Source organism: Natronoarchaeum mannanilyticum (genome assembly GCF_039522665.1).
Classification (GTDB): Archaea; Halobacteriota; Halobacteria; order Halobacteriales; family Natronoarchaeaceae; genus Natronoarchaeum; species Natronoarchaeum mannanilyticum.
In genome coordinates this window covers 164,909-220,170 of record NZ_BAAADV010000008.1, presented here as the reverse complement: position 1 = coordinate 220,170, position 55,262 = coordinate 164,909, and the positions used below count along the sequence as shown (strand labels likewise).

The window sequence follows — 55,262 nt, the reverse complement described above, 5'->3', positions numbered from 1 at the left end:
ACATTCCCGATTCCGTCCGGCGTCGCGCCGAAAGGCTTGCAGAGACAGCAGAGGACGAAGCGATCACGACCGGTGTGAGTCCGTCAGGCTTCGCTGGCGCGTGCATCTACAAAGCCGCCTGCGAGTGTGACCAAGAGCTAACGCAAGCGCAGGTGGTTGACGCTGCGGGCGTCTCGCCGGTGACGTTGCGAACGCATCGCGACACACTTGTGAAGGAAAGCTGAACCGGAGGAAGTTTTTCAAGCGCCCTGCTGGGTGGGCGCTGACTGACCAGCGCTCGAGCGTACATGCACCTGTTAGATGACCTCTCATTTACGAGTAAAGTAGCAAAGCGCGCCCAGTACGAGGCCTTCGAGTTCGTGATCGTACCAGACGGCGTTCGCGTTCGGAACTGTAGCCACGAGAAGCCGGCAGAACACGAATATACCGTTACGGTTCGAGACGGACGGCCGACCTGTTGTGAGTGTCCAGCTGATCAGCGATTCGACGGTGCCTGCAAACATCGGGTCGCCGTGGCCATTCGGCGGCCGATCGTCGAAGCGGCGACAACCAGCCAAGTGCGTGCTGATGGTGGAACAGTCCAGAAAGACGGGGAATCACCAGCGGACACGGATCAGCCGGATGACTGTGAGTGTGCGTCCCTCCCCAATGGATTTCCCTGCTGGGAATGTGTCCGGACAGGTCGTCGGAGTCTATAATCCTGCCGTCTGGTCTTCTAATAGTGGAATCGGTTATTGAAACTCGACTTCATGAAGACGTTCTGTTCATTGATGACGTCGCCGTCATCGGCTATCGCGACCCGTAACCGGACTGACCGTACGGCACGGCCTGTTTGTCGGGGTCCCCAGAACGCTTTGCATTCTGGTGTGCGAACGAGAAACCGTGTATCTCGTTCACGCCGAGAGGCGTGCAGCGCGCGACAGCGTGCGTGGCGTGACTCGCCATGACTGATCCATATCCTCACGACGATACAAGTGCCGACTTCGAACAGTTCGAGAAAGCGCTGCTCGCCCAGGACCGCGACGCCGCCGGCGTCGACACGGTGGACATCAACGACGCGACGGCCCAGCGCCTGGTCAACGACCTTGTCGACGCGGACGTCGTCACTCCGGTTCCTGAAGACCAAGTTCGGTTCACGAGCCGAGCGGCACCGCGTTCGATTCAGCCACGCAGCTGGCCGTCTTCCACCGTGGCTGGACGGCCGGCCGCGACGCCGACGCGGAGGGCGAGTGATGCAGCAGACGCTCACTGGCTGCGCGTTCTGCGACGCCCCGCCCGGTACCGAGACTGGCGAGGCCCACTCCTGGGGCCAGGACGAGCGGGTTACCCACCCGATCTGCGCCGACTGCGCGATCCAGACGGAGCCGGATCCCGACGAGCGCGATCACGTCGCCTGTGACGGCTGTGGACTCGTCGTCGACACGCTCGCGGCGCTCACGCGGTTCCGGGTTGAACTGGGGCATCTGGAAGGCTCGTTGCAGCTGTGCGCTCGCTGTAGTCCGGGTGGGCTCGCGACGTACTGGACGCGCGACCTCGAGGAGCATCTGGTCGCCGACTGTTGAGCCAATGTGCTAGTGTAGCACTGCCTGTGGTCGCTTTCTACACTCGCGGATGTAACGGACTTACGCAGTCCCAGTACGTTGAACACCGGGGATGACATCCAGAATGATATGGACTGCCCCGCTGCAGGGTCTCGATCACGCTCGAAGATTCCCTTGCTGAGATTCGCCAGTAGCGACGACTGGAGCCATCGACGACTGACACTGGGGCCCAGGGTGAGTGCTGATGTCTGATTCCAAGGACCTCTACGCCGTTCGTGAACGAACCGGGAATTCCGAGCATGCATCGGTCGACGAGGTGGTCGAACTTGTATTCGAGCGCGCGCAGCATCCCCGTACGGATCACCACGACGGGCATCTCGACGAACAGATGGCGACTGTCGTCGACACGTACGGTACCACCCCTGTCCGGACCGTCATGCACCGCGTCCTTGTCGACGGCACGCCCTTCCGGACCGCCACCCAAGACCTTGAGGTACGCAACGTCGACGGTGTTCGTATCGGGACGACCGCCGGCCAGTTCCTCAACGAACTGAACGCACAGGACGACGAGTGAGATCGGCGTAAACTCTTCCTATTCCACGGGCGTTACTGTGCAAGCTCTGTGCAGACGCCGAAACCGTTATCCGTCTATGTGCAAAACTTGCACATACAATGGGCGCAAGCGACGATCCGCGACGGGTGCACTTCCAGTCGCCGGAGTATCTCGTCGACCGGCTCGATGCCATCGCCGATCTCTTCGACAAAGACCGGACGGATCTCCTCGTCGATGCCATCCGAGAGTACATTGAAGACACTGCCGACAGTGAGACGTTTCAAGAATTAGTTGCGACGAAGTACTACGACGACCAACTCGAGTTCGAGACAGTGAAGCAACTGGTGGGAGCCGAGACCGCCCAGCGACTCCGCCTCCTCAAAGCGGATCTCGAGGACGAACCACTCGATCTCGCTACCCCCGATGACGTCGACGTCTACGATGGGGATGTGACGACGGTCGACGACGATCGATGAGCGGTCCACGGCTGCGAACAGTCGTCGCCGACACGAGCGCGCTCGTCAGTCTCGCGGTGCCCCGGGCGGATGCAGCCATCGGTACCGATGTTCCCGACCCGTTCCAATACCTGCTCACCTCCTGTGACGTGTTCGTCCCTCCGGAAGTAGTCGCAGAACTCCGCGACATCACGCAGTATCAGGATATCCACGCTGCAGCCGCGAATAACGTCCTCGCGGCCCGTGGCCACTACACGGTCGAAGATCCGTATGCACGCGACGACACCCCGGACGCGCGACCGACGTTCGGCCTCGATGACGGCGAAACTGATGGCATCATCCTCGCGAACGCGCTTGACGTCGACGGCTTTCTCACGGACGAATTTGGCGGCACGAACTTCCCACTGATTCACGCTGTGCTCAAAGGGCCGCGTATCGTCCCGACACCGCGGCTTATCTGTGACTACGCCCGGAACGGCCATATGACCCACGAGGAGGCGCGAACGCTACTTAGCGTGATCAGCCCCCACCGGAGCTGGGACAACAGCCCGTACGTCGCCCAGTTAGTCGCACTTCTGGAAGGGTAGGTTCAGTCAGCTTCGAGGTCACGAGCGTCGAGGTCTCCGGCGAGATACTGCTCTCCCGTTCGCGTGATATCGTAGACGCCGTTGCCGAGGTGGACGAGGAGACCATGTTCGACCAGCGTCTTGCAGCGGGCATTGATATGTTGGCGGGAGAAGCGAACTCGATCGCTGTCCGCCATCTCCTTCGGGGTATCTGGACCGGCTTCAGAGAGATGCTCTAGGATGCGGTCATCGGCACGCGACATCCAGTCGGCGTCAAAGCGCATAATCAGTTGTGGTTGCGCCGACTCTATCCCAAACGCGCTGCGTCAACCAGAAAATCTACAAGAAACCACAGTTGACTCCTCGGTCTTTAAATGCTAGGAATCCTTAGCGTCGAGCGTTAAGATGAATTGCTCTTCAAGCACGGGGCCTGGGGCATCGCCAGACCTCGTCGTCGAGATAATCGAGACGCTCGAAGCGCGTGGGTTGGATCGAGACGAGTATCAGCTGTATGACGCTATCGACGTGGAAGCACTCGAGCAGATCGTGGACTTGTCGAGTGGAAGCGTGGAAGTACAGTTCACTGTGGAAGGAATCCGACTATCGGTGACGCCAGAGAGCGTCGACGTTCTGCTTGCCGAGGAAGAGCCTGATTCGACTGACCAGTAGCTGGACTGCGGTCAACATCGGAGACCTCCCTGAAAGCCCTCGGCCGCTCGACGTCCCGCGACCCACGCTTCGCTCCTCGTCCCTGCGGTGCTTGCGGGGTCGGGGGACGGTCGAGGCGGCCTCGCCCTTTCTGAGTCCGCCAGGCCGGTAGATGGTGTCACCGAGCGACGTGACCGGTTAGACTGGTGTGTCCGTCCCGGCCCGCCCCGCTCGCCGCTGCCGCCCGCCACGTCACTCGCGACCGACCATTCCGGGCGGTCTGCCTGCAGTAGCGGGCGGACTGCCGGGCTAAAATGCATGTGCCTTCGGCGCCAGCGCTTCACCCGTTTCGGTCCCGGACTTCCGGAGGCTTCCGGGACTCTCCGACCCGCGACGGACGTGGTTGCGTCGCGGGCGAAACGGGGAATGCGCTGGCCGCTCGCTCCGGGCGGGTCGGCGCGCGGTGCTGGATGGGCGTCCGCCTCAGGCGCGCTCTCGCTCGCGCCCAGGGGGCGCTCGCGAAGGCGCGAGCGAGAGCGCGCAGATGGGTCTGTCGGTCGTTGTCGTCGGAAAACCGCGATGTAGTAGCATCGCGGTGTCGGCGCGTGAGCGCCTTCAGTGGTACCTTGGAGAGATACCAATGTCCAGTAACAACGCTAGCGGAAAGGTCGTTTCGGTCGATGAACAGGCATTCGAGAACGCGGGCGAACAGGCGGTCGATGAAGACGGCTTCCCGGTCGTCGACGAGACGCCGGCGTTCGAGGCCGCGGTCGAGCAGGAGACGCAGGCGAAGGTGGATGCGAACCACCCGGACGGGATCGCGGACACGAGCAACGAGCGGATTCACGGTGTCCCCCTCGAACAGGAGGAGCGCATTCGGGCGCGGGAAGCCGAACTAGAGCGCATCAGTGCCCAAGCCGAGTTCGGGACGCAGGACGGTCGCGAGCAGCGCACGCGAGCAGTAGTCGCGGAGGGGAGTCGGAAGCGCCGCCGGGAGTTCCAGAAGCGTGCCGCGAGCGTGGAACCGATGGCCGACCCCGAACGAGATGATCCCCGGGCGGAACTCTCCCAGGATGAACTAGCGACGGTGAACGCGGAAGCTGATCGACTCGCGGAGCAGTTGGATGGCTGGGCGCGCGCGGCGATCAGTCGATGCTTGGCCGAGGCGGTCGTCGACGGCATGAGTCTCACGAGCGCGGTCATCCAGGTGTTCGAGGAGTTGCAGACGGCGCCAGGCCAGGTCGTGCCGATCGACGCCCTGGACGAGATAGATCGCGAAACGGTGAGCATCGAGGGGCGTGTCGAGACGCTCTGGGACAGTGACTCGCCGGCGATCCAACAGGTCGGGCTGGTCGCGGACGAGAGCGGAAAGACGAAGGTGACGATCTGGAAGGCATCAGACGCACCGTGGATTGAGGAAGGCGAGCGGGTGCGCATTCACGAGGCGGCCAAGAACTGGTACAACGGACGTGTCTCACTGGCCGTCACGGGATGGAGCACCGTTCACTTCCCCGAGCGCGGGCGGTGGTGGGAAGAATAGCCAGTCGGAGCAGCCTTCTTTTTTTGCTGTGCGCCGGACCGACCCAAACCCCACCGCCCCACCCACCGCTCCGTGCTCGCTCCTGACGTCGCTGCGCGCGCAGCCACAACCTCGGATATCGTTTGTCTGGTACCGCAATGGGTGCCGGTACAATCAAGCAGAGCTGGCAGCCTCCTCTGAGTTGAGGCTCGAGGTATCTACCTCGAAAACTCGTGAAACAACGGTCTGCCCCTGAAGTTGAAATGCGAAGTCGAGGGAACCAGTACTCAAGCGATGCATAACAGATACTCTGATTTCGAGGAACTGCGGCCGATCGGTGAGGCGTCCCACATTCCGGACGAGCAACTTAGCGATGGGTATGACAGCGAACCCAAGTACCAACGCGGTGCAACGAGAACAGGTAACTATCCCGATGAGCCGACGGACACCGGCAGAGAGTGCCAGTCCTGTGGGACGTCGATCCCAGCTGGCCAGACAAAATGTCGGTTCTGTCTCAACAACCACATCGGTGATGACCCCGCTAGTACGGACGAGACGGCGGACGTGACGTTCCTCGGGATCGTCCATATGGTCGTCAAGTCGACCACGTTCCACGGCGCCGTCGCGAAGGGCGGGGCCGCTGCGAACCTCCTCACCGCCAACGAGGCGGAGCCGGCCGTCGACGACTACACGCTCATCTACGATCTTGACGAGATGCCTGCGCGCCAACTGGCCGACCAATGGCCTTCGCTCCCCGACGCGGTACAAGCTGACTCAACAGCGGGTGAGCAACTGCTCACAGCCGCCTGCGACCGAACAGGGTGTGGTGCGCACGAAGCGTTGGAGCACCAGCAGCCCCCGACGCGGCTCTACGATCAGTGTGGAAACGCCATCCGCGACGAATCATGCCTCAGTGAGATCCTGGATGACACCGACGAGAAGGCATGGTTGGTTCCAGCGATCGGGCTTACCAAGACAGCTGGCGAGGAGAAGTCGGATAGCCAACGTTCGACGGTACCAACGACGGATCACCTCGACTGTCAGAAATGCGGGAGGACGACCGACCATCAATTCAAAACCTACGAATCGATCCCTGATGAGACGTGGACCGGACAACCGATCTGGGAGTGCAAGGTATGTAAAACAGTTCGTCATGGACCGGTCCCCAAGTCTCACAGAGAGGAACTGACTGGCTCATAGCACCTGATCTTCCTGAGCCTCAGTTATTCGCAGGGTCGTCTTCGTTGGCCAAATCTCCTAGGAAAAGGTTAACAGATTTACAACCAGTATTATTAGGAATGTTATTTATACCAGACGCCAACAAAATCTGAAGACATGCATGATCTCACCGCATTTAAGCGAGACTGTTTATATGTAATCGCCGGGCTTGACAAGCCTCACGGCCTTGCAGTGAAATCAGCGCTCGCCGAATACTATGAGAAGGATATCAATGCAGGCAGGCTATACCCTAATCTAGACGAGTTGGTAAGTATGGGACTCGTCGAAAAGAGTCAGAAGGACAAACGTACGAACGAGTACGCACTGACGAAACGGGCTAGACGCGAACTCGAAGCACGACGTGAGTGGGAAGCGCAGTACTTCTCCGAGACAGAAAATGCGGTACCAGCCGAATGATCCACTCATCTGCCGTAAAAGAGGAGTATCAGAGGCCTTTTGCACTGGTCGTTGCTGAACTAGTGTGAGAGAATGCAGCCAGTTTAGATGATGCCGCCAAGCAGGAGTAGGCTGATGATGACCAGTAGCGTCGCAACTACGCTCCCCCGGCTAATCGCTTGTTTTCCATCGCCTTCTCGTGGAGCAGCATGACGACGTACTCCTCACGGAACGTCTCGAGATTGTCTTCGTCGTAGAAGTACTTCGTCTTCAGCGCGAACCGTTCGGTCACCGCACAGTCGGTACAGACCGGCCCGCCTTCCAGCCGCTCTGTTTTAGTGTGACTGGTGCTGGCGATTGCCCCGCAGTTCGGGCAGTAGTTCGCGAGACGTTGTTTTTGCGCCCGGGAGGGGCGCAGGGCGCGAGACGGTACAGTCGCGAGTCGACGAGGATTCCTCAACTGAGGTGACCGAGATGAAAGACCCAGAGTCCAGAACCATCTTCGCTGGCGTCGATGGACGTACCGACACCGAACTACCCGAGTGGTACCGAGATCGTCACGGGGATGCAGACCCCGTGACCTTCGCCGAGGCGGTTCGTGATCTTCCGCAGGCCGTCGAGACGACCGTGGCGTACCAGAACCCTTACACTGACGAGTGGGTTGAGACGGAGCGGTTCAACGCGCTCGTTGAGCCGAGTCGCGCCCACTCGCAGGCCCAAGAAGAAGACGCCGAGACGGATCCACTATTTCACATCCCGACTAACAGTTACGCGATTATCAACCCTGTCGACGTCTACGGTCCGCTGGAGGAGGTCCTCCGCGAGGAGACCATCGACGGGACGCCGTTGGGTGAGGTGATGTTCGGTGAGATTCGGCGCTACCGGGGCGGCGGCGAGGTCCACATGGACATCATGTTCGACGGCCTCGAGGTGCGCCTTCCCGACCGGTCGGACCTGATCACGATGGGCGTCACGTCGGGCTACGACTTCTTCGGCGAGCACGCCGTCTACGTGGAGGGGTTCGCCCAGGACGGCTACTGCTCGAATACGATGCGCTCGCTCACCGACAAGGAGGTCATCAAACACGTCGGCGACGTTCGGAACTTCCGCACCTGGTGGGAGGAGCTCCTCGCACAGGTTGAACTCGTCGCCGACGACCTCTTCGAGTTCATCCGTGACGCTCAGGACATCAAGCTCGATTTCTCGGAGCTCCCGTTCACCGTCACGGAGTTCTACACCCTGCTGGGGTTCCCGGACTACCTGGCCGAGCGTGCCGCCGGCGATGCAGAAGCCAATGCGGCGTCCCCCTTCGAGATCGACATGTGGACGCTGCATTCCGGTGCAACGTACGCGCTCACCCACTTCTTCCAAGGGAAGGAGGGAGCGTCCCTCGATCAGTACGTCCGCATCGCCAACGATATCCTGGTCAACCCGGAGGGAACGATCGAGCGCGTCGAGCAGGCGTACGAGCAGCAGTTAGAGGCGGACGGCGACGACGGGTCGCAGGCGTCGCTGGCCGGCGAGCGAGCGCTCGCGAGCATCGAACGGGTCAGTGATGACCTGCAGGAAAAGGTAGAGCAATTCGAGGAGCGCGAGGATGCGCTTCGCGAACGGTTCCAGGACGCGATGGCCTGACGCTGCGCCGGTGATGTGATCGCTGTTCTGTCTTTCTCGCCCTCGAGGGGTGGAGGGCTACAGAGATGGAACAGTCCACAATCAGCGATGGAAGTGACGACGAATTCCCACCTGCGAAGCGTCTCGAAACACCGGATTATCGATTGGTCGAGGCCGGTATCGTGACAATTCCCGATATGGAGACACTCCGGGAGTGTGTTGCCTACGAGAATACCCACCAGAATCGGACGCAGATTCTGCGTCGACTCAAGTGGAAAGCTGAAGAACTGCGTGAAGACGAGGGGTAAGCTCCGGTATTAACCAACAATCTCCACGAAGAATCCCCCTCTGTTGGTTAACAGTTGCTTCTCAGTTTTTCATACCCCCGGAGAGGGTGAGGGCTCCTTCGAAAGCCCTCTGAGGTGACTTCCAGTGAGTCAACAACAGAGTCCCGACAACGTCTCAATCGACGAAATCCCGGTCGATATCGACAACACGCAATCAGCGGAGGTCAATCCCGCCGACGTCCCCGACGAAATCGAGTCCATCACCCGTGGGCTCGCCGGTGAGCAGCCGCCGGCGAATCCGTTGGTCGTGCTGAAAGCGGCCCGGTGGTGGTATATCCACGGCAAGGGCGGCACGGATCCTGCCTTTCAATGGGCCATCGAGTGGGCACGTCACCTTGCGACCGACACGCCTAGCGACATCGAGCTGTTCGACGAGTTCCTCGAGTACCTCGTCACGGTCGGCTTCGCGAACGAACGCCACGAGCTCCGCTGACCGACAGAGCGATTTTTTGAACGCCCCAGAGGGGTGCGGCGCGGTCTGAACTGATGCAGTCGCCGTGAACTTGATTCGGAGAACACAATGGCTACGACCAGTGATTCGTCGGTCTCCTTCGATCAGACCGACACGCGATCAGACGAGATGAACAGCACTATCGAACAGTGGATCGACGAGCTCGTCGTCGGCGTCGACGACGCGCAGGCCAGCGAAGAGTTCCAAGAGTGGCTCGACGTCCAGAGTCGCTTCCACGACTACTCCTACCGGAACACGCTCCTCATCAAACGCCAGTGTCCCGAGGCAACCCGGGTGGCCGGCTACCGTACGTGGCAGGAGGAGTTCGACCGCCACGTCACGGAGGGGGAGTCGGCCATCTGGATCTGGGCGCCGATCATCACGAAACAGTGCCCGGAGTGCGAAAACTCGCCGAGTTACCACGAGGACAGCGATTGTGAGTACGACGCGACGCCACCCGAGGAGTGGTCTGAGGGCCTGGTCGGATTCAAGCCCGCGCCGGTGTTCGACGTCTCCCAGATCGAGGGAGAACCGCTTCCCGACCTCGACACGAAAGCGACCGGAGACGCCGGCGATCTGGTTTCTCGGCTGATTGCCGCTGCTGATGAGCTCGGCGTAACAGTGCGAATCGTTTCAGAAGAGGAGTGGACCCACGGCGAGGCGAAAGGCATCTGCGAGCAGTTGAGCCTCGTCGACGTTCAGCCGCTCGTCGAGGTGCGTGATCGAGAGAACGAGGCTGACCTTGCGCGGACGCTGATCCACGAGTACGCGCACGCCCTGCTCCACTTCGACGTCGACGACGATACCGAGCGGACGAAACGCGAAGTCGAGGCCGAGGCGGTCGCGTACGTTGTTGGGCGGTACTGCGGGCTCGACACCAGTGGCTCTGCATTCTACCTAGCTGCATGGGAGTCAGACGATCCGGAAGTCGCTCGCGACCGTCTCGACCGGATCAGTACCACAGCAGAAGAGCTCATCGACGTGATCGAAGACGGCGCCTGAATCGTTAACCAACGTTCGGTTCTGAGTCTCTATTTCGTTGGTTAATTCTGTTCGTCTCCGTCATCCAGGGCAGTCGCAAGGCTAAAGCAGGCCCGAGTTTATACTCTATGTAAGAAGCGCAGGTATGAGTACAATAGAGCAATCGAAAGATGTACGCCAGGGACTCTCGACTCGAGAAAGTCGACTCCTCTCACGACTAGCCGGTTCAGGCCACCAGATCATCTCCGTCGACGACATCGAGACGACGCTCGAGGTCGCCCCAAACACTGCCCGAGAGATCGCCTCCCGGCTCACCGAGAAGGGCTGGCTCGATCGGCTCTTCCCAGGCACGTATCTCATCATTCCACTCGCTGCCGGTGAGGAGTCCGTATACACAACCCATGAGTACCTCATTGCTGCCCACGTCGCCGAGCCGATGTACATCGGCTACTACAGCGCCCTCAGCCACCACGGGCTGACCGAACAGGTCCCCCGGACGGTGTACGTCGTCACGCCGACCCGGGCGCAAAGCCGGGAGACCCACGGCGTTCCGTACCGCGTTACCACAGTCACCGAGCGGAAGTTCTTCGGATTTGATCCGACATCCATCGAGGGTACGACCGTTCAGGTCAGCGACCTGGAGAAGACGCTGGTTGACTGTGCGGACCACCCCGAGTTCTGCGGTGGCCTTCGGGAACTCGCGACCGCGATGCGAGCCGCCGACGAACGGGGCTGCGACTGGGACACCGTCGGCGAGTACATAGAGCGCCTCGACAACGGCGCTGCGACCAAGCGGATCGTCTACCTCGCCGACCAGTTGGGCATCGATCTCCCCGCCCGCGAGGAACTCGTCGCGTCGTTCACGAGCGGCTATTCCCTACTAGATCCGACGCGGCCTGACACCGGATCGACCGACAGCGCGTATCGCCTCCGGGTCAACGTCGAGCCAGCCACGCTGGAACCGACGGAGTCCTGATTGCGATGATCAGTCAGGACCGGCTCAGGATCCTCGCCCGCGAACTGGGCGTTCGGCAAGGGTACGCCGAAAAGAACTACGTCAATTCGTGGCTCCTTTGGGGCATCTTCGCGAGCGACTACGGTGACAATCTCCTGTTCAAAGGCGGGACCGCGCTGTCCAAGCTGTATTTTCCGCAATCGTGGCGATTCTCGGAGGACCTCGATTTCGGTGTCGAAGGGGAGTATCAGGGATCCAAGCGAGAGCTACGGACGGTTCTCGATACGATCGCCGACCGATCTGGCATCGAATTCGAGATTCGAGAGCACCACGAATCCCAGCAGGACCACTATCCGACCCACTACGTCGACATCAGCATTCAGTACCGGGCCGTCCTCAACCACCCCAACACGACCAGCATCGACGTGATGGTCGACGAGCATGTCGCCTTCGACCCTGTTCAGCACACTCACGCGTACGAAGACGTTCCCGAATTCGATCTCCAAGCGTACAGCGTCGAGTAGATCTTCGCCGAAAAGCTCCGTGCGATCTATCAGCGCGGGGCCGCCCGTGACTACTACGACCTCTATCAGCTGCTCGAAACCGATTCGGTCACGATCAACTTTGCCGACGTGGGACCCGCCTTCGAGGCAAAGTGCGACCACGATGGACTCACCGTTGATCTGACGGACGGCCTCCCCGCCGAGCAACAAGAGACGATCCGCCACCAGTGGGGGACCACGCTGCCAGACCTGACCGGTGATCCGCCGGCGTTCGAGATGGTCTGGAATCGATTGGACACGGCGATCTCCCAACAGGAATCGTCGTAGGCAACGGTCGATATCGGTGTCGGTGGGCGATGGGTGCCGCATCCGGAGCTCTAATGATTAACCAACAAACCGGGACCATTGGCTGGTGCGTTGGTTAAGTTTTTGAGCGCCCGCCGAGGGGCGGAGGCGCATTCCAGCCTTCACCGAATTAGGGAGAGGGATGAGAACAGTCTATGGTCTATATCAAGGGGTTTCAGCATCTTCCTCTGCCGAAACGTTCACTTCGCTCACTCCCTGAGGTCAGAATCTCCGATTGGACCAACCGGACCATCGGTCGACATCATGGTAGGTCCACTTCGTAGTCAGCCGTCAACTCCTGGAACTCATCCCACTCTGGGAGCTGCTCGTCATCAACCTCGCCGTGCGTCTCGAGGTAGCGCAGCAAGGCGTCGATTTCGTCTTCGAGGCCATACTTCGCCGCCTGCTCTCGGAGGTCCGCCTCGTCAACGTCGACGTGGCTGAGCAGGAGGAGACAGTACGAGCGGTGGCGACTGCCGTCGTCGATCAGCAGCGTGTGACAGCAGAGCTCCGCCGGCGAGACTGCGTCGAGGTCTTCGGAGTAGACGTAGTAGCGGTGGCCGGTGAGCAGGAACTGGAGGTCGAAGGTCGCGAATCGAGCGAGGCCGGTTTCGTGGAACCCCTCTGCCTCGATCTCCGTCTCAGCCTGGGCGAGGAATTCGTCGTAGTCCTCCCAGAGAATCGTGCCCTTCGGGGCGACGGCTTCGAGGCGCTGGCGATGTAGATGATGTGCGAGTTCACGGACGAACTCGTGGAGGCGGCCGAAGTCGGCGTTGAACTCGTAGTGGCCGTCGGCCGTCCCGACGAGACCACGGTCACGAAACCGCTTGAGGACTCGGTTGACCGTGTTGCGGTAGTTGTCGCTCCGGTTGGCAATCTCGGAGACGGTTCGCGGCTGGTCGAGGTAGTACAGCACCTCGAGTGCCTTCCCGGTCAGCAGTTCGGGAAACTCGATGTGGGAGTGCTGGCGGACGAGGTCCCGAAAGAGTTCAACGGCGCGAGCATCCGACGGGACGACTCGTTTTCGCCGGCCATCGCGTTCCGTGTAGACGAGCCCCTTCTCGACGAGGTCGGCGACGGCACGAGAGAGGTAACTCTCACTGTGGTTGAGCTTCGTCGCGAGTTCGGAGATCGTGTCGCCGCGGTCGACCGTGGCGAGGACCTCGAGTTCGATGCGCCGGAGCACGGTGTAACATAGTACGAAACTTGCATATAAAGAAGTTTCGAGTAGTGTTACAGACAGAGAGGAACAAGAGCTTGTCCCATCGTCTTAACCAACAAGACTATGGGTAGAGAGTCCGTGTTGGTTAACACGGAGAGTCGATGTCCTACGAACCACCGTCCCCACCGGCGAACCTTCCGACGGAGATCGTCAACACGCTCAACGAAGCCACATCGGAGCATCTTCGGGACGTTGCCAGCTACGCCGAGACGTTGGCCGAGTACAAGGAGCGTGAAGCTCGTCTCGAGGAGGAAGCGGACGACGCCGACGTCGAGGAGCGCCCCGATGACCTCCCAGACGACGTGCCGGCGAAGGCGACGATCACGATCAAGGAGATCAACGACAACCGCTACTACTACTGGCAGTGGCGGGAAGGAGATTCGGTGACGTCGAAGTACAAAGGGCCAGTCAATCCTGACGAGTAAACTCGAAGTAGGAAGACACCCACCCCACGTTTCCGTCGTAACTGGAAGTCGGGGGTGGAACTGATTTCGAAGGCTTTGGTGAATCACCGGACGGCGTTCGATTCACTGGGTTACGGCTCGCTTGATGTTGTAAACCGCACACATCAGGACAATCTCACGAGATTCACGGTACCACGCTCGGGCACGCACCGCGTGCCGAGCGTGCGCTTGACCGTCGAGAAGACGGTCTCAGACAGCGCTCGTTGGCCGTAGAGAGCCCCATCGATCCGCGCGTTATGCGCGTGATCGATGGGGCGGAACTCTCGATGTTTGATCAGCGGTCTAACGCCTTCCTCCCTACGTTTATCGCGTAATTGCTGCCAGTCGTAGCCTTTGTCGGCGGCGAGGCTGTGCAACTCGCCCGCGTTGCGGCAGGCGAGTTGCCAGCCGAGCTGGGTGTCGTGGCGTTTCTCGGTCGTACAGTGAACGTCGAGGATGGCCTGTGACGCTGTATCAACGAGCGCGGTGGTTTTGAGCGTCTGGACGCGGTAATTCGTGCGGCGGCAGTAGTGTTTGCTGGCGTGTTCGCGGTCGAAAAACGTCGCGTCCATCGCAGCGTATCCGGAGGTGTCGTGCAGCTGCGCCGATAGGCGCAGCAGCACTCGCCACACCGCCATCTTGATCCTGCCAAACGCCTTCACTAGCGTCGAGTGATCCGGAATATCGGCCTTGCGAAGGCCGATCTCCGCCAGTATTTGCGGCATCTCGCTCAGCAAATCAAGCGTGTCACGATACGGTTTCGCGAGGTAAATCCGTAGACAGTGCAACGACACGACGGCGTAGTCGGCCACCAACAGCGTTTTTAGCTGATCGCACTGCTTTCTTCGTGAAGCGGGAAATCTTCGACATGGATCATCGGCGGTTTCCCGCTTCAACGTCCTAGTTCTGACGGTCGAAGCCGACGCCATCTAGTGGTTCACCAGAGCCTACAAATATGCTCTCAACATCACCAAACCTACATCAATCAAACAACGATCTGCCATTTAGCATCTGATCTACTACCAGAAGTGGAGCGGGATCGGTGACAACCACGCCCAGGCCGCGCTTCCACAGGGATAACTACCGGACTGGCATCTTCTCGAAAGACTAGCACTTCGGAGTTCCTAACAGTGCCAGTACCCCATGGGTCCTGATTAGTCACAGTTCGTTTGCAGTGTTACCGTATTTCCTGACGCGTATATCAGACCACGACTGACAGGGGTGCATCTCGTCGAAGGAGGGTCAGAGACAGTCCACAGCTCATCACCGTCCTCGGCGTTCAGACCCACAATCTGATCAGTCGTCGGAACGACGACCGACTCCCCAACGACTAATGGCGAGCCTGTAGCATCGAGATTTTGCTTCCAGTGGACGTCGCCACCCACCACGCCAAGCGCATATACAGTTTTCTCATCCGCACTGAAGACACGGCTATTCCCGATTGCCGGCGAGAACAGGCCACCATCGTACATCGCTTTTGACCACCGGCGTTCCCCATTCGTGGCGTCGAACGCCGCGAGTTCGTAGCGGTCGTAGCTTGCGAGGACAAGATCCTCAACGCGAACCAACGGTTCTAGAATACTCGGTCCTAGGATTTCCCACTGGGTCTCACCGGTCTCGCGATCCAGTGCGTAGATTCCCTGGGCGGCAGAGCCATCTGCGGTGATGTACACGTAGTCATCGTCGACGGCCGGCGGTGCAGGGATGCTTGCACGCTGGTGATCGTCACCGAACGTGCGCGTCCACTGTGTATCGCCAGTGGACGCCGCAAGAGCGGTTACATCTCCCTGGTCGCTCGTGGCGACGAGGAGGTCGTCAGCGACGGTCGGCGGGTTAGGTCTGCCAGCTGTATCGTGCGTCCAGGTGGTTGTCCAGCTAGCAGTGTCGAGTGCGACGAGTCCACCGGTCGATGGCTCGGTATAGTCACCGAGTACAGGCGTCACAGCGATCGAATCTACGAGGGCTGGCGGCCCAGTTGGGCGACGGTTGAGTTCGTGAGTTGTGTCGGACTCACCGTCGTCGAGTTGGACGGTGGTCAGGATGCCATTGTGCTCCCCAGGTGTACGGCCGACGACGACAGCCGTGTCGTTAGCGGTCACAAGGCCAGTGATGTCAATATCGTCTGCAAGAGAGGTCGTCCAGTAGCCGTCGTTAGCTGTGAGCGTCGGCTGATCGGGAACAGCGTTCGTATTCTGCGGAGAAGCTCGTGCCTGTGGCCACCGTGCGACGCCGGGGTCTGTCGGCGTACACGATCTGGTCTGGCAGCCTGCAGTTACCGCGAGCGCTGTCGCGGTCGAGGCCGCAAGGTACTCGCGGCGAGATATGGAGGGCATCTCATCGAAACGTCGGATACGGAACCCATAGAGATTTTGAATATCTATCGATGGCCGATCTTCCTCACGATGACCGCGAGGCCCGCACTTCAGAGCCACTACGAGTCATGTCGTCGCAGTTCGGACAGGCACGCGGATCCTCGACATCGCGAGGCGTGAAGACTCGGACGAACGACCGCGTCACGTGGGATTCGCAGTTTTGACAGGTTGGCATCGTCTGTCATAGACGTGTCTACTGTTATAAGTTTTCTGTAGAGTAAAATTGCCATCTTACAGTACACCTGCGAAATTTCATAGGGCACTCTCGGTTAGGTAGTAATCTCAAAACGGGCACCGCCGTCGGCACTGCTGGTGGCTGTGATAGTCCAATTATGTCGGTCGACTACTTCCTCGACAATCGTGAGCCCGAAGCCAGTCCCATCGTCAGCAGTTGTATATCCTGCTTCAAGCACGGCCGTGCTGTCCGTAGAGGAAAAGCCGCTCCCGTCGTCGGCGACATAGAACCCATCGTCCATCGCACCGAGTGTCACCGTTACGTTCGAACCACCGTGTTCGACAGCGTTCTGAAAAAGGTTCGTGAGGAGCTGGTGGAGTTGATCGCGATCGGCTGTAACAGTCTGGTCTGTTTCGATCGAGAGTGTCGCATCCTTCGTTGGAAGCGAATTCCAGCACGCTTGGGCAAGAGATTCCAACTGGACTGGTTCACAGTCCAGTGCCTCTTCTCCAGCCTGAGCAAGTGCCAAAAGATCATCAATCAACGCATCCATACGATCTAACGCATCACCAAGATCGTCGAGATGGTCGCTCTCACAGTCCTCGCGCAACAATTCAAGATTCCCCTTCGCGAGTTGTAATGGGTTCCGAAGATCATGGCTCACGACACTCGTGAATCGATCCAATCGCTCATTTTGTTGGACGAGCTCACGCTCGCGTTGCTTTTGGTCGCTGATGTCGCGGTCCATCGCCACAAACCGGTCCTCACCATCAAGGTTGAGGCGAATGAGATGGATTTCGATCGGGAATGTAGACCCGTCTTTGCGTTCGAGTTTGCCCTCAAATCGCTGTGGGGTATTCGGTTCAAGCGTCTTCCAGAACGACGATGCCTGATCCGAGTCAGCGGTCGGATCGATGTCCCAGACTTTCCGTCCAAGCAGCTCGTCTTCTGTGTATCCAAGCTCGGTGCACAGTCGCTGGTTGACATCCTGAATGACACCGTCTATGTCATGGACAGCGAACATATCCGGGGAGTGCTCGAAGAGCGCATCGAGCCGCGCACTATGAGACTGTAACTGCTGTTCGTATCGTTTGCGGTCGGTGACGTCATCTTGGAACCCGACAAATAGGTCAAGGTCGCCGTCGTCGTCAAACAGCGGTGCGATGCGGACACGGTTCCAAAATTCCGTGCCGTCCTTCCGATAGTTTCGCAACTCAGTTGTCACCGGTTCTCGGTTGTCGATGGCCTCGCGGAGCGTCTCGACTGGCTCGTCATCAGTCGCTTCCCCCTGCAGAAACCGACAGTTCCGACCGATGATTTCGTGTTTCTCGTAACCGGTGAGGTCGGTGAATTCGTCGTTTGCGTAGATAATCGGATTATCATCCTGATGTGGATCAGTCAGGAGAACACCGATTGGCGCCTCATCCATTGCTTTTTCTTTGGCCGACAGATCCACGGCCTCCGCATCATCCGATCGAGGCGTGAGCGTGCAGATCAACGAATTGTCGTCTGTATAGGAGAGCGTATGTTCGACGTCGATCTGCGTGCCGTCCTTCCGAACAAACGACGTAGTTCCGTGCCACTGGCCATCACGCGCTGCTGGAAGGAGGGTGTCGTACACGTGATCAACGTCCTCGTCTTGGTAGAGCGTCTCCCAGTGTTGCCCAAGGAGTTCTTCGCGGTCGTATCCGAACAGATCCGCACAGGCAGTGTTCGCATACTCGATATACCCCTCGTCGTTCAGAATACTGATTCCTTCCTGTGCAGTTTCGATCGCTTCGAGGCCACGATTCAGGTACCGTTCGGTCCAGTACGCTTCGACAGCATTCTGGATACGATTGGCGAGCACGCGGTACTGGTCTGTCCCCGTCTCTTTCTGGAGATAATCTGTGACACCAGCCGAGATCGCGTCACTGGCAATCTCTTCGCTCCCGTTCCCCGTAAAGAGGATAAACGGGAGATCTGAATGCGTCTCACGTACCCGGTCTAAGACTTCAAGTCCATCTAGATCAGGCATCTCGTAGTCACTCACGATGCAATCAACAGCGGAGTCGTCCTCATAGAGAACGTCGAGCGCGTCATATGGATCTGTTTCAGTACGAACAGAGAAGCGTTCATCCTCGCGTTCGAGGCGCGTAGCAACAAGCTTCGCAAAATGGTGTTCGTCCTCAATCTGAAGTATATTGATGGATTTCGAATCTGGAGGTGTCATCGAGTTCGAAGAGCCACCATCATCGCCGTTCATAGTTGCTACATGAACGGAAGCATTAACTATCTTACTCGTTTGATCCACTAACTCACCTCTAGAGTCGTTATTTGATCCCGTGAATTAGCAGATACTATATGATTTAGAGAATAGCGTTCAAATAGAGTAGAAATACAAGGCTTTTTATCATTTAATGCGAAATGATTATTCGCAGTGGTTTGATACCGCTGCGTCGACCCATTGGCAGATCCGAGGGTAATACACGGGGTCTCGCCCGTGGGCGGGTGGGTGCCCGCCACTCGTTGTTGCTCTTGATGAAGTATATCTTCACAACTAAGAGATAGATACCAGGAAGGATTTGGTTGTCTACCCAACATTTATTAATATGTCATATTCTCGCAGTCAGTGTTTCAGAGGATCGGGCTCTTCAGCATTTTCTCCGTTATGGGATGTACAGGACTCACAGGTAATGAGGGCACAATCCGGTAGTGGTAATGTTCAAATTAGCTGATTCCATGCGAAGGCGAACGCTTGGAGTCACTTTTCGGCGGTGGTTGCTTCGGCGTGGCTGAAACAATTTGAGAACTGATTAGTTCGACGTTTTAATTCTCGAAGGACACGTTCGACGCTGTTCCGATTCCCGTGGCGTTCGTACTGGAATCGGAGGCCGTGGCGGTGAAGTTCTGCGTGCAGCCACGGCCCAGAATCGACGAGAAAGAGCGCGTCATCGACGCGATGTTTCTCGCAGAGTTCCGCAAGGTACATCTCGGTAATCGCTTGATTTCTCGTCGGAGCAAGCTTGACGTGCAGCAAGCGGTTCGTCTCGGGATCGACCGCAGCGTACAGCCAGAACTGCTCGTCATTCAGTTGGATCACGGTCTCGTCAACCACAACGTGATCCGGATCGTCGCCGCCAAGGGGCTGTAACTCTGCTTTCTGCGTCCAGTTGTGCACGGTCGCTCGGCAGCGTTCGATACCCAATCTGTCGAGAATCAATATGGTATCTGATAGTGATAGTTCCGCCAAATGGAATCGGATACCGAGCTCCATCGCTGGCCCGGGTGTCGCCTCTCGCTCCACAAAATCTAACTCGAGGGAGTCGCTATATCCGGTGAGGCTGGACACCTAGAAATCACACCGCCTCGTTCTTCAGACCTTATCTGAACACCGCCATCTAACGATCGTGTTTAGTTTAGCGAGTTTCACCGGGCGGCGAAGGCTTGCGGCCACGATTCGGCGGTTGCTGGTTCAACATGCCCGAAATTAGTACTAACCGAACGGCGATTTAGGACCGGTCTGCAGGCGGGGCCTGAACCTTCGAAACCAGGTCGCTGTCGAGTGCGACTCGCATCTCGATTCGTTTCCCTTCTCTGTCGATTTCGACGAAGCCGAGCGAGTTGTAGACTGCCAGTGCGATCTCGTTGTCGGCGTCGACGTGGAGTCTGAGCGCCCGGTGGCCGTCGTCGGCCGCGTACGCCATCGCCTGACGGCACAGTTCCGTCCCGAGCCCGCTGTCCTGGTACGGGCTAGCAATGAAGACGATGAGCTCTGGCTCCTGTTGGTCTGCGGGGAGGAAAGCGACGTGTCCGACGAGTCGACCGTCGTGGAACGCGAGAACACTCCGTCCGTTCTCGATGACTTTCTCCACCCAGCGTTCGACTTGCGGACGGGTCAGCGGGGGCAGGGACATAGAGCGGTGACGCGAGGGGTAGTCGTCGTAGAAGTTCACGAGCGTCTCGAACTCCCCCTCTGCACCCGTTTGGATGAGAAGCGGATTTCCCTCCTTGTCGACGAACCGGGGGCAGCGCGGCGGACACCCCTCGGCTCCCCGACAGTCGGTATGGTCCCAAGCCGTCGTCCGCTCGCCGCCCGAGTTAGGTTTCGTCATCATGTCGTTCGACCTACTCTAACGAACGATGGGATGACCCATCACGCTAGGGCAGTTTATATCCGGGGTTCAAATAGGGACGGAAACGACCTGCTGAATCATCCTGCTGTCCTGGCTATCTGACAATCATCGGATCTCCTTCATGATAGGCGAATCAAAATCATAATCAAATATATGGTTTATAGTATTGTACACTGTATAGTTATGATTTGGCGGTCTTATGCCCAGATTTGACGCGTATCGGGAGAATAAAATCACGAAAAACTGTGTTAGGTAGTGGACTACCAAAATATGAAAATCCATACACTATTTGGGCTCGGCGTGGTATTATAAGTGGCTCCTCTGCGAGTCTCTTCACCCTCTCCATTACATATTTATGGATGTAATGGGCCGGATAGAGCAGCCCAACATCTGTTCATCGATATTGAACGCAGTGGTGGGCCGAATTCGGTAACCATCTACAGGAAAATGCTCAATAGGGAGAATTGGAGGAGTAACCGCCATATTCGTCTCTATCACGTGAAAGCGCAGCCCGGAACTCGCCCCCATCTGTTCGATTAATTCGAATCAACTACTGAATGTCGCCTCGGATTATAAAGAATGGGTGTAATTGGGAGAAACGCCGCATCAGGTGAGTAGTTGACTACCTCGGTCCGTCCGTTGAATGATGAGTGTTCGTGGTGGAAACCGCTATTAACGCCACTGAAACGGCCCGAGAATGGGATTCAACGGAGGTGAACAGAACTGCACGGGGGTGTACCAACTATCGCACACGGGAGAGTCGACACAGTCAGCTCGGACGAATGAGTGTTCGAGATCGTCTGGGAGTTCGTGCGACAGGCGACGACCGGCGTGACGAAACTGGCGGCACTCGACACGACGAAAAGTACCGACCTCTCGACGCTCGAGGAGCGCGGCGCGTTCTTGGAAAAACGACGCCAGACAGTGCCTGCTGAGTGTTCTTCTTCCATGCCGCGGAAGTCCGGAGACGCAGGTGATGTACAACGAGATCTTCCCGACCCCGGACGAGATAGCAAACGAGACGAACGGGCGCCGACCACTTCCTCGAAGGGGTCTCCGGCGTCGTGCCCTGATGACGGATGACTCGGGAACCTCTACGGCGATATCAGCGTCTCCGGCGAACCGTGTGCGAATCCGTCTTGTAAATTCGTTCTATTTAATCGAACAACCTCCGTACGGTGATATCCGCGTCTAACGCACTTCTGGTGGTCCTATCGTTCGTAACCGAGAACAGAACCTGTTCTATCTACATGAACGGGTCCGGTAGCCACTGACGGCGGCGTCTCGTCGCCCGTCTGTGGGACCGGCCCGCTACGCCGACTCGTCGGCCGCACTGCAGATGAGGACCGGTCGATCCGTATTCAAAATCACGGACTGGCTGACGCTCCCGAACAGCATCTTGCCGGCCGGTGATCGCTTCCGGCCGGCGATGCAGATGGCGTCGGCGTCGAGCTCGTCCGCGTGCTGGATGATGGACTCGGCCGGCTCGCCACTCCCCTCCCGCAGGTCGACCGACACGCCGGCTTCCTCGAAGATCTCGGCGGCCCGTTTCACCGCATCCACTTGGACGACCGACGCCCCTTCGGGGTTGTCGACGAAGTCGTGCAGGAGGTACGCGTGGGTCTCGTCCTCGTCGAAAAGGTCGAGGACCGTTTCGGCCTGTGCAACTGCTCGTTCGACGCTCTGGTCGATGCCCAGTAGGACATCTTTCATGGGTCTGTATTCATAGACAACCGTGAAATATGTATCGCTCGTTCGAAACGGAGGCGTTTTCGAAACGGCAACCGAACGCGGGTCAGTCCGTGAGCCCCACGCCGAGGTGTCTGTCGAGGACTTCCTGGTCGTTCTGGACAGCCGCCGAATCCCCCTCGTAGACGATTTTCCCCTTCTCGAGGATGTAGGTGTAGTCCGAGACGTCGAGTGCGACGGGGATGTTCTGCTCGACGACCAAGATGGTGATGCCCTGCTCGTTGAGATCCTCGATGATGTCCTCTATCTGGCGGACGATGTACGGCGCCAGCCCTTCGGTCGGTTCGTCGAGCAACAGGAGGTCGGGGTCGGACGTCAGCGCCCTGCCGATGGCGAGCATCTGCTGTTCCCCGCCGGAGAGCACCGAGCCGTGTTTGTGCTCCCGTTCGGCGAGGTTACCGAACATATCGAGGATGTCGTCGACGGACGGGCCGTCGGACGCGTCGACGCCGATTCGGCCCATCTCGATGTTCTCCCGGACGGTCAACTCCGGGAAGATTCGACGCTCTTCGGGGACGAACGCGATGCCGTTCCGTATCGTCTCCTCGGTGCTGGTCGTCGTGATGTCCTCTCCGTCGAACGTTATCGTGCCGTCCGTCGGCGTGATGTTTCCGACGATCGACCGTAGCGTCGTCGTCTTCCCGACGCCGTTGCGGCCGACCAGCGAGACGACGCCGCCCCGCTCGACGTCGAAGGAGACACCTTGCAGTACTTTCGTCAGGTCGTAGCCGGCGTGGACGTTCGCCAGCGAGAGGAGTGTGTCGCTCATTCTCGTACACCTCCGAGGTACGCGTCTCGGACGTCCTCGTTGTCGGCGATCTCGTCGGGCGATCCGGTCGCCAGCTCCTGCCCCCGCGTCAGAACGGTAATCCGGTCGGAGACGCGCATGACGAGGTCGATATCGTGTTCGATGAGCATCAGCGACTGGTCGGCGAGCACGTCGCTGATGAGCTCCATCGTCGACTCGGTTTCCTCGCTGCTCATCCCCGCGGTGGGTTCATCGAGCATGACGAGCTTCGGGTCCGTCGCGAGGACGAGCCCGATTTCGAGGCGGCGCTGGTCGCCGTAGGCTAGCGTCTCCGCGAGCTCGTCGCTCCGCTCTCGCAGGCCGACCTGGTCCAGCACCTCCGTCGTTCGGTCGTTGATGTCCGCAAAGGAGTTCTTGTCGCGGAACATCGCTTCGCCGAGGTTGATGTCGTCGCCGTGGACCGCCTGTGCGGCGATACGGACGTTCTCCCGGACGGTGAGTCCGCCGAAGACGTTCGTGATTTGGAAGGAACGGCCGAGACCGCGTCTGACGCGGTTGTGGGGCGACATACTCGTAATGTCTTTACCCTGGAATCTAACCGACCCCTCCGTCGGGGTGAGTGCCCCAGTGATGAGATTGAACGTCGTCGTCTTCCCGGCACCGTTGGGGCCGATGACGCTCCTGAACTCGCCGTCTTCGACTTCGAGGCTGACGTCGTCGACGGCGGTCAGCTCGCCGAACCGCTTCGTCAGACCGTCGGTTTCGAGTACCGTGTCAGTCATCCGATTTCACCTCCGTCTCGTCGGGTCCGATGGGCGTCTCCTCCTCGTGTGACTGTCGGAAGCGCTGGTTCAGCAGTGACGGCACCGAGACGAGTCCGCGCGGAACGAACAGCACGAACAGCACGAAGATGGTCCCGATGACCAGCTGCCACTGCTCGGTGTACCCCGAGAGGATCTCTTCGGCGCCGATGAACGCGCCGGCTCCGAGCATCGGGCCGAACAGCGTTCCCATCCCGCCGAGCAGGGCCATGACGATGACCTCGCCGGAGTGAATCCAGGCGAGCGTCTGGTCCCGCGAGATGATGAACGTGATCGGACTCGCCGCGAGCAGCCCGCCCGCGAGGCCGGCCATACCGCCGCTGACGACGAACGCGCGGCGCTTATACTTGATCGTGTCGTAGCCGATGAACTCCGCGCGGTCCTCGCTTTCCCGAATCGACTGGAGCACGCTCCCGAAGGGCGCGTTCATCAGCCGCCGGGCGAACAGGAACGACAGTATCGTCAGTGCGAGCGCGAGGTAGTAGAACACCGTCATCTGTTCCAGCTCGAGTCCCAGTATCATGAACTCGATGTCCCCGAGCTCGGCCCCGATCCCGGCGATGCCGATAAACGGCGCCTCGCGCAGGAGCAGCCCGTCGCTCCCGCCGGTGAACTCGAACTTGACGACGGCGTTGTAGAACAGTTCGGCGAACGCGAGCGTGATCATCGCGAAGTAGACGCCAGAGACCCGAATCGAGAGGCTCCCGACGATCCACGCGAGGACGGCGCAGATGACGACCGCAACGAACAGCGACACAACTATCGACTGCGTGTAGTGAAGCGTCACCAGCGCCGCCGCGTACGCGCCGACGCCGTAGAACATCGTGTGCCCGAGCGGGACCAGTCCCGCGTAGCCCATCACGATGTCGAGACTGAGCGCGAACAGCGCCCAGATGACGATCTCGTTGAGGAGGACGATGTAGTAGCGGTTGCCGAGGAACAGCGCCGCGAACGGCGCGAGCACCAGCAACGCGACGAGGACGACGCCGAGTTTCGTCCGCGTGCTGTCGGACAGGAACCCGCCGTGCCCGCCGACGAGAATGTCGCCCTCGCCGCCCTCGGACTCCTCACCTCGCGTTCCGAACAGGCCCTGGGGCTTCAGGAGCAACACGCCGATCATCAGCAGAAAGACGGTCAGCCCTTCCAGGTTGGGGATGCTCAGACCGACGCCCCCGACCTCGAAGAGCTCCGTCCCGCTGTAGGTCCGCATCAGCGTCTGGACGACGCCGACGAGGAGCCCGCCGAAGACGGCCCCGCGGAAGCTCCCGAGCCCCCCGAGGACGACGATGACGAACGCCGTGATGATGACGCCGTTGCCCATCGTCGTGTTGACGTTCTGGTAGCCGCCGAGGACGACGCCGGCGACGGCCGCAAGCGCGGCGCCGACCCCGAACACGAGCGTGTAGTAGCGGTCGATGTCGATGCCGACGTTGCGGACCATCTCGCGGTCCTGTGAGCCCGCCCTGATTATCATCCCGTACTTCGTCCGGTTGAGGAGATACCAGGTTGCGGCCGCCAGCAGCGCGCCGAAGACGATGATGAAGTAGTTATACACCGACAGCTGAATCGAAAAGAACTCGACGGGCTGGGAGAGGTACGCCGGGACGGCCAACTGCTGGCGATCGGTCCCCCAGCCGAGTTCGATGAGATCGCTGATGATGAGGACGAGCCCGAACGTCAACAGGATGTGATAGAGCGGGTTCCGGCCGTACAGCGGACGGACGGTCGTCCGTTCGATGGCGGCGCCGATGACGCCGACGATGAGCGGTGCGACGATCAGCGCGACCCAGAACCCGACCCCCGGACCGAGCGGATTGACGATGCTCAGCGCGAAGTAGGCGCCGAGAGCGAACAGCTCGCCGTGAGAGAAGTTGATGACGTCCATCACGCCGAAGATGACGGACAGTCCCGCGGCTACCAGGACGTACACCATCCCGAGCGTGATGCCGTTCAGCAGTTGTTCGATGAAATCTGCGACTACCATGGACGGGTTACACGTTACAGCCGAGTTCGCTAGCGGGCGGGAGGGCGTCCTCGCCGGAGACCTCGTTGATGAGTTCGACGCCGGGCATCTCACCGCTCCCTTCGACGATCTCGCCCATCCAGACCGGGTTGGTCGCCTGACGATCCCCTTCCCGGAGCGTGATGTCTCCGAGGACGGTCGTGAAGGTCCCTCCCTCGAGGGCGTCACGGGCGTCTGCGGGGTCGGTGCTGTCCGCTTCGTTCATCCCCTTGGCGATGAGGCGCACCGAGTCGTAGCCGACGCGCGCGAAGTTCCCCGGCGGACCGTCGTTCTCGCCCTGGTAGGCCTCGACGAAGTTCTGGTTGTCGCCCAGTTCCAGCGACGGCAGGTAGCGGACGCCGCCGTAGGTGCCGACGCTGTTAGCGCCCGTCGCCGCGCGGACGCTCTGGAAGGACTGGGTGCCCGAGACCAGCGCCACCTCGTCGGTGAGCCCCTGGTCGGCGGCCTGGTTCGTGAAACTCACGAGATCGCCGCCCGTCATCCCGAGGACGGCCACGTCGGCGTTGGAGTTGCTGATTTCGCTGATGTAGGACCCGTAGTTCGACGATCCCAGTTCGGAGGTCGAAGTGCCGACTTCGTTGTAGTTGTCGTTGGCACTCGCCATCCGCTCGCTGACGCGCTCGTAGACGGACTCGCCGTAGGCGTAGTCGGCCGTGTGGAACCAGACGTTCGTCCCGAGGTTGTTCACCGTGTACGCCGAGATCGCCTCGGCAATCTGGGCCGTGTTGTGCTCGAACCGGAAGACCCACTGGTTACACGCCGACCCCGTGACGGGGACGGCCGCCGCACCCGGGAAGTAGACGATCTCCTGTTGGTTGGCGAACTCGTTGAGCGCCAGCGCCACCGAACTGGAGATCGCGCCGACGATGTAGTCCGCGCCTTCCTCCTGGACGACGCGCTGGGCCTCCGACTGGGCCGGGCCCGTCGACGTCTCCGTGTCGCCCTCGGCCAGTTCGACCTCGAAGTCGTAGTCCTCGTTGTCGTTGATCTCGTCGCGGGCGAGCTGGGCGCCGTTGCGCTGGCTCGGACCGAGCGTGCTGTAGGACCCGCTCATCGGGTTCAGGCTCGCGATCGTAACGGTTTCGGCGCTCGACCCGCCGCTACAGCCGGCAAGCGCGAGCGTGCCGGTCGCCCCCGCCGCCGCGAGGAATTTTCGACGCGACGTCGTTCTCCGAACAGTCCCGTCCGTAGAGTCTCCTGTGTGCTCCATCGTCACAAGGGGATTGACGGTTATTAACTATTAAAATCTTGTGTCATAAGGGAAATGAGATGAGAGACTGCGCCAGCGGGCGGGTCACTCGGTCCAGACGGTCTTGCGGTTGACGAACTCTTTGATACCGGCTTCGGACAGCTCGCGCCCGTACCCCGCGTCTTTGATGCCGCCGAAGGGGACGCGCGGATCGGACTTCGTCATCTGGTTGATGTAGACGCAGCCCGCTTCTACCTCGCGTGCGAGTCGCTGGGCGCGTTCGCGGTCATCGGTCCAGAGGCTCGCACCCAGCCCGAAGCGCGTGTCGTTGGCGACGTCGATCGCTTCGTCTTCATCGGCGACCTCGTAGACGGTCGCGACGGGGCCGAACGTCTCCTCGGTGTCCGCGGGACAGCCCTCCGGCACGTCGGTCAGCACGGTCGGCGGGTAGAACGCGCCCTCGCGGTCGAGTGGCTCCCCGCCGGTCACCACCGTCGCACCCGCCTCGATGCTTTGCGTGACCTGCTCGTGCAGTTCGGCCATCAGGTCGGGGTCGGCCTGTGGACCGACGTCGGTCTCCTCGGCAGTGGGGTCGCCGACGGTCAGCGCCTCGAAGGCGTCGACGAGGCGGTCGACGTACTCGTCGTAGACGTCCGTGTGGACGACGAAGCGCTTGGCCGCGATGCACGACTGGCCGCCGTTCTGGGTGCGCGCCGTCACGCCCGTCTCGACGGCCGCCTCCAGGTCCGCATCGTCCAGCACGACGAAGGGGTCCGACCCGCCCAGTTCCAGCACCGTCTTTTTGAGCTGGTTGCCGGCCGTCTCTGCGACGGTCCGGCCCGCCGGGCCGCTGCCGGTCAGCGTCGCTGCGCGGATGCGGTCGTCCCGGAGAACCCCGTCGATTTTGCTGGAGCCGACGAGCAGCGTCTGGAAGACGCCTTCGGGGTAGCCGGCTTCCTCGAAGACCTCCTCGAGCGCCAGCGCACAGCCCGGCACGTTCGAGGCGTGCTTGAGCAGGCCGACGTTGCCCGCGGTGACGTAGGGCGCGGCAAAGCGGATGACCTGCCAGAATGGGTAGTTCCAAGGCATCACCGCCAGCACCGGCCCCAGCGGATCGTGGACGGTCTTGACCTCCGTGCCCGGCGGACTCGGGTGGTGTTCGTCGGCGAGGTACGCGTGGGCGTACTCCGCGTAGTGGTCGCACGCCCACGCGCACTTCTCGACTTCCGCCCGGGCTTGCGCGATGGGTTTCCCCATCTCTTCGGTCATCAGCCGGGCGTACCGCTCTTTGTTCTCACGGAGGACCTCGCCGGCGTTTTCGAGCAGTCGTTCGCGCTCGCGGAGGGGGACGTCGCGCCACTCCTCGAAGGTCGACTGGGCCGTCCGGAGTTTCGCCTCGATGTCGCCCTCGTCGTCCTCGTCGTAGGTGGCTATCTGCTCCCCCGTCGCAGGGTTCGTTGCTTCCATACTTGTATACGAATCATACACATAGGGTATTAGTGGTTTTGCCGGGGAGACCCCGGACGAGCCCCACCGTCGAGCGACCGAACGGGCCGGATCGGCGCCAGCAATAGGTTTTATCTGTAATCCTGTCGAAGAGACGCTCGATGTACAAGCACGTCGCTCTGTTAGTACGACAAGCGGGGATGTCCCACGAGGAGTTCGTCGAGTACTGGCAGAACAACCACACGCCCATCGCAAAAGACATCGAGGGCGTCGTCCGCTACCAGCAGGTGCTCCCGACCGAGCCCGAACACGCCGAGTTCGACGGGTTAGCCGAACTGTACTTCGAGACGCTGGAGGACCTGTACGAGGCGCTGGGGAGTCCCGGCTCCCGCGACTACGACCCGACGAAGGAGATCGCCGCCGAGGCGCGCGACGACGTGGATAACTTCCTCGCCGTCGAGGAGCGGCCGCGCATCATCGGCGAGGAGATCGTCCAGAAAGACGAGGTCGACGGCGACACGGACGGCCTCTACAAACACTCCGCCTTTCTCGTCCGGCAGGACGACATGACCCACGAGGAGTTCATCGACCACTGGCAGAACAACCACACGCCCATCGCCCGCGAGATCGAGGGCGTCGTCAAGTACAACACGGTCATCCCGACCGACCCCGAGAACGCGGAGTTCGACGGCGTCGCCGAACTCTACTTCGAGGATCTGGACAAGCTCTACCGGGCACTCGGGAGCGAGGGATCCCGGGACTACGACGCGCCGGGCGGGAAGGCCAAAGAGGCCCGCGAGGACGTGGACAACTTCCTGGCGATCGACGAGCGGCCCCGGTTCATCGGGTGGGAACGGCTCGTCAAAGATCAGGGCTAAACCATGCCGGACTACGAGACGCAGGTCAGAGAGGCGTTTCCCGAACTCGACTATATCTCCTCGGAGGGGCTGCGAGAGAAGGTCGTCGAGGCGTGGACGCTCGCGCTCGACCGCGGCGGCTGGCGCGACATCGCGGACGTTCCCTACGCCTGGAACATCCACGAGGTGACCAACGTCGAACACGTCCGGGGCGTCACGCGCATCGCGCGCGAGTCAGCGCAAGAACAGCGGGAGTTCCACGGCGCCGACCCCGACATGGACGTCATCGTGGCCGCGACGCTCCTCCACGACGTGGGGAAGTGCTACGAGTACGTCGACTTCGTCGACGAGGAGAAACTCCTGGAACCGGACCCGACGTACGCGACCGAAGAGATCCCCCACTCGCTGTCGGGCTACGCGCTCGCCCACGAGGTCGGCTGTCCGCTGGCCGTCCAGCGTGCGATTCCACACTTCATCGGCGAGATCCCCACTCGCACCGTGGAGGCCGAACTCGTCAAGAGCGCCAACTCCGCGTCCTCGAACGCGATCACCCAGTCCGCGATGGGCATCACGCTTCAGGAGTGGGTCGACCAGTACTCCCAGACCCAGGAGTGACTCGATCGCAGTCCGCTTCTCGTCGCAGTGTGGTAGTCCGCCCCACAGTATAAGGGAGCCGAGTTAGTCTAGCTATATATGCCGATCCCAGGCTACGACCCCGAAGACATCGACGACACGCTCGAGGATCTCCTCACGACGGAGGAAAAACAGGAGTATCTCACCGACGAGGAGTGGGAATCCTACCGCAGCGGCGACGAGAGCCTCCTCGACCTCCTCGAGAGTTCGGAAATAAAGTCGATCTTCGAGCGGCGAGGGAAGCTACCGGACTCCTCCTGATCCCGTACTCGTCATCCCGTTCGCGGGCCAGAGGGGCACCGACCCCGGGACCGCGGCCGACCCGACAGGGCGGTGAATCCGCGTCTAGTTTCGTCCGGCGTCTCCGTTCCGCCGTTCACCCCGCCCGTGCTCGTCGCCGCAGCAGTCAGCGTCCCGGTCCCTGTCGCGGTCGGAATTGCCTGGACGTTGCGGTGGACCTCGACGCCGACCGTTCCCGGATCTCGGGGTCAGCGTCTGCGTCGACTCCGCCGCGGCGTTGACCTCGCCGTCGCCGAACAGCAGCGGCTTGTACTCGAAGTCGCGGAACAGTTCGAGCTGATCGTCGTAGTGGTCGCCGGTCGACCCGTCGGGGGCGACGTAGCCGTCGTTGCCCGGCGGGAGGACGTTCTCGGCTTCGAGGTCGTCGCCGAGGCGGACGATGTGGTTCTCCGTTCCGCGGTTCACCCAGGCCATCTCGCCGGCCGTCGTGACGCCGATGGGCATGCCGAACAGCGCCATGTTGTCGAACTCCTCGATGCGCGCGTCCGATCGCCAGGTCGAGGGATCGCCGTCGGACTCCTCATCGAGCTCCGAGACGGCCGCCCGGAACGCGCCGACGAGTTCGTCGTCCGGGCTGTCGCCGACGTAGTCGGCTCCCGTCGACAGTGCGGTCTCGTCGGGATTGAGCACCCGCATCAGCGTCCCGCGGCCGTAGTCGTAGTTGAGGAAGTACGACGCCGGGTCGTACGCGCTACCGAGCGTCTCCGCGAACACCTCCCGGAGGATCTTCGGGAACGTGGCGTCCCAGATCGTGTAGCCGGCGGGGTACTGGCCGGTGTGGTCCTCCCCGTCCGCCTGCCGGAGGTGTCCCCAGGATTCGAGTTGCGCCTTCGCCCGCCGTTCGGTCTCGGAGAGATCGGCGTCCTCCAGCGCGTCCAGCAGGTGGTCCTTGTACCGTATCGACCGGAGATCCACGAAGGCGATGTCGTAGACGACCTCCTTCATGAACTCGTAGTCGACCGCACCGTGGTCACAGAGACGGTGCTCCACGAGGTTGATGATGCGCTGGACGCGGTGGTCGGTCGACCAGGAGTAGCTCAGATCGCCGTTGTTCCAGTCGGGCGCGGGCTTGTTGTTCCACTGCGCCGAGTAGCCGGGATCGGGGTTGATGGCGTAGGGAACGTCCCCGTCCGCGGCTCTCAGGTAGTCGTCCTCGGTGAGTTCGTACTTCGTCCCGTCGGCGGGCAGGCGTGTGTCCCACTCGACGCTCTCGGCGTCGGGGTAGCGCCCGAGGTGGAAGTAGCCGATGTCGCCGCTCTTGTCGGCCCACATGAAGTTCAGTGCGTAGTCACAGCGCTGGGCCGCCTGCTTGAACTCCTCGACGTCCGACGCGAACTGGGCCTCGTAGTAGGCCCGCCAGGAGTTCATGTGCCTGCCGGAGTAGGACTTGGTCTGGGCCAGCGCCTGGCCGTTGTCGGGATCCCACTGCGTGACGACCCCGTGGCGGGTGAGCCGCTCGGTGTAGGTCACGTTCTCGCCGTCCGCGACCTCGATCGTCTTCTCCTCGGTCTCGACCTCGTGTTCCTCGCCCCGGAAGGCGTAGGTGTCGGGGCCGTCCTCGTTGACGGTGATGGACTCGGTGAACATCTGGAGGCAGTTGTCGATGCCCGCCGTCGAGGTCATCGCGCCGTTGCGGTTGTGCCCGAACATGATGAACGGGTAGCCCGCGACGGTGATGCCCGCGACGTCGAAGTCCGGCCCGTGCAGCCCCGCCTCGTACATGATGGAGGGCGTGTTGAACCCCATCTGGGGACCGCCCATCAGCAGGGCGTCGCCGCTCTCGGTCACCTCGCCCTGCACCGCGAGCGCGTTGCTGCCGTACTTGATGGGGAGCCCGAGCTCGTCGAGCCCGGTCGCGAGCGTCCGGACCCGCTCCATCTCGGCTTCGTGGACCGCCTGCGCGTCGGTCGGGATCGCGAAGTTTCCGCCCGTGATGCGATTGCTCGCCGACGCCGTCTCGCCGGACGACCCGCGCTCTGCCGGTTCGGTCGCGCTCGTCCGTCCCGTCTCGACGTCCGTGTACGGCGGCGTGTACCCCTCGCCGGACTGGACGGTCGAGGTCGGCGCGCCGGGGTCGTTCCCCCAGTTGAGGTCCTCGAACAGCTCCATCGCCTCATCCTCGTCGCCGGTCTTTTCGGCCAGCATGTCGACGACCGTCGCGCCCAGCGTCTCCAGCTGGAAGCCGCTGAAGTACGCCATGCTCCCGACGAACATCCCGGCGGCGTCCTCCGTCGTGAACTCGTCGGGCTCGAAGCCGTGGTCCTGGAACCCCTTGTGGAACTCTCGATCGTCGCTGTCGCGGACTTCGCGGATGTATCGATTGATGCCGTCGGTGAAGGCCTGCAACACGCCGCGTTGCTCCTCGGTCAGCTGCTCCTGGGCCTGCTCGTCGAGGGAGGGCTCGCCCGCCGTGTTCCGGCGGGCCTCCTTGTCGAACTGGACCCAGTCGTTGTCGCCCTCACCTTCGCCGAGGACCGCCGCGACGGTTCCGTGGTAGTAGCGACGGTAGAGTTCGAGCTGGTAGAGCCTGTCCTCCGCCGTCGCGTAGCCGTACCCGTAGAACACCGGCGCGCGACTGTCGCCGCCCCGCGCGTAGATGTGCGGGACGCCGTACTCGTCGCGCTTTATCCTCACCGTGACCGGCTTCTTGCCGGGCCGGGCGTAGGCCAGCTCCGTCTGGGTGACGCCGCCGGCGATTCCGGCGACTGCCGTGCCCGCTTTCAGGACGTCGCGTCGCGATACGCCTTGCCAGTTCTGTCGAGTATTCTCCGGCACAGTAACTGTTCCGAGAAAGAATATAATAATAATTGGGGGTGTACTAGCGAACGTACGACTGGCGTTTCAGGAATTTCCCGCGAGAACGGTGGTACACCGAGCCCAATCCGGGCGTCGCCTGCACCGACTCTCGCTCCCGTCAGCCAGTCTTGTACACGCCGCGCGCGTCCGCGACGTGGGCGCCGTCCTCGGCGTAGACGTCGACGTCGACGACGCCGACGTCGCCGCCCTGTCGGACCACGTCGGCTTCGGCCCGGAGGTCGCCGGTTCCGGCTTCCAGGTAGTCGATGCGCATGTCGATCGTCGGGACCGGCTGGTCGACGATCGAGACCAGCGCCGCCCCGCCGACGGTGTCGGCGAGCGTGAACGTCACGCCGCCGTGGGCCATCACTTTGTCCTCGTTCCAGGACAGTTCCTCGCGCATCTCGATGTGTCCTTCGGCGTGGCCGTCGTCGACGGTGGTCACTTCGACGCCGAGCAGGTCGGCGAACGGCATGTTCTCGAAGAACGCTTCGATGTCCATACTCGTCTATCAGTTTCCAGAGGCGCACGAATAAACGTTGATGTTCCGGCGGTCCCGCGTTCGCGCTCACAGTGGTAACAGCGCGGAAGCCCACGGCTTTAGCCGTGGGGGGGAAGCGCGTAAGCCACATTACCACAAACCACCGAAAACAGCACTGCCGACTCTCCAACGTTATTCAAAAATATTAATAAAGGGTGGACAGTACTGTGATACAGATGGCGTGGGAGGTAACTCGCACCGTGCGCGTCCGCCTCGACGTGCCCGACGACCGCAAGAGTGACCTCCACGCCACCAACTCCAAATTCCAGTACTGCGCCAACCGCACCGCAGACTGGGCATGGCGCTACCCAGACGAGGACTGTGTGACCAGCAAAAGCGAAGCTGAAGACGCCATTTACGACGACCTCCGAGAAGAAACCGACGGACTGCACGCGAACCTCGTGCAGAAAGCCATCAAACGCGCCACTGATGACATCGACAGCTGCGTTGACAGGCTTGCTGACGGCGAAAACACTAGCAAGCCAGAGTACGACACGTTCAGCATCGTCTACGACAAGCGAGCAGCCACCTACTACCGCGACAAGGTGAGCCTCGCCACCGTCAACGGGAGGGTCGAATGCGAGTACGACCTTCCCGACGACCCTGGAAGAACACCGCATGGCGAGTACCTGCTGAACGACAGCTACCCTTTCTCAACCAGTACCGTCCACTACGACAGCGAAGCCGACGAGTTCTACCTCCACGCGGTGATGGAGCGGGAACTCGACGTTGATAGTCCTGAGAAAGCCGAGGATTCGAAGGTCCTCGGCGTGGACTGCAACGTCAACGACCACATCGCCGTCACCAGCACGGGTCGGTTCATCGGGAACGCCGACTACCTCAACCATCACCGCCGCGAGTTCGAAAAACGCCGCGCCAGCCTGCAACAGACGGGCACGCGGAGCGCCCACTTGACCTTCCAGCGTATCGGTGACAGGTTCGGACGCTGGAGTGAAGACTATCTCCACCAGTGTTCCAAGGCCATTATTGAGGAGGCTCGCCTCCACGGTTGCACGCATATCGCGTTCGAGAAGTTAGAGCGGATTCGAGAACGTATCAGCGACGGGAAGAAGTTCCAGCAGTGGGCGTTCAACGCCCTCCAGATGATGGTCGAGTACAAGGCTGAAGAGTACGGCATCGTTGTGGACGCGGTGAAGCCACAGTACACGAGCCAGCAGTGTTCGAAGTGTGGGTGTACCCTTGAAGAAAACCGGGACGACCAGCACTTCGAGTGCCGTGACTGTGGGTACGCAGCGAATGCGGATTATAACGCGGCGAAGAACGTGGCGCGGAAACTCGCGCTCAAACTCCAGCGGGGGCAGAAGTCCCCTACTGGAGGGGCGTTCTGTCAGTACGCCCTGAAGTCAGGGGTGATGACCGTGAACGCTACTGAAGTGGCGTCCGACACTCCCGTGTCGGTAGAACGAGAGTCCACTGACAAGCCCACCCCTTTAGGGGTAGGTAGCTGACTCGCGGTGGTCGTAGACGCGCTGGACTTTGCCGACCTCGGTGCGCTCGATGCCGCCGGCCGGGACCAGTTCAAGCTCGTCGGGAGTGAACGAGAGGACGTTCTCCAGCCGGGTCAGGATGTCCTCGCGCAGCGCCTCGTCGCTGCGGTCGACCTCCTCGGCGCGCTCGATGGTCAACTCCAGCACGTCGAGGTTGTCCTCCTGATACAGGTCGATACGGTAGTGTGGAGCGACGCCGTCGATGTCGACGACCGTGTGCTCGATCTCGCTGGGGTAGAGGTTCACGCCCCGGACGACGAGCAAGTCGTCGGTGCGGCCGGTGACGTTGTCCATGCGCACCATCGTGCGGCCGCACTCGCACTCCTCGTAGTTCAGCGTCGTCAGATCGCCCGTGCGGTACCGCAGGACCGGCAGTGCTTCCTTGGTGAGCGTGGTGAGGACGAGTTCGCCCTCCTCACCGTCCTCGACGGGCTCGCCGGTGCGCGGGTCGACGACCTCCGGGTAGAAGTGGTCCTCCCAGACGTGCAGGCCGTCCTGGGCCTCGTGGCACTCGGCAGCGACGCCGGGGCCGATGATCTCCGAGAGCCCGTAGTTGTTGATGCCGGTGGCGTCGAGCGCGTCCTCGATCTCCTCGCGCATCGGCTCCGTGCAGGTCTCGGCGCCGTAGGCGATCACCGAGATGGACAGTTCGCGGGGGTCGTACCCCATCTCCTCGGCGGTCTCGGCGAAGTACAGCGCGTAGGAGGGCGTACACGCGAGGACGTCGCTGTCAAGGTCGTCGGCGAGTTCGATCTGTCGCTGCGTCCCGCCGCTGCTGGTCGGGACGACTGTCGTCCCGAGCGTTTCGGCGCCCTCGTGAAAGCCCAGGCCGCCGGTGAAGAGGCCGTAGCCGTAGGCGTTCTGGACGGTGTCGCCGGGGTCGACGCCGGCGGCCGACAGCGAACGAGCCATCGTCTCACCCCACAGATCGAGATCCTCGTCGGTGTACGAGACGATTTTTGGCTTGCCGGTCGTGCCCGAGGAGGCGTGGATGCGGGCGACTTCTTCGTCGTCGACGGCGAACAGGCCGTCGGGATACTCGTCGCGGAAAGCCTCCTTCGTCGTCATCGGCAACTTCGTGACGTCCTCGATGCTGTCGATGTCCTCGGGGTCGACTCCGGCGTCGTCGAGCGTCTCGCGGTAGAACGGAACGTTCTCGTATGCGCGTGCGACCGTCTCGCGGAGCCTGTCCGCCTGTACCTCGCGCAGCTCCGAGCGGTCGAGAGACTCGTTACTGTGTCTCATCCTCTCATTCGATACAGAGGCCGTTCTCTATCAAAAAGATTCCTGGTCGATTACGCGAGTTCGGGCCGGACTTCCTCGCCCAGTCGCCGGATGCACGTCGCCATGCGCTCGGTACCGATGCCGGGATGGTAGGTGCGGAAGATGAAGTGGACGTCGTCGCCGAGCGCGTCCCGGTACTCTTCCAGCTCCGCGACGACCTGGTCGGGAGTGCCGAAGATGGCCTGCTCTTTCAGTTCCTGCTTGCGCTCGGCGTCGAGTTCGTCGACGGGCTCGCCGGAGAAGATCTCCTCGTACCGACGCTGGATGTAGAAGTACCCCTCCCGCATCTGCTCCCAGGCCTCCTCTCTCGAGTCGCCGACGAAGCCGTGCTGGAGGACGTACACCTGAAAGTCACCGTCGACGTCTTCGTGCTCGCGAACGTTGCGGATGTCCTCGACGCGCTTTTCGACGCCCTCGACCGACAGCGAGGAGGGCGCGCACCAGGCGTCGCCGGTGCGGGCGGCCCGACGGACGGCCGGTTTCGCGGCGCCGCCGAGCATGATGGGGACGTCGTGGGCGGGCTCGGGCGTCACGGTCACGTCCGGCGAGATGTCGTGAAACTCGGGATCGTACTCCAGCGGACCCTCCGACCACGCCCCGCGGAGGACGTCGACGGTGTCGGCCAGCCGCGGGACGCGCTCGTCGTCCGGGATGCCGAAGGCGTCGAACTCGGCGACGTTCGAGCCGATGGCCAGTCCCAGCGTCGCGCGACCGCCGCTGATCTGGTCGACGGTCGCCACGTCCTCTGCGAGCCGGACCGAGTCGTACAGCGGCGCCAGGGCGATACACGGACCGAGTTCGACGTCGTCGGTGACGGCGGCGAGCGCGCCCAGCGCGGGAATCACGCCGGAGAGGTAGTCGTCCTCGAGGAAGTGGTGCTCGGAGACCCAGGCGCTGTCCAGGCCGGCGTCGTCGATGACGCGGCCGAGTTCGAGCATCTCGTCGTAAATCTCGCTGGTCGAGCGGTCGTCGTCCGGTCGCTGCTGGCAGGTAAAGAGGCCGGTACCGAGTTGCATACTAGCCGGTTGCGTCGCGACCGACTTAACGATAGTGACACGTCCACCGGCCGCGCCGTTCTGCCACTTTCCCGAGCTTTATTTCGGCCGGTTCGGTTACGACGTGTAGCAGCATGTTCCGAAGCATCTGGACCGACCCGACGAAGCGGCGGTGGGTCGGGTGGGCGGCGCTCGCCGGCGCGTTCGTGGTCGTGAACTTCCATCGCGTCTCGACGGGCGTCCTCGCGGACACGCTCGCGCGGACGTTCGACACGACCGGCGCGGAGCTGGGACTGCTTCACTCGGCGTTTTTCTACGTCTACGCGCCGATGCAGGTGTTTGCCGGCGTCCTCGCGGACAGGATGGGGACCCGCCGGGTCGCGACGGTCGGCTCGGCCGTGATGGGCGTCGGCGTCGTCGCCTTCGCGGTCAGTCCGTCCTACCTCGTGGGCTTTGTCTCCCGTCTGCTCATCGGTCTCGGCGGCGGCGTCGTCTACATCGCGACGCTGCGGTACTGCGCGAACTGGTACCGGGACGACGAGTTCGCCACCGTCACCGGACTGACGCTGTCGGCGTCGGCGGTCGGCGGCCTCCTCGCCACGACGCCGCTCGCCGTCCTCGTCGCGGCGGTCGGGTGGCGCGACGGGCTCCTGGGTGTCGGCCTCCTGGGATTCGTCCTGACCGGCGCCGTCCTCGCCCTCGTGCGCGACACGCCGGCCGCGGCCGACCTCCCGCCCGTCGAGGGCGCCCCCGAGGCCGCCGAACAAACGTTGTCGGACGTCCTCGCCGGCGTCCGTGCGGTGTTCGCCAGGCGCGACACCTGGATCATGGGCTGGATGCTGTTTTTCGCCATCGGGATGAACTTCACCGTCATGGGGCTGTGGGGCGTCCCCTACGTGGTCCAGGCCTACGACGTGTCCGTCCAGACGGCCTCGCTGTACACGCTCGTGGGCAACGCCGGCCTGGTCGTCGGGTCGCCGATTCTCGGGTGGCTCTCGGACCGACTCAAGGAGCGCACCGGCCTCATCCTCTCCGTCGCCGTCGTCTACTTCCTCGCGTACGCCAGTATCGTCGCCCTCGGGACGCCGCCGCTGTGGTACGTCGGGGCCGTATTCTTCCTCGTGATGTTTCTGCTGGGCGGGTTCACGCTCTCGTACACGGTGATAAAGGAGCGACACGTCGCCGAGCGGTCGGGGACCGCCACCGGGACGGTCAACGGGATGGGGTTTCTCGGCGCGGCCGTCCTCCCCGGCGTCATGGGGTGGGTGCTGGACGTCTTCTGGACGGGCGAGACTGTCGCGGGAAGCCGCGTCTACACCCTCTTTGGCTACCGCGTCGCCTTCGGCGTCGCCGCCGCGAGCGGACTCGTCGCACTCGGCTGTGCGACGTGGCTACACCTGCGAGCGCGTGAGCAACCCCGGCTGGACTAACCTTGAGGACGGACACGCCCGCACTGGTCCCGGGCGCGCGGCGCAGGAAACTCTCGGGCTTCGACGACGGACTCGACCGGGAGCGATCCGTCAGTGGTCGATCCGGGTGATCTCTTCGACGGGCCACTCGCTCAGGATTTCGACGCCGTTCTCGCGGACGACGACCATCTCCTCGACGCGGACGCCCTGGCGGTCGGCCGGCTGCATCGTCTCGACGGCCATCGTCATCCCCTCCTCGATCTCGATGGGGTGGTCCGGCGAGAGGCCGCGCCAGATGAGCGGCACCTCGTACAGTTGCAGGCCCAGGCCGTGGGCCCAGTGGTTGGTGGTCATCTGCCAGTACTCGTCGGCGTCGTACCAGTCCATGTGCTCGCCCTCCTCGTCCGGGAAGCCCTTGCAGATCTCGTCGGTCGTGGCGCCCGGCTCGATGCGTTCGAGCACGTCGTAGAGATCGTCGCGCGCCTTCTCGTACGCGTCCTTCTGGGCCTGGGTGGGCTCGCCCATGCTGAAGGTGCGGTAGTAGCAGGAGCGATACCCCAGGTAGCCGATGTTGTAGAAGTCGGCGTAGACGAGGTCGTTGGGTCGGATCGCGCGGTCGGTGGTGTTGGCCTGGTGTTTCGGCCAGGTGTTGGGGCCGGAGGTGACGTAGCCGCCCTGGGCCATCGCGCCGTGGCGCCAGAGCTCCCTGACCGCGTCGCCCCAGACCTCGGACTCGCGCTTGCCGGGTTTGGCGCTCTCGGTGATGGCCTGGAAGCCGGCTTCGCAGATGGCCGCGACCTGGCGGAGGCATTCGATCTCGTCGCGGGTCTTGACCTTGCGGGCGTCGAGCATGATGTCCGTCGCCGCGGACGTGTCGACGTCGACGCCCCGATCCTCGAACTTCTCGACGAGAGCGCCGTTGCCCACGTCGATCCCCATCGGCTCCTTTGCGACGCCGTACTCCTCCATGGCCTCGTAGACCGTCCCGGCCATCTTGTCTTTGAGCCAGTCCCGGGCGGAGTTCCGTCCGGAGGCCTGCGGGACGTTCCCCAGCCCGGGGCAGGCGTAGCGGATGTCGTCCAGCCACGGACAGTTGAAGCGCTGGTTCGAGGCGTGGTCGGCCGTGTCCCAGTGGACGACGTCGCCGTCCTCGGTCAGCAGCGTGTAGTGGTCGGCGCCGCTGCCGCCGGTCATCGCCAGCCCGGTGACGTAGCGGACGTTCGGGTCGTTGATGAGCAGCATCGACCCCAGCTCCGAGTCCTGCAGTCGGTCGAGCGCCCGCTCTTTGCGTTCGCGCCGCATCCGCTGGACGTCGATCCGCTCCTCCCAGTCGACGGCCATGGTGCCGCGCGTCCCTTCCATGAAATCTCGCTCGTACATCGTGTAGGTGTAGACAGAGGTTCCTAATCAAATTCCGGATTTTCCGAGTGGCTGCGGGCCCGTCCGTCGAGGCGTCCCGTGCGTGGTAGTTTTAATGTCGTGGTCGGGCCGGCGAAGAGTATACTTGGTGTCGGTCTGTATTCGGGACCGATGGACACAGACTGCTCCGTACGCGTCGATCACACTGGTATCGCCGTCGAATCCATCGACGACGCAGAGTCGGTCCTCTTCGCCTTCGGCTGTCGGAAGCTCGTCGAGGAGTCCGTCGAGGGGCGGTTCCGGTGGGCGCAGTACGACTTCGGTCGGGACGCCTCCCGGCTGGAACTCATCGCGCCCGAGGCCGACGACACCTTCCTGACGGAGTATCTCGACGAACGCGGCCCGGGGCTGCACCACGTCACGCTGGAAGTCGCGAACATCGACGCCGTCGCCGCGGCCGTCGAAGACGCCGGGCTCGACGTCGTCGAGTACAGGGAGTACGACGACTGGACGGAGGCCTTCGTCCCGCCGTCGAACCCGACGGGAGCGCTCTTCCAGCTGTTCGAGTACCACGACGGCTACGCCGACGGCCGGCCGGCGGCGGAGAAACTCTACGTCGACGGGCAGCGCCTCGGCGAGCAGTGAGAATCGCCGGTCAGACCGGTTCGAGCCCGTTCTCCTCGCGTAGCGTGTTGATGTACGAGCGGAAGCCGGTTTCGAGGTCGTACTCGACCTCGTAGCCGAGATCTTCCCGGACGGCGGTCATATCGAGATTCTGGGTCCAGGGGAGTTCCCCCTCGTCGGAGACCTCGAGGTCGGCGTCGGGCACGATCTCGCGGACGGTGTCGGCGGCCTCCCGAATCGTGGCGAGGACGCCGCGGACGTTGTAGACGCGCTGCCCGAGGTCGTCCTCGTCGACGAACGTGGCCTTCCGGAACGCCTGGGCGATGTCGCGGGCGTGTTGCCAGTCGATGACCTGATCGCCGTACTCCACGCTGAACGACTCGCCCAGCGCGGGCTTCTCGACGATGTTCGCGAGGAACGCGGAGCCGCCGGTCTCGCGGTAGGGGCCGTAGGCGACCGTCGGCCGCAGGGCGACGTGGTCGAGATCGTAGTCCTCGTGGTAGACTCGCGCCTGATGTTCGTTGTACTCCTTGGTCGCGCCGTACAGCGTGTCGGGGTAGACGAGTTCGTCTTCGTCGACGTACTCGGCGTCGTAGTTGTGCGGCGGGGCGTACACCGCGGCGCTCGAGGCCCAGGCGACGCGCTCGACCTGATCGTCGAGGATGCGCGCGGCCTCGAACACGTTGTTCGTCCCCTTGACGTTGACGTCGAGACCGGCGCGGGGGTTGTCCCGGGCGCTGTTGGTCAGCAGCGCCGCGAGGTGGACGATGTGGGTCGCGCCGGTTTCCTCGACGGCGCGGATGACGTCGGTCGCCTCGGAGACGTCGCCGCGACGGATCTCGACGTCGTCGGCGACGCCCAGCTTCGAGAGGATGTGGTCGTCCGTCGAGAGATCGTAGGCCACGACGTCGTGGCCGTCGTCGACGAGGTCCTCGACGACGTAGGAGCCGAGGAAGCCGGTTCCGCCGGTGACGAGTACGGTATTGTCTGTCATCGTGCCAGAATGGTCGCGGACCAAAAGTAAAAAGTTTGGTGTCGGCCCGCGCCCACCGCGGACGTCGCCGGTCTCGGTCTCCGGCACCGCTAGCTATTTCCACCAGCAGTCTGACTGGGAACCTATGACACGGAGAGCGATCAACCCCGACGGACTCGTCGACGCGCCGAGCATCGGCTACAACCACGCGATCGTCGAGGACGGGACCCTCTACACGTCCGGACAGGTCGGTTGGGACGCGGAGTTCGAGCTCGCGGGCGACGACATCCGGTCACAGACCCGACAGGCCTTCGAGAACGTCGAGACGCTGCTCGCGGACCTCGACCTCGGGCTCGACGACGTCACGAAGGTGACGGCCCACATCGTCGACCCGCCCGCCCGCAGGGACGGCTTCTTCGAGGTGTGGAACGAGGTGTACCCCGAGCAGCCCTACCCCTGCCTGACGATCCTCGGGACTCACGGGCTCGCACAGGAGGACTTCCTCGTCGAACTCGAGGTCGAGGCCCCGGTCGAGGAGTAGGACCGTTACTCGTGGAGGCCGCCGACCTCCTCGTAGAACGAGGACTGGAGCGACTCGACCATCTCTTCCTCGCGGTCGATGCGGGCGTCGATGACGAACGGCACGTCGGCGCTGGTCCCCTCTTGGAGGGCGTCGGCGAGTTCGTCGGGGGTGACCGCTCGCGTCGCTTCGGCGCCGAAGGCTTCGGCGGCTTTCACGAAGTCCGTGTCGTGGAACTCGACGCCGGCGATGTCCCCCTCGTCGTGTTGCATCTGGCGAACCATCCCCAGGCTCGTATCGTTGAGGACGACGAACGTGGGAGCGACGCCGTTCTCGACGGCCGTCTCGACGCTGGTCATCGTCATGGTGAAGCCGCCGTCGCCGGCGACGCCGATGACGTCCTTCTCGGTCGTGATGGCGGCGGACACCGCAGCGGGCGTCGACCAGCCCATCGCGCCGACGCCGCCGCTGCCGTAGTAGGTGCCGGTGTCCGGCGCCTGCAGGTAGTTCAGCAGCCAGAAGCGGTTGTTGCCCGAGTCGGCGGTGACGATGGTGTCCTCGTCGACGACGGACTCAATCTCTTTGACCGCCCGCTGCGGCTTGATGGGCGAGGCGTCGGAGTCGCACTCGGGCCCGCTGAAGGACTCCCGGGCGTCGGCAGCGCGGTCGCGCGCCCAGTCGTTGCCGACGCTGTCAGGCAGTTCGTCGGCGAGATCGGCCAGACTCTGTGCGGCGTCGCCGATGAGCGCGACGTCGGCGGGGTAGACCCAGCCGGCGTTGCGCGTGTCGATGTCGGCGTGGATGATCGTCTGCTCGTCCGGCCGGATGAACTCGGGCGACTGCCAGTTGGTGTCCATCGGATTCAGTCGGGAGCCGACGACGAGCAGAACGTCGGCTTCGCTGACCACCTGATTCGCGCCCTCGTGGCCGAACGAGCCGATGACGCCCGCCGCCAACTCGTGCGTCTCGGGGAACGTCGACTTGCCGAGGTAGGAGGTCGTCACGACGGCGTCGGTGGCTTCAGCCACAGTTTGCAGTTCGTCGTAGGCGTCGGCCGCGTGGACGCCGTTGCCCGAGATGATGACCGGACGTTCGGCATCTGCGAGTGCCTCGACGGCTGTCCGGGTGTCGTCGGCGTCGGGGCGGGACTCCCAGTTCCGGACCTGGTCGTGGCCGTCCCAGACCGGCGGGGTGGGATCGTCGGGCATCTCCTCGGTGACGGCGTCGCCGTCGAGGATGACCGCGGTCGGGCCGGGCCGGCCGGCCGTGGCGTGTTTGAACGCGAGCTGGAGGCTCCGAACCGTTTCTGTCGGCGACCGCGGGAACCAGTTCTCCTTGGTGTAGGCGTCCAGCGCCGACGGGAGATCCAGTCCGCCGTAGTCGCCGCGGGCCTGCTGGTAGGGGGCCAGCGTGGAGTAGTCGCCGCGTTCGCTGGCTTCGGTGATGACGACCATGGGGGAGGAGGCGAGTTTCCCTTCCATCTGTCCGATGGCACCGAGGCTACCGATCCAGGGCCCCTGGCCGGCGAGAACGCCGGGGTCGCCGGTGAGGCGGCCGTGCATCTCGGCCATGACGCTGGCCTCGCGCTCGTCGCGAGGGCGGACCATCTCCACGTCGTAGTCGGGGACGTGGTCGAGAATTTCGATGATGCGCCCGCCCGGGTAGCCGAAGACGTACTCGACGCCCTGCTCGTCGAGTTCGGCGACGAGTCGTTCGCCCGTCTCAGTCATGTCTCTCGTCGAGTTGGACCGTCTCTTCGACGATGAGGCGCGGTCCGGCACCGGGGTCGATGAACTCCGCGGCGTCGTCCTGTACCGTCTGTGCTATCTCGGAGTCGAAGGCGTCGCCCAGAGCGGCCATGTCCTCGAAGTACAGTTCCAGCACCCCGTCGTACTCCGATTCCTCCGGTCGGGTCGGTACCGACGTGACGTACCGCTCGAGCCCCGGAAGCTCCTTCGCGAGATCCGCGTGCTCACCTTGCCACCGCTCGACGAACTCTTCGTGGGTGTACCCGTCCTTGCGGACGAGCAGGTCGACTATCTTTGGCATACACGTTCATCATCTCATCCGTGGGTCTTTTTTCTAACGGATCTCCGTTCTTCCACTGAACCGGAGTTTCGTTGGGAGTACGTCCATCACAGGGGCCGAGAGCGTTCGAATAGGTCGAACAAAAAGTTTGTAAAGAGTTCGCCCGTGAGTAGTGGTATGACAGTCCCGGCCGACATCGACAGGCCCGTCGAGACGGTTGAGCGAGCGATCGAGATCGTCGAGTACCTGAAGACAAACGGGTCTGCGGGAGTTCCGGAGATAACCGAGCACCTCGGCTGTGCGAAGAGCACGGCGCACAGACATCTCAAGACGCTGGAGGCCAACAGCTTCCTCATCGAGGAGGACGACGAGTACCGGCTGGGGATCCGGTTCCTGGACTACGGCGCCGTCGCCCGGGACGAGTACACGCTCTACCAGGAGGCCAAGCCGAAAGTCGACGAGTTGGCCGACGTGACCGACGAGAAAATCTGGTGTGCCGTCGAAGAGCACGGCCGCAGCATCCACATCTACGGCGCGCAGGGGAAACACTCGGTCCAGACCTACGCTCGCATCGGGCACCGGAACTACTTACACCAGCACGCCGCGGGCAAGGCGATACTTGCTCACTTGCCCGACGAGCGCATCGAGGAAATCCTCGACACCTACGGCCTCCCCGCGCGGACACCCAACACGATCACCTCCGAGGAGGCGCTCTGGGAGGAAATCGGGTCGATCCGCGAACAGGGCTACGCGTTCAATCTCGAGGAGTCCGTCCAGGGGCTCCACGCCATCGGTGCCCCGATTACCGACGAGAACGACGTCGCCATCGGCGCGATCAGTATCTCTGGACCGGCGAACCGGCTCGAAGGATCGCTCCTGCGTGACGAACTCCCGACGCTGCTCCTGGGGGCGGTCAACGAGATCACTATCAATCTCGCTCACATATAGGGCGTTCTCCCAGGCTGTCGTCGTCCGTCGCAGGTTCGTTTCCGTTCTCCCTGTCCGAGAGATTCGAACGCTCCTTCTGACGTTGCCGATCCGTATATCTACGATATCGGACGTTTCAATGGCTGTCGGGCGTTTCTATGGATGCCTGTCCGTCGTCGCGACCACGAAACGAGATCCTCCAACTGTTCACCCTCATTGAACGAATCTCCGATGATCTAGCGTGTGGGATCCCAGCACGATGACAGAGTTTCCGTAGAATGGACTCTAGCGCCGATATTCGGCGTCCTGGGAGATGGTTCGTCTTCGTAACCGAATTCCCCTTTTACACTGCGTTCGAGTAATTCGAATCTCTGCCGGTCCGGGAGTTCGTCGCTGACTATCCTCGACAGCTCAGGAGAGAACTGTCGCGACGACCGCTGGAATTACAACTGTACTACTGTAATGCGATGCGTCGGATCTGGTCATTCCGACCCCCCCAATCCAACGATCCCGCGGGAGGGCGCCCCCGAAGTGGATCGGAGTCGTCGGGAAGCGCGGTCCCGCCTCACATTTTGTGCGAGCTATAATTCTGAGCCGCCCATAAACCTGGCTTAGTGGGGCTCAGTCCACGGATTCAATGAGGATGAACGCTATTATCCCCTTCCCGACTCGCTGAAGGCCCCACTGCCGGCGAGTAGATCGTCGAGGGAATACGGAGATTCTCACGTTCGGACTCTCTATTCGCTATTTCTTCGCTATCACGAGTGGCTTGTCAACAGACACCGTAACAGTGTAGTGCGCGTCGGCCGCATATAGTAACAAATTACCTACAAATCGTTCGATTAATTGGAATGTACGAAAACCAGAGTAACAGCCGGATACTGCTCAAAACGCGCCCTTACGAGCCCCTTACAGCGTCATAGGCTGATTCGATTATATCGAACCAGCGTGGCGGCCGCCGACACGACCCGTCACTCGCTCGGCCACTCGGGGTCGCGGTCCTCGAAGAAGGCGTCGATGCCTTCGTTCTTGTCTTCGGTCGCGAACAGCTGTGCGAACAGTTCCGCCTCGTACTCGATGCCGGATTCGAGGTCCATCCGGGACGCTGCCTTGACCGACTTCTTTGCGAACTCGAGGGCGACAGGGCTCTTGGCGGCCATCGACTCGGCGAGTTCGTACACCCGGTCGTCGAACGAGTCGTCGCCGTGGACCTCGTCGACGAGACCGATGTCTTGAGCCTCTGTCGCGTCGATCAGTTCGCCGGTGAGGATCAGTCGCATCGCGTGGCCTTCGCCGACGAGCCGCGGAAGGCGCTGGGTGCCGCCGCCGCCCGGCATGATTCCGAGGTTGATCTCGGGCTGGCCGATCTTTGCGTCCTCGTGTCCGATGCGGATGTCACACGCCTGGATGAGTTCGCAGCCGCCGCCGAGCGCGTGGCCGTTGATGCGGGCGATGACCGGCATCGGACAGTCGTCGACGTGCTCGTAGATGCGGGGGCGTTTGCTGGCTTCGCGCTGTTCGAGCGCGTCGCGCTCCCGCAGTTCGGTCACGTCCGCGCCGGCGACGAACGCGCCGGTGTCCGCCGCGCCCGTCAGAACGACGACCTTGACGTCGCTGTTCGGGATCTCGTCGAACACCTCCTTCAGTTCCGACCGCAACTGGGCGTTGAGCGCGTTGCGGGCGTCCGGACGGCAGAGTTCGACGGTTGCGACGCCGTCCACTCGGTCGCCGACCGTCACGTTGACTGTCTCGCAGGTGGCGGCGACGTCTTCGAGCGTCATCACTCGTCCCCCCAGTCCCCGCTCGTCCCGACGATTTCCCCGTCCTCCCAGACGTAGAAGCCTTCGCCCGACTTCTTGCCGAGCTTGCCCGCACGGACCTTTCGCTTGAGCACCTGTGGCGGTTTGAATCGCTCGCCCAGTTCTTCCCGGAGGTACTCGAGGATGTCCAGGCGGACGTCCAGTCCGACGACGTCGCCGAGCTCGATCGGCCCCATCGGGTGGTTGTAGCCCAGTTCCATCGCCGCGTCGATGTCCGCCGGCGACGCGACGCCTTCCTCGACCATCCGCATCGCCTCCACGCCGAGTGCGACGCCGAGTCGCGAGGAGGCAAAGCCCGGAGAGTCCGTCACCTCGACCGGCGTCTTGTCGATCCCCTCGACGAACTCGTGGGCCCGCTCGACCGTCCCGCCGCTGGCCTGTTCGGGGACGACGATCTCGACCAGCCCCATGATGTGGACGGGGTTGAAAAAGTGCAGCCCGACGGACCGCTCGGGGTGGTCCAGCGCGCTGGCGATCTCGGTCAGCGACAGCGACGACGTGTTCGACGCGATGACCGTGTCGCGCCCGACGTGGGACTCGACTTCGGTCACGGTGTCGTGTTTGATCTCCATGTCCTCCGGCACCGCCTCCACGACGAGGTCGGCGCCCGTGACGGCTTCTTCGAGCGACGTGGTGCCGTCGAGTCGCGCCATCGCGGCCTCGGCCTCGTCTTCGGTTACTTTCCCGCGTTCGATACCCCCTTCGAGGTTCGCTTCGATGCTGGCCAGTCCGTCGTCGACGATCTCCTCGTCGATGTCGCGCATCCGGACGTCGTGACCAGCCATCGCGGACACCTGGGCTATGCCGTGGCCCATAGTGCCGGCTCCTAGTACGGCAACGTGCATCGTTTCGACGCACGGAGTCGATGGGTAAAAACGTTGTCTGCCTGACGGTCCCCCGGCAGGCAGAGAATTAATGTCCTCTCCTGTACAAGGTCCTGTCAGGATGAGCGATTCACAGCAAGCCGTTATCGTCGACGCCGTCCGGACGCCGCAGGCGAGAAAGGACGGCGCGCTCGCCGAGCAGTACCCCGAAGACCTCGTGACGACGATACTGGACGCGCTGGTCGAGCGAACCGGCGTCCCGGCCGCCGACTGGGACGACTTCAGACTGGGCTGTGCGAACCAGGAGAACGAACAGGGCCGCAACCTCGCCCGCCAGTCGCTTCTCGCGGGCGGCTTCCCCGAGACGGTACCGGGGTCGACGACGACCCGCCTCTGTGGCTCCTCGCTGACGGCGCTCAACGACGCCGCCCGCGCCATCGAGGCCGGCGACGGCGCGGTCTACCCCGTCGCCGGGGTCGAACAGATGAGCCGGATTCCCTTCTCCGACTGGCTGCACCCGGCTATCGAGCGGCGCTACGACCCCGACAGGCTCCCGATGGGACAGACCGCCGAAACCATCGCCCGCGAACACAGCATCTCCCGCGAGGACCAGGACCGCTTCGCGCTCCGCTCGCACGAACGCGCCGTCGAGGCGACCGAGAGCGGCCGCTTCGACGACGAACTCGTCCCCGTCGAGACCGACGAGGGGCTCGTCGACGAGGACGAAACGCCGCGCCCGGACACCACGTTCGAGACACTGAACGATCTCCCGACGGTGTTCCGGGACGACGACGAGGCCTCGGTCACGCCGGGCAACGCCTCGCCGCTGACCGACGGCGCGGCCGGCCTGCTGGTCACTTCGGCGTCGTACGCCGAGGAACACGACCTCGACGTCCTCGCCCGCGTGACGACGCGCGCCGTCGTCGGCGTCGACCCGCTGGTCATGGGCCGGGGGCCGATTCCGGCCACCCGCGCCGCGCTCGCCGACGCCAACCTGACGATGGACGACGTCGACCTCGTCGAGCTCAACGAGGCCTTCGCCGCCCAGAGCCTCCACTGCGCGGACGAGCTGGAGATTCCAGACGAGAAACTGAACGTCAACGGCGGCGCCATCGCGCTCGGCCACCCGCTGGGGTGTTCGGGCGCGCGCATCTCCACGACGCTGCTCCACGAGATGGAGACGCGCGAGGCCGACGTCGGCCTCGCGACGATGTGTGTCGGCTTCGGACAGGGCGTCGCGACCGTCTTCGAGCGGCCGTGACTACCGCACGTCGGACGCGACCCGCGCCTTGAACCCGTATCGGATGACGTCTTCCTGGGTGTAGATGCGCCGGATCGTCGTCTCGACGCGCGTCCCGATCTCGACCTCGTCGTCGCTCGCGAGCACCTGGGTTGGGATGCTGACCGTCTCCTCACCGCGGGGGCCGTCGAGTGCGACGACGGCGCTGACGAAGGGGCCGCTCTTGGACTGCTGTTCGACGAACTCCGGCGGCGCGCCGCCCTGCGCGATGGTCGTGACGGCCTCGACGGTGCCGGTCCCCGGCAGGGGGACGGGGTCGTACGCGTCGGCGGTGGCGTTACAGCGCCTGCAGGCCCCGCTCGGCGGGAAGTTCAGGGCGCCACACCCCGGACACTCGCCGGCGACCAGCCGGTGGCGCTGGTCGACGGTCCGCTGCCAGGAGGGGATGCTGACGTACGCGCCGCCACCCTCGGGTTCGTCGCCGGTGATCTCGCCGCGCCGGCGCAGGTACTCGGCGTAGGTCAACTCGGCGTCGCCCTCCAGCGCACTCTCGACGGGAATCGGCCCGTCGACCACGGCGACGTTCGCGCCGGCACCGTTCCCGTAGGCCGCCAGGAGGACCTGCTCGGCGCCGTCCTCGAACGCCGTCGCAGCCCCGAGGAAGACGCTCGCCGCGCCGGTGTCCCCGAGCGCGCTGACCGTCTCCGCGGCGGCGATCGTCTCGGTATCGACGCCGAGCGCGCCGGCACCGCGGTAGGGGAGCTTGCCGTCCGGCGACTGCACGGCGGCGGCGTCGACGCCGTCCGGAGCGGCGTCGAGTGCATCCACGGCGCCGCCCAGCGCCGCGGTGAACGCCTGCCGGTCGTACTGCGTGACGCCCAGCCCGGCCGTCTCCTCGCTTCCGGTCGGCCGGAACCGCGTTCCTGGGTAGGGGACGACGTGGGAGCTACTGTCGACGACCCGTCCCGGTCCGTCGCCGTCGACGACCAGGGCGGCGGCGCCGGCGCCGGCGGCGTGTTCCACCTCGCTGTCCGGTTCGCCGCGCGGGCAGTCGCCGACGACGACCAGCCCGACGCCGTCGTTCCACGGCCCGGCCGCGAGCGCGGCCTCGAACGCCTGCGCGCCGGCGCGGGTGCTGCCCGTGTGCGTCTCGGTCCGCACGCTCTCGGGCGTCCCGAGGATGCTCGCGATGCGCGCGGTCAGGTCCTCCTCGGCCATCGGGGGCGTCGTCGTCGCGAAGGAGAGGTGGCGCACGTCCGCCCCGTCGGCGTCGGCGGCCGACAGCGCCCGGCGCGCGGCCTCGACGCCCATCGTGAGCGCGTCCTCGTCGGCCTCGGGGACGGCCTTCCGTTCGACGCCCGCCGCGTCGAAGCTCCCCCACGCCTCCTCGAACTCCTCCGCGGCGATGCGCAGGCGGGGAGCGTACGCGCCGATGCCGGCGATGCGGGCGTCGCTCATCGCGCCACCTCCCGTTCGAGAATGTGAACGACGGCGCCGCCGCCGCTCCCGCCGACGTTGTGCGTCAGTCCGACGTTCGCGTCCTCGACTTGACGGTCGCCGGCTTTCCCGCTGAGCTGCTTGAACGCCTCCGCGATCTGGCCGGCGCCGGTCGCGCCGATGGGGTGGCCCTTCGATTTCAGCCCGCCCGACGCGTTGACGGGCAGGTCTCCGCCGAGTTCGGTTCGCCCCTCTTCGAGGAGTTGGGGGGCTTCGCCCCGGTCGCAGAAGCCCAGATCCTCGTAGGCGAGCAGCTCGGCGATCGCAAAGCAGTCGTGGACCTCCGCGAAGTCCAGCTCCGCCGGTTCGATGTCAGCCTGATCGTAGGCGGACTCGGCGGCCGTCTCCGAGGAGGAGATGGCGGTGTAGGTGTCGCGCTGGAACAGTCCGACGCGTTCGCTGGCCGCCCCGACCCCGGCGACGCGGATTGGGTCGTCGGTGTACTCGGAGACGACGTCCTCGCTCGCGACCAGCACCGCCGCCGCCCCGTCGGAGGTGGGACAGCAGTGATAGAGGTTCAGCGGGTCCGCGACGACCGGCGCGTCGACGGCGTCCTCCAGCGAGCACTCGAAGCCGAGGTGCGCCTTCGGGTTTTTCGCGCCGTTTTCGTGATTCTTGACCGCGACCATCGAGAGGTGCTCCGGCGTCGCCTCGTACTCGTCCATGTAGGCGCTCGCCATCTGGGCGTAGACGCCCGAGAACGTCGTCCCGGTCAGGCGTTCCCACTCCGTCTCGCCGGAGACCCCCAGCCAGTACTTGGTCACGTCGCTGCTCATGTCGGTCATCAGTTCGACGCCGCCGCCGAGGGCCACGTCGGCCATCCCGCTTTTGACCGCCTGGACGGCCTGCCGGACGGCGTAGCCGGAGGCGGCACACGCGTTCTCGACGCGCGAACTCGGGATCCCGTGGAGCCCGGCGTGTTCCGTCGCCGCCGGCCCCGACAGCCCGAGCTGGCGCCCCCCGACGCCCAGCGACCCGACGACCGCCTCGTCGACGTCGGCGTCGTCGAACCCGTCGGGGACACTGTCTGCGGCTTCCTCGTAGGCCGCCGTGAACAACGAGCGATAGCTCTCCTCGGGCATCGCGCCGAACGGCGTCTGCCCTGCGCCGATTATGTAGGCATCCCGCATACCGCTCTGTTCCGGCGGTGACGAAAAATACCTTTTCCTCCCGAGACCGACCTCGACGGGTACGCACCAGCATTCACGTTGGATGATCGGACAGGCTTGCGTAATAATGACCCAAACCATTTTATTGGTAGTACTGCTATCAACGATCGAAGCATGGAGCCCAAGCCCGTAGAGGCGTCCGACCGCGAGGAGCTGCGCGAACTGCAAAGCGAGCGCCTCCGCGAGACGGTCGCACACGCCTACGAGAACGTACCGTTCTACCGCGAGACGCTCGACGAGATGGGCCTCTCACCCGACGATATCGACGGTGTGGAGGACATCACGAAACTGCCGATGACGAGGAAGGAGGACTTCCGCGACGAGTATCCGGACGGCCTCTTCGCCGTCGACGACGAAGAAGTCGCCCGCATCCACGCCTCCTCGGGCACGACCGGCAAGCCCAAGATCGTCTCCTACACCGACGACGACCTCGACGTCTGGAGCGAGGTCGTCGCCCGCTCGCTCGCGGCGAGCGGTGCCGAGGAGGGTGGAACCGTCCAGAACGCCTACGGCTACGGACTCTTCACCGGCGGCCTGGGCCTGCACTACGGCGTCGAGGAGCTGGGCGCGACCGTCATTCCCGTCGGAAGCGGCGGGACCCAGCGACAGGTCGAACTGATGACCGACCTGGAAAGCGACGTGTTCACCTGCACACCCTCCTACGCGCTGTATCTCGCCGAGACCGCCGAGGAGATGGGCTACGATCCCCGGGAGCTGCCCATCTCGACGATTATCTTCGGTGCCGAACCGTGTACGGACCCGATGCGCGAGGAGATCGAGGAGCGACTCGACGTCGACGGCATCGACATCTACGGGCTTTCGGAGATCATCGGCCCCGGCGTCTCCTGTGAGTGCCACGAAGCCCAGAACGGCCTGCACATCTGGGAGGACCACTTCTACCCGGAGGTCGTCGACCCGCGCACCGGCGAACCCGTCGAGGAAGGCGAGGAGGGCGAACTCGTCCTGACGACCCTGACGAAAGAGGCTCTCCCGGTCCTGCGGTACCGCACGGGCGATCTGACGACGCTGAACTACGAGGAGTGCGAATGCGGCCGCACGATGGTGCGCATGGACAACGTCACCGGCCGCGCCGACGATCTGCTCATCGTTCGGGGCGTGAACCTCTACCCCAGCGAGATCGAACACGTCGTCCTCGACATCGACGGCGTTGCCCCCCACTACCGCATCGATCTCGACAAGGAGAACAACCTCGACGTGATGGAACTCACTATCGAGTGCGAGGAGGATCTCGACCGGAGCAAGCAGTCGCTCGAAAAAGAGATCGCCGAGCGGCTGTCGAACGTCCTCCAGTTCACGCCGGACGAACTCAACCTCGTCGACCACGGCGAGATCGGTCGCAGCGAGGTCGGCAAGGTCCAGCGCGTCTACGATCACCGCAACTAGGGTCGGTAGACGCGACCGCGGAACGTCGCGATGCGACCGTCGTCGCCGTCGGTCACCTCGACCTCGTACTCGGCGGTCGATCCGGCGACGTGTGTCTCCTCTGCGGTGGCCGTGAGTGTCTCACCGGTGTCGACGGCTTCCAGGTAGGAGATGTTCGTCTCCAGCGCCACGGCCGGCTCCCCGCGGGAGTTCGACGCCGCGGCGAAGGCGGCGTCCGCCAGCGAGTAGATGGCGCCGCCGTGCGGCGTGCCGTGGAAGTTCAGCAACTCCTCGGTGATCGTCAGTTCAGTCCGGGCGTAGCCCGTCTCCAGTTCCACCACGTCGATACCAAGTGTCTCGCAGAACGCGTCGGACTCGACGCGCTCGCGGACCTCGTCAGCAACGCTTGACATCGGGTATCACGTTCGACAACTGGCAGTAAATACGTACTGGTCGCGGTAGTCCGTCCACTCACGGGCGAGCTCATCTCTCCGCGACGCCCGAATGTCAGGGTGTAAAGTTATAAATGCGTCCTGGCAAATGAGTAGATATGGCGTACAGCTACGAGCCACACCATTTCGAAGATTTCGAAGAAGGACAGGAGTTCATCAGCGTCGGTCGGACGGTCACGGAGTCGGACTTCGTGATGCACTCCGCGCTGTCGGGCGACTGGACCGAACTCCACACCAACAAGGAGTACGCCGAGGAGCAGGACTTCGGCGAGCGGATCGCCCACGGTCCGATGACGTTCGTCCAGGCGACCGGCTTCGTCTACCGGACCGGGATCGTCGAGCGGACGGCCTACGCGTTCCTCGGGATGAACTACATGGACCTCCCGAACCCCGTCAACATCGGCGACACGCTCCAGCTCGAGATGAGCGTCTCCAACAAGAAAGAGGTCGGCCGCGACGACGTCGGCCTGGTCGTTCTCGACACCCATATGGAGAACCAGGAGGACACCGTCGTCTTCGAGGGCGACATGAAGTTCCTCATCAAGAAGAAAGACTGATCGACGCCGGACGGCGCTACCCAGCCCCGGCCAGCAGCTGCTCGAAAACGGGTTGCTGGACGTGGTTCACTCCAACGAGGAATCGTAGCGCCAAAGCGGCCGGTCAACGACAATCATTAAGACGAACGGCGTACATGTTCTGCCTGCAATGGAGTACTCCGGGCCCACAGACCTGTATATCGGCGGAGAGTGGCGTGAAGCGAACAGCGGCGAGACCATCACGACGGAGGACCCCGCGACGGAGTCGGCCTACGCGACCGTCCAGAAGGCCGACGCCACCGACGTGGACGCGGCCGTCCAGGCGGCTACCGAGGCTGCCGACCGCGACTCCGAGTGGCGGACGATGGATCCCGACGTCCGCCGCGAGAAGATCCACGCGATGGCCGACGCCATCGAGGAGCTGAAAGACGAGATCACGATGGTAGAGTCCCACGACAACGGCAAGACGCCGTTCGAGGCGGGGATGGAGATCGACATGGTCATCGATACGTTCCGGCACTACGCCGGCTGGACCGACAAGATCCAGGGCAGCGAGATCCCCGTCTCCGACTCCCGGCTCAACTACACGACGCGCGACCCCGTCGGCGTGACCGCCCACATCTCCCCGTGGAACTACCCGTTCCAGCTGGCCGGGCGCAGCGTCGCCCCGGCGCTGGCGACCGGGAACAGCGTCGTCCTCAAACCGTCGAGCGTGACGCCGCTGTCGGCGCTGTACTACGCGAAAGCGGCCGAAGAAGCCGGGCTCCCCGACGGCGTCGTCAACGTCGTCCCCGGATCCGGCTCGGAGGCCGGCAGCGCGCTGGCCGGCCACGAGGACGTCGATCACGTCACCTTCACCGGCTCCACCGGCGTCGGGAAGACGATCCAGCAGGACGCCGCTGAGGCCGTCGCCGACGTGACGCTGGAACTCGGCGGGAAGGGGCCGGCCGTCGTCTACCCGGACGCCGACCTCGACGCCGCGGCGCGGGGCATCCAGTACGGCATCTTCATGAACGCGGGGCAGATGTGCTGGGCCAACTCTCGCGTCGTCGTCCACGAGGACGTCGCCGACGAGCTGGTCGAGAAGATGGCCGACATCGCCGAAAACATCCCGCTCGGCGGCGGCATCGACGACGACGGCCAGATGGGGCCCGTCGTCAGCGAGAGCCAACAACAGGAGATTCTCGACTAC

55 protein-coding genes and 4 pseudogenes (1 of these 59 cut by a window edge) are annotated in these 55,262 nt (G+C 62.9%); 31 read left to right on the top strand and 28 right to left on the bottom strand.

The genetic code is table 11. The features are described from left to right. The 7 genes and pseudogenes from ABDZ81_RS17800 to ABDZ81_RS17770 all read left to right on the top strand — a co-directional run. Window positions 1–224, top strand: partial view of a transcription initiation factor IIB gene (locus ABDZ81_RS17800; protein ID WP_343775879.1) — the 3' portion only. 700 nt of this gene lie to the left of the window's left edge; the window shows 224 of its 924 coding nt (coding positions 701–924); its start codon lies beyond the left edge, outside the window; its stop codon occupies window positions 222–224. A 63-nt stretch (window positions 225–287) separates the two neighbouring features. Continuing rightward, window positions 288–698 carry an SWIM zinc finger family protein gene (locus ABDZ81_RS17795; protein WP_343775876.1) on the top strand — a complete coding sequence of 137 codons (411 nt, stop codon included), beginning with the start codon at window positions 288–290 and terminating at the stop codon, window positions 696–698. 245 nt (window positions 699–943) lie between these two features. Next, window positions 944–1,233 (top strand): annotated as a pseudogene (locus ABDZ81_RS17790) (DUF8069 family protein). Then, complete coding sequence (locus ABDZ81_RS17785; RefSeq protein WP_343775873.1) at window positions 1,233–1,562, top strand: DUF7558 family protein; 330 nt, start codon at window positions 1,233–1,235, stop codon at window positions 1,560–1,562. The pseudogene ABDZ81_RS17790 and the gene ABDZ81_RS17785 overlap by 1 nt, the downstream one beginning before the upstream one ends. 223 nt (window positions 1,563–1,785) lie before the next feature. Continuing rightward, window positions 1,786–2,115, top strand: a complete 330-nt coding sequence (locus tag ABDZ81_RS17780) for a DUF8158 family protein (RefSeq protein WP_343775870.1) — start codon at window positions 1,786–1,788, stop codon at window positions 2,113–2,115. Between the two features lie 98 nt (window positions 2,116–2,213). Next, a complete protein-coding gene (locus ABDZ81_RS17775) occupies window positions 2,214–2,570 on the top strand; it encodes a hypothetical protein (protein WP_343775867.1) in 357 nt (118 codons plus the stop codon). Continuing rightward, window positions 2,567–3,136 (top strand): hypothetical protein, encoded by a 570-nt coding sequence (locus ABDZ81_RS17770; RefSeq protein ID WP_343775865.1) that lies wholly within the window; start codon window positions 2,567–2,569, stop codon window positions 3,134–3,136. The genes ABDZ81_RS17775 and ABDZ81_RS17770 overlap by 4 nt, the downstream gene beginning before the upstream one ends. Before the next feature lie 2 nt (window positions 3,137–3,138). Here the strand turns inward: ABDZ81_RS17770 and ABDZ81_RS17765 are convergent, their stop codons facing one another. Beyond that, a complete protein-coding gene (locus ABDZ81_RS17765; protein WP_343775862.1) occupies window positions 3,139–3,399 on the bottom strand; it encodes a MarR family transcriptional regulator in 261 nt (86 codons plus the stop codon). 121 nt (window positions 3,400–3,520) lie between these two features. On the opposite strand from ABDZ81_RS17765, the gene ABDZ81_RS17760 reads away from it, so the two are divergent. From ABDZ81_RS17760 to ABDZ81_RS17745, 4 genes are all read left to right on the top strand, one after another. Then, window positions 3,521–3,784, top strand: coding sequence for a HalOD1 output domain-containing protein (locus ABDZ81_RS17760; RefSeq protein WP_343775859.1), 264 nt, complete (start codon window positions 3,521–3,523; stop codon window positions 3,782–3,784). A gap of 619 nt (window positions 3,785–4,403) precedes the next feature. Beyond that, window positions 4,404–5,303 carry an SOSS complex subunit B family protein gene (locus tag ABDZ81_RS17755; protein WP_343776039.1) on the top strand — a complete coding sequence of 300 codons (900 nt, stop codon included), beginning with the start codon at window positions 4,404–4,406 and terminating at the stop codon, window positions 5,301–5,303. Window positions 5,304–5,576: 273 nt separating this feature from the next. Beyond that, on the top strand, window positions 5,577–6,482 hold the full coding sequence (locus tag ABDZ81_RS17750; RefSeq protein ID WP_343775856.1) for a biosurfactant protein 1: 906 nt from the start codon (window positions 5,577–5,579) through the stop codon (window positions 6,480–6,482). Between the two features lie 135 nt (window positions 6,483–6,617). Next, window positions 6,618–6,917, top strand: a complete 300-nt coding sequence (locus tag ABDZ81_RS17745; protein WP_343775854.1) for a helix-turn-helix transcriptional regulator — start codon at window positions 6,618–6,620, stop codon at window positions 6,915–6,917. Window positions 6,918–7,000: 83 nt separating this feature from the next. Here the strand turns inward: ABDZ81_RS17745 and ABDZ81_RS17740 are convergent. After that, window positions 7,001–7,275: pseudogene (locus tag ABDZ81_RS17740) on the bottom strand (restriction endonuclease); the annotation flags it as partial. 95 nt (window positions 7,276–7,370) lie between these two features. Here ABDZ81_RS17740 and ABDZ81_RS17735 point away from each other — a divergent pair. The 6 genes and pseudogenes from ABDZ81_RS17735 (at window position 7,371) to ABDZ81_RS17710 (ending at window position 12,074) form a co-directional block, all read left to right on the top strand. Then, window positions 7,371–8,531, top strand: a complete 1,161-nt coding sequence (locus ABDZ81_RS17735; protein WP_343775851.1) for a hypothetical protein — start codon at window positions 7,371–7,373, stop codon at window positions 8,529–8,531. Window positions 8,532–8,596: 65 nt separating this feature from the next. Next, window positions 8,597–8,818 carry a DUF8129 domain-containing protein gene (locus ABDZ81_RS17730; protein ID WP_343775848.1) on the top strand — a complete coding sequence of 74 codons (222 nt, stop codon included), beginning with the start codon at window positions 8,597–8,599 and terminating at the stop codon, window positions 8,816–8,818. Window positions 8,819–8,942: 124 nt separating this feature from the next. Further along, window positions 8,943–9,290: a DUF8013 domain-containing protein gene (locus ABDZ81_RS17725; protein ID WP_343775845.1), complete on the top strand. Its 348-nt coding sequence runs from the start codon at window positions 8,943–8,945 to the stop codon at window positions 9,288–9,290. 87 nt (window positions 9,291–9,377) lie between these two features. Then, window positions 9,378–10,310, top strand: a complete 933-nt coding sequence (locus ABDZ81_RS17720) for an ArdC-like ssDNA-binding domain-containing protein (protein ID WP_343775843.1) — start codon at window positions 9,378–9,380, stop codon at window positions 10,308–10,310. 124 nt (window positions 10,311–10,434) lie between these two features. After that, window positions 10,435–11,265, top strand: coding sequence for a type IV toxin-antitoxin system AbiEi family antitoxin domain-containing protein (locus ABDZ81_RS17715; protein WP_343775841.1), 831 nt, complete (start codon window positions 10,435–10,437; stop codon window positions 11,263–11,265). A 5-nt stretch (window positions 11,266–11,270) separates the two neighbouring features. Then, window positions 11,271–12,074, top strand: a pseudogene (locus tag ABDZ81_RS17710) (nucleotidyl transferase AbiEii/AbiGii toxin family protein). 280 nt (window positions 12,075–12,354) lie between these two features. On the opposite strand, the gene ABDZ81_RS17705 reads toward ABDZ81_RS17710, so the two are convergent. Further along, a complete protein-coding gene (locus tag ABDZ81_RS17705; protein ID WP_343775839.1) occupies window positions 12,355–13,278 on the bottom strand; it encodes a MarR family transcriptional regulator in 924 nt (307 codons plus the stop codon). Between the two features lie 137 nt (window positions 13,279–13,415). On the opposite strand from ABDZ81_RS17705, the gene ABDZ81_RS17700 reads away from it, so the two are divergent. Next, window positions 13,416–13,739 carry a DUF6788 family protein gene (locus ABDZ81_RS17700; RefSeq protein ID WP_343775837.1) on the top strand — a complete coding sequence of 108 codons (324 nt, stop codon included), beginning with the start codon at window positions 13,416–13,418 and terminating at the stop codon, window positions 13,737–13,739. Between the two features lie 102 nt (window positions 13,740–13,841). Here ABDZ81_RS17700 and ABDZ81_RS17695 read toward each other — a convergent pair. The 6 genes and pseudogenes from ABDZ81_RS17695 to ABDZ81_RS17675 all read right to left on the bottom strand — a co-directional run bounded on the left by ABDZ81_RS17695 (window position 13,842) and on the right by ABDZ81_RS17675 (window position 20,398). Beyond that, window positions 13,842–14,627: pseudogene (locus ABDZ81_RS17695) on the bottom strand (IS5 family transposase). Window positions 14,628–14,911: 284 nt separating this feature from the next. After that, complete coding sequence (locus ABDZ81_RS17690; protein ID WP_343775835.1) at window positions 14,912–16,090, bottom strand: outer membrane protein assembly factor BamB family protein; 1,179 nt, start codon at window positions 16,088–16,090, stop codon at window positions 14,912–14,914. Window positions 16,091–16,154: 64 nt separating this feature from the next. After that, window positions 16,155–16,304 carry a DUF7563 family protein gene (locus ABDZ81_RS18190; RefSeq protein WP_425541920.1) on the bottom strand — a complete coding sequence of 50 codons (150 nt, stop codon included), beginning with the start codon at window positions 16,302–16,304 and terminating at the stop codon, window positions 16,155–16,157. Between the two features lie 94 nt (window positions 16,305–16,398). Next, window positions 16,399–18,549 (bottom strand): PAS domain S-box protein, encoded by a 2,151-nt coding sequence (locus ABDZ81_RS17685; protein WP_343775833.1) that lies wholly within the window; start codon window positions 18,547–18,549, stop codon window positions 16,399–16,401. 498 nt (window positions 18,550–19,047) lie between these two features. After that, window positions 19,048–19,635 (bottom strand): IS6 family transposase, encoded by a 588-nt coding sequence (locus ABDZ81_RS17680; RefSeq protein ID WP_343775831.1) that lies wholly within the window; start codon window positions 19,633–19,635, stop codon window positions 19,048–19,050. A gap of 160 nt (window positions 19,636–19,795) precedes the next feature. After that, window positions 19,796–20,398 (bottom strand): GNAT family N-acetyltransferase, encoded by a 603-nt coding sequence (locus ABDZ81_RS17675; protein WP_343775828.1) that lies wholly within the window; start codon window positions 20,396–20,398, stop codon window positions 19,796–19,798. 807 nt (window positions 20,399–21,205) lie between these two features. Between ABDZ81_RS17675 and ABDZ81_RS17670 the strand changes: the two genes are divergently transcribed. After that, window positions 21,206–21,502 carry a hypothetical protein gene (locus ABDZ81_RS17670; RefSeq protein ID WP_343775825.1) on the top strand — a complete coding sequence of 99 codons (297 nt, stop codon included), beginning with the start codon at window positions 21,206–21,208 and terminating at the stop codon, window positions 21,500–21,502. 228 nt (window positions 21,503–21,730) lie between these two features. On the opposite strand, the gene ABDZ81_RS17665 is transcribed toward ABDZ81_RS17670, so the two are convergent. From ABDZ81_RS17665 to ABDZ81_RS17640, 6 genes are all read right to left on the bottom strand, one after another. Then, window positions 21,731–22,132, bottom strand: a complete 402-nt coding sequence (locus ABDZ81_RS17665; RefSeq protein ID WP_343775822.1) for a universal stress protein — start codon at window positions 22,130–22,132, stop codon at window positions 21,731–21,733. Window positions 22,133–22,214: 82 nt separating this feature from the next. After that, window positions 22,215–22,937: an ABC transporter ATP-binding protein gene (locus tag ABDZ81_RS17660; RefSeq protein WP_343775819.1), complete on the bottom strand. Its 723-nt coding sequence runs from the start codon at window positions 22,935–22,937 to the stop codon at window positions 22,215–22,217. Beyond that, window positions 22,934–23,698, bottom strand: coding sequence for an ABC transporter ATP-binding protein (locus ABDZ81_RS17655; protein ID WP_343775816.1), 765 nt, complete (start codon window positions 23,696–23,698; stop codon window positions 22,934–22,936). The genes ABDZ81_RS17660 and ABDZ81_RS17655 overlap by 4 nt, the downstream gene beginning before the upstream one ends. Further along, window positions 23,691–25,721 carry an ABC transporter permease gene (locus ABDZ81_RS17650; protein WP_343775813.1) on the bottom strand — a complete coding sequence of 677 codons (2,031 nt, stop codon included), beginning with the start codon at window positions 25,719–25,721 and terminating at the stop codon, window positions 23,691–23,693. The genes ABDZ81_RS17655 and ABDZ81_RS17650 overlap by 8 nt, the downstream gene beginning before the upstream one ends. 7 nt (window positions 25,722–25,728) lie before the next feature. Then, entirely contained in the window at window positions 25,729–26,970 is a 1,242-nt protein-coding gene (locus ABDZ81_RS17645; protein ID WP_343775810.1) for an ABC transporter substrate-binding protein, read from the bottom strand. Between the two features lie 84 nt (window positions 26,971–27,054). Beyond that, on the bottom strand, window positions 27,055–28,416 hold the full coding sequence (locus tag ABDZ81_RS17640) for an NAD-dependent succinate-semialdehyde dehydrogenase (protein ID WP_343775807.1): 1,362 nt from the start codon (window positions 28,414–28,416) through the stop codon (window positions 27,055–27,057). Window positions 28,417–28,556: 140 nt separating this feature from the next. On the opposite strand from ABDZ81_RS17640, the gene ABDZ81_RS17635 reads away from it, so the two are divergent. From ABDZ81_RS17635 to ABDZ81_RS17625, 3 genes are all read left to right on the top strand, one after another. Further along, window positions 28,557–29,273, top strand: a complete 717-nt coding sequence (locus tag ABDZ81_RS17635) for an EthD domain-containing protein (protein ID WP_343775804.1) — start codon at window positions 28,557–28,559, stop codon at window positions 29,271–29,273. A gap of 3 nt (window positions 29,274–29,276) precedes the next feature. Beyond that, window positions 29,277–29,867, top strand: coding sequence for an HD domain-containing protein (locus ABDZ81_RS17630; RefSeq protein ID WP_343775801.1), 591 nt, complete (start codon window positions 29,277–29,279; stop codon window positions 29,865–29,867). 78 nt (window positions 29,868–29,945) lie between these two features. Beyond that, window positions 29,946–30,146, top strand: a complete 201-nt coding sequence (locus ABDZ81_RS17625; RefSeq protein ID WP_343775798.1) for a DUF8027 family protein — start codon at window positions 29,946–29,948, stop codon at window positions 30,144–30,146. Window positions 30,147–30,230: 84 nt separating this feature from the next. On the opposite strand, the gene ABDZ81_RS17620 is transcribed toward ABDZ81_RS17625, so the two are convergent. Continuing rightward, complete coding sequence (locus tag ABDZ81_RS17620) at window positions 30,231–32,960, bottom strand: penicillin acylase family protein (RefSeq protein WP_343775795.1); 2,730 nt, start codon at window positions 32,958–32,960, stop codon at window positions 30,231–30,233. A 139-nt stretch (window positions 32,961–33,099) separates the two neighbouring features. Continuing rightward, on the bottom strand, window positions 33,100–33,483 hold the full coding sequence (locus ABDZ81_RS17615; protein WP_343775793.1) for a PaaI family thioesterase: 384 nt from the start codon (window positions 33,481–33,483) through the stop codon (window positions 33,100–33,102). Window positions 33,484–33,698: 215 nt separating this feature from the next. Here ABDZ81_RS17615 and ABDZ81_RS17610 point away from each other — a divergent pair, with 215 nt between their 5' ends. Then, a complete protein-coding gene (locus ABDZ81_RS17610; RefSeq protein ID WP_343775790.1) occupies window positions 33,699–34,991 on the top strand; it encodes an RNA-guided endonuclease InsQ/TnpB family protein in 1,293 nt (430 codons plus the stop codon). Here the strand turns inward: ABDZ81_RS17610 and paaK (ABDZ81_RS17605) are convergent. Next, window positions 34,974–36,275: a phenylacetate--CoA ligase PaaK gene (gene paaK / locus ABDZ81_RS17605; protein ID WP_343775787.1), complete on the bottom strand. Its 1,302-nt coding sequence runs from the start codon at window positions 36,273–36,275 to the stop codon at window positions 34,974–34,976. The two genes, ABDZ81_RS17610 and paaK (ABDZ81_RS17605), sit on opposite strands and share 18 nt — an antisense overlap. 50 nt (window positions 36,276–36,325) lie before the next feature. Continuing rightward, entirely contained in the window at window positions 36,326–37,330 is a 1,005-nt protein-coding gene (locus tag ABDZ81_RS17600) for an LLM class flavin-dependent oxidoreductase (RefSeq protein ID WP_343775784.1), read from the bottom strand. Window positions 37,331–37,443: 113 nt separating this feature from the next. Here ABDZ81_RS17600 and ABDZ81_RS17595 point away from each other — a divergent pair, with 113 nt between their 5' ends. Then, on the top strand, window positions 37,444–38,739 hold the full coding sequence (locus ABDZ81_RS17595; RefSeq protein WP_343775781.1) for an MFS transporter: 1,296 nt from the start codon (window positions 37,444–37,446) through the stop codon (window positions 38,737–38,739). Between the two features lie 90 nt (window positions 38,740–38,829). Here ABDZ81_RS17595 and ABDZ81_RS17590 read toward each other — a convergent pair whose 3' ends face one another. Continuing rightward, a complete protein-coding gene (locus ABDZ81_RS17590; protein ID WP_343775778.1) occupies window positions 38,830–40,098 on the bottom strand; it encodes a M24 family metallopeptidase in 1,269 nt (422 codons plus the stop codon). A 150-nt stretch (window positions 40,099–40,248) separates the two neighbouring features. Between ABDZ81_RS17590 and ABDZ81_RS17585 the strand changes: the two genes are divergently transcribed. Continuing rightward, window positions 40,249–40,722, top strand: a complete 474-nt coding sequence (locus ABDZ81_RS17585) for a VOC family protein (protein ID WP_343775775.1) — start codon at window positions 40,249–40,251, stop codon at window positions 40,720–40,722. Window positions 40,723–40,732: 10 nt separating this feature from the next. Here the strand turns inward: ABDZ81_RS17585 and ABDZ81_RS17580 are convergent, their stop codons facing one another. Next, window positions 40,733–41,695 carry an NAD-dependent epimerase/dehydratase family protein gene (locus tag ABDZ81_RS17580; protein ID WP_343775772.1) on the bottom strand — a complete coding sequence of 321 codons (963 nt, stop codon included), beginning with the start codon at window positions 41,693–41,695 and terminating at the stop codon, window positions 40,733–40,735. A 124-nt stretch (window positions 41,696–41,819) separates the two neighbouring features. Between ABDZ81_RS17580 and ABDZ81_RS17575 the strand changes: the two genes are divergently transcribed. Further along, window positions 41,820–42,215: a RidA family protein gene (locus tag ABDZ81_RS17575; protein ID WP_343775770.1), complete on the top strand. Its 396-nt coding sequence runs from the start codon at window positions 41,820–41,822 to the stop codon at window positions 42,213–42,215. 5 nt (window positions 42,216–42,220) lie between these two features. Here the strand turns inward: ABDZ81_RS17575 and ABDZ81_RS17570 are convergent, their stop codons facing one another. Beyond that, window positions 42,221–43,924, bottom strand: coding sequence for a thiamine pyrophosphate-binding protein (locus ABDZ81_RS17570; protein ID WP_343775767.1), 1,704 nt, complete (start codon window positions 43,922–43,924; stop codon window positions 42,221–42,223). Further along, a complete protein-coding gene (locus tag ABDZ81_RS17565; protein WP_343775765.1) occupies window positions 43,917–44,243 on the bottom strand; it encodes an EthD domain-containing protein in 327 nt (108 codons plus the stop codon). The genes ABDZ81_RS17570 and ABDZ81_RS17565 overlap by 8 nt, the downstream gene beginning before the upstream one ends. A 156-nt stretch (window positions 44,244–44,399) precedes the next feature. On the opposite strand from ABDZ81_RS17565, the gene ABDZ81_RS17560 reads away from it, so the two are divergent. Then, window positions 44,400–45,170, top strand: a complete 771-nt coding sequence (locus ABDZ81_RS17560; protein WP_343775762.1) for an IclR family transcriptional regulator — start codon at window positions 44,400–44,402, stop codon at window positions 45,168–45,170. Between the two features lie 950 nt (window positions 45,171–46,120). Here the strand turns inward: ABDZ81_RS17560 and ABDZ81_RS17555 are convergent. Beyond that, window positions 46,121–46,930, bottom strand: a complete 810-nt coding sequence (locus ABDZ81_RS17555; RefSeq protein ID WP_343775760.1) for an enoyl-CoA hydratase/isomerase family protein — start codon at window positions 46,928–46,930, stop codon at window positions 46,121–46,123. After that, window positions 46,930–47,814 carry a 3-hydroxyacyl-CoA dehydrogenase family protein gene (locus ABDZ81_RS17550; protein ID WP_343775758.1) on the bottom strand — a complete coding sequence of 295 codons (885 nt, stop codon included), beginning with the start codon at window positions 47,812–47,814 and terminating at the stop codon, window positions 46,930–46,932. The genes ABDZ81_RS17555 and ABDZ81_RS17550 overlap by 1 nt, the downstream gene beginning before the upstream one ends. A 100-nt stretch (window positions 47,815–47,914) precedes the next feature. Between ABDZ81_RS17550 and ABDZ81_RS17545 the strand changes: the two genes are divergently transcribed. After that, on the top strand, window positions 47,915–49,054 hold the full coding sequence (locus ABDZ81_RS17545; protein ID WP_343775755.1) for a thiolase family protein: 1,140 nt from the start codon (window positions 47,915–47,917) through the stop codon (window positions 49,052–49,054). Here ABDZ81_RS17545 and ABDZ81_RS17540 read toward each other — a convergent pair whose 3' ends face one another. Next, window positions 49,055–50,491: an OB-fold domain-containing protein gene (locus ABDZ81_RS17540; RefSeq protein ID WP_343775752.1), complete on the bottom strand. Its 1,437-nt coding sequence runs from the start codon at window positions 50,489–50,491 to the stop codon at window positions 49,055–49,057. Beyond that, window positions 50,488–51,660, bottom strand: a complete 1,173-nt coding sequence (locus tag ABDZ81_RS17535) for a thiolase domain-containing protein (protein WP_343775749.1) — start codon at window positions 51,658–51,660, stop codon at window positions 50,488–50,490. The genes ABDZ81_RS17540 and ABDZ81_RS17535 overlap by 4 nt, the downstream gene beginning before the upstream one ends. Window positions 51,661–51,813: 153 nt before the next feature. On the opposite strand from ABDZ81_RS17535, the gene paaK (ABDZ81_RS17530) reads away from it, so the two are divergent. Beyond that, on the top strand, window positions 51,814–53,103 hold the full coding sequence (gene paaK / locus ABDZ81_RS17530) for a phenylacetate--CoA ligase PaaK (protein ID WP_343775746.1): 1,290 nt from the start codon (window positions 51,814–51,816) through the stop codon (window positions 53,101–53,103). On the opposite strand, the gene paaI is transcribed toward paaK (ABDZ81_RS17530), so the two are convergent. Next, a complete protein-coding gene (gene paaI, locus ABDZ81_RS17525) occupies window positions 53,100–53,495 on the bottom strand; it encodes a hydroxyphenylacetyl-CoA thioesterase PaaI (protein ID WP_343775743.1) in 396 nt (131 codons plus the stop codon). The genes paaK (ABDZ81_RS17530) and paaI overlap by 4 nt on opposite strands. 137 nt (window positions 53,496–53,632) lie before the next feature. Between paaI and ABDZ81_RS17520 the strand changes: the two genes are divergently transcribed. Together ABDZ81_RS17520 and ABDZ81_RS17515 are read left to right on the top strand one after the other, a co-directional pair. Continuing rightward, window positions 53,633–54,091, top strand: coding sequence for a MaoC family dehydratase (locus ABDZ81_RS17520; RefSeq protein ID WP_343775741.1), 459 nt, complete (start codon window positions 53,633–53,635; stop codon window positions 54,089–54,091). Window positions 54,092–54,239: 148 nt separating this feature from the next. After that, on the top strand, window positions 54,240–55,262 hold a 1,023-nt coding region (locus ABDZ81_RS17515), incomplete at its 3' end, for an aldehyde dehydrogenase family protein (RefSeq protein WP_343775738.1).

Coding starts and splice junctions, on each gene's coding strand:
- ABDZ81_RS17780 (WP_343775870.1), top strand. CDS start 1,786: ATGTCTGATTCCAAGGACCTCTACGCCGTTCGTGAACGAACCGGGAAT.
- ABDZ81_RS17540 (WP_343775752.1), bottom strand. CDS start 50,491: ATGAGCGACGCCCGCATCGCCGGCATCGGCGCGTACGCTCCCCGCCTG.
- ABDZ81_RS17615 (WP_343775793.1), bottom strand. CDS start 33,483: ATGGACATCGAAGCGTTCTTCGAGAACATGCCGTTCGCCGACCTGCTC.
- ABDZ81_RS17635 (WP_343775804.1), top strand. CDS start 28,557: ATGTACAAGCACGTCGCTCTGTTAGTACGACAAGCGGGGATGTCCCAC.
- ABDZ81_RS17550 (WP_343775758.1), bottom strand. CDS start 47,814: ATGCACGTTGCCGTACTAGGAGCCGGCACTATGGGCCACGGCATAGCC.
- ABDZ81_RS17765 (WP_343775862.1), bottom strand. CDS start 3,399: ATGCGCTTTGACGCCGACTGGATGTCGCGTGCCGATGACCGCATCCTA.
- ABDZ81_RS17675 (WP_343775828.1), bottom strand. CDS start 20,398: ATGACGAAACCTAACTCGGGCGGCGAGCGGACGACGGCTTGGGACCAT.
- ABDZ81_RS17795 (WP_343775876.1), top strand. CDS start 288: ATGCACCTGTTAGATGACCTCTCATTTACGAGTAAAGTAGCAAAGCGC.
- paaK (WP_343775787.1), bottom strand. CDS start 36,275: ATGAGACACAGTAACGAGTCTCTCGACCGCTCGGAGCTGCGCGAGGTA.
- ABDZ81_RS17785 (WP_343775873.1), top strand. CDS start 1,233: ATGCAGCAGACGCTCACTGGCTGCGCGTTCTGCGACGCCCCGCCCGGT.
- ABDZ81_RS17655 (WP_343775816.1), bottom strand. CDS start 23,698: ATGACTGACACGGTACTCGAAACCGACGGTCTGACGAAGCGGTTCGGC.
- ABDZ81_RS17565 (WP_343775765.1), bottom strand. CDS start 44,243: ATGCCAAAGATAGTCGACCTGCTCGTCCGCAAGGACGGGTACACCCAC.
- ABDZ81_RS17520 (WP_343775741.1), top strand. CDS start 53,633: ATGGCGTACAGCTACGAGCCACACCATTTCGAAGATTTCGAAGAAGGA.
- ABDZ81_RS17700 (WP_343775837.1), top strand. CDS start 13,416: ATGTCCTACGAACCACCGTCCCCACCGGCGAACCTTCCGACGGAGATC.
- ABDZ81_RS17755 (WP_343776039.1), top strand. CDS start 4,404: ATGTCCAGTAACAACGCTAGCGGAAAGGTCGTTTCGGTCGATGAACAG.
- ABDZ81_RS17625 (WP_343775798.1), top strand. CDS start 29,946: ATGCCGATCCCAGGCTACGACCCCGAAGACATCGACGACACGCTCGAG.
- ABDZ81_RS17745 (WP_343775854.1), top strand. CDS start 6,618: ATGCATGATCTCACCGCATTTAAGCGAGACTGTTTATATGTAATCGCC.
- ABDZ81_RS17775 (WP_343775867.1), top strand. CDS start 2,214: ATGGGCGCAAGCGACGATCCGCGACGGGTGCACTTCCAGTCGCCGGAG.
- ABDZ81_RS17590 (WP_343775778.1), bottom strand. CDS start 40,098: ATGTACGAGCGAGATTTCATGGAAGGGACGCGCGGCACCATGGCCGTC.
- ABDZ81_RS18190 (WP_425541920.1), bottom strand. CDS start 16,304: ATGCCAACCTGTCAAAACTGCGAATCCCACGTGACGCGGTCGTTCGTC.
- ABDZ81_RS17665 (WP_343775822.1), bottom strand. CDS start 22,132: ATGAAAGATGTCCTACTGGGCATCGACCAGAGCGTCGAACGAGCAGTT.
- ABDZ81_RS17770 (WP_343775865.1), top strand. CDS start 2,567: ATGAGCGGTCCACGGCTGCGAACAGTCGTCGCCGACACGAGCGCGCTC.
- ABDZ81_RS17660 (WP_343775819.1), bottom strand. CDS start 22,937: ATGAGCGACACACTCCTCTCGCTGGCGAACGTCCACGCCGGCTACGAC.
- ABDZ81_RS17640 (WP_343775807.1), bottom strand. CDS start 28,416: ATGGAAGCAACGAACCCTGCGACGGGGGAGCAGATAGCCACCTACGAC.
- ABDZ81_RS17685 (WP_343775833.1), bottom strand. CDS start 18,549: ATGAACGGCGATGATGGTGGCTCTTCGAACTCGATGACACCTCCAGAT.
- ABDZ81_RS17600 (WP_343775784.1), bottom strand. CDS start 37,330: ATGCAACTCGGTACCGGCCTCTTTACCTGCCAGCAGCGACCGGACGAC.
- paaK (WP_343775746.1), top strand. CDS start 51,814: ATGGAGCCCAAGCCCGTAGAGGCGTCCGACCGCGAGGAGCTGCGCGAA.
- ABDZ81_RS17690 (WP_343775835.1), bottom strand. CDS start 16,090: ATGCCCTCCATATCTCGCCGCGAGTACCTTGCGGCCTCGACCGCGACA.
- ABDZ81_RS17545 (WP_343775755.1), top strand. CDS start 47,915: ATGAGCGATTCACAGCAAGCCGTTATCGTCGACGCCGTCCGGACGCCG.
- ABDZ81_RS17535 (WP_343775749.1), bottom strand. CDS start 51,660: ATGCGGGATGCCTACATAATCGGCGCAGGGCAGACGCCGTTCGGCGCG.
- ABDZ81_RS17555 (WP_343775760.1), bottom strand. CDS start 46,930: ATGACGCTCGAAGACGTCGCCGCCACCTGCGAGACAGTCAACGTGACG.
- paaI (WP_343775743.1), bottom strand. CDS start 53,495: ATGTCAAGCGTTGCTGACGAGGTCCGCGAGCGCGTCGAGTCCGACGCG.
- ABDZ81_RS17730 (WP_343775848.1), top strand. CDS start 8,597: ATGGAACAGTCCACAATCAGCGATGGAAGTGACGACGAATTCCCACCT.
- ABDZ81_RS17585 (WP_343775775.1), top strand. CDS start 40,249: ATGGACACAGACTGCTCCGTACGCGTCGATCACACTGGTATCGCCGTC.
- ABDZ81_RS17575 (WP_343775770.1), top strand. CDS start 41,820: ATGACACGGAGAGCGATCAACCCCGACGGACTCGTCGACGCGCCGAGC.
- ABDZ81_RS17735 (WP_343775851.1), top strand. CDS start 7,371: ATGAAAGACCCAGAGTCCAGAACCATCTTCGCTGGCGTCGATGGACGT.
- ABDZ81_RS17645 (WP_343775810.1), bottom strand. CDS start 26,970: ATGGAGCACACAGGAGACTCTACGGACGGGACTGTTCGGAGAACGACG.
- ABDZ81_RS17760 (WP_343775859.1), top strand. CDS start 3,521: ATGAATTGCTCTTCAAGCACGGGGCCTGGGGCATCGCCAGACCTCGTC.
- ABDZ81_RS17560 (WP_343775762.1), top strand. CDS start 44,400: ATGACAGTCCCGGCCGACATCGACAGGCCCGTCGAGACGGTTGAGCGA.
- ABDZ81_RS17630 (WP_343775801.1), top strand. CDS start 29,277: ATGCCGGACTACGAGACGCAGGTCAGAGAGGCGTTTCCCGAACTCGAC.
- ABDZ81_RS17570 (WP_343775767.1), bottom strand. CDS start 43,924: ATGACTGAGACGGGCGAACGACTCGTCGCCGAACTCGACGAGCAGGGC.
- ABDZ81_RS17650 (WP_343775813.1), bottom strand. CDS start 25,721: ATGGTAGTCGCAGATTTCATCGAACAACTGCTGAACGGCATCACGCTC.
- ABDZ81_RS17595 (WP_343775781.1), top strand. CDS start 37,444: ATGTTCCGAAGCATCTGGACCGACCCGACGAAGCGGCGGTGGGTCGGG.
- ABDZ81_RS17610 (WP_343775790.1), top strand. CDS start 33,699: ATGGCGTGGGAGGTAACTCGCACCGTGCGCGTCCGCCTCGACGTGCCC.
- ABDZ81_RS17720 (WP_343775843.1), top strand. CDS start 9,378: ATGGCTACGACCAGTGATTCGTCGGTCTCCTTCGATCAGACCGACACG.
- ABDZ81_RS17715 (WP_343775841.1), top strand. CDS start 10,435: ATGAGTACAATAGAGCAATCGAAAGATGTACGCCAGGGACTCTCGACT.
- ABDZ81_RS17580 (WP_343775772.1), bottom strand. CDS start 41,695: ATGACAGACAATACCGTACTCGTCACCGGCGGAACCGGCTTCCTCGGC.
- ABDZ81_RS17750 (WP_343775856.1), top strand. CDS start 5,577: ATGCATAACAGATACTCTGATTTCGAGGAACTGCGGCCGATCGGTGAG.